Origin of the sequence: Spirillospora sp. NPDC047418, assembly GCF_040643275.1 — a bacterium.
Lineage (GTDB): Bacteria > Actinomycetota > Actinomycetes > Streptosporangiales > Streptosporangiaceae > Spirillospora.
In genome coordinates, this window is sequence record NZ_JBEYTW010000023.1 from 1 (window position 1) to 57,671 (window position 57,671).

The 57,671-nt window shown below is 72.2% G+C and carries 50 protein-coding genes (1 of these 50 running past the window's edge); 15 read left to right on the forward strand and 35 right to left on the reverse strand.

Annotated features, from left to right (window positions below):
* The first annotated feature begins 256 nt into the window (after positions 1-256).
* The 4 genes from ABZ806_RS16790 (at position 257) to ABZ806_RS16805 (ending at position 2,420) form a co-directional block, all read left to right on the forward strand.
* Complete coding sequence (locus ABZ806_RS16790) at positions 257-655, forward strand: ATP-binding protein (protein WP_500218193.1); 399 nt, start codon at positions 257-259, stop codon at positions 653-655.
* Complete coding sequence (locus tag ABZ806_RS16795; RefSeq protein WP_500218194.1) at positions 634-1,011, forward strand: hypothetical protein; 378 nt, start codon at positions 634-636, stop codon at positions 1,009-1,011. Before ABZ806_RS16790 ends, ABZ806_RS16795 begins: the two co-directional genes overlap by 22 nt.
* 748 nt (positions 1,012-1,759) lie before the next feature.
* A complete protein-coding gene (locus ABZ806_RS16800; RefSeq protein ID WP_500218195.1) occupies positions 1,760-1,918 on the forward strand; it encodes a hypothetical protein in 159 nt (52 codons plus the stop codon).
* A complete protein-coding gene (locus tag ABZ806_RS16805) occupies positions 1,911-2,420 on the forward strand; it encodes a GNAT family N-acetyltransferase (RefSeq protein ID WP_500218196.1) in 510 nt (169 codons plus the stop codon). Before ABZ806_RS16800 ends, ABZ806_RS16805 begins: the two co-directional genes overlap by 8 nt.
* Before the next feature lie 4 nt (positions 2,421-2,424).
* Here the strand turns inward: ABZ806_RS16805 and ABZ806_RS16810 are convergent, their stop codons facing one another.
* From ABZ806_RS16810 to ABZ806_RS16820, 3 genes are all read right to left on the reverse strand, one after another.
* Positions 2,425-4,479 (reverse strand): MMPL family transporter, encoded by a 2,055-nt coding sequence (locus ABZ806_RS16810; protein WP_500218197.1) that lies wholly within the window; start codon positions 4,477-4,479, stop codon positions 2,425-2,427.
* 171 nt (positions 4,480-4,650) lie between these two features.
* Positions 4,651-5,076 (reverse strand): hypothetical protein, encoded by a 426-nt coding sequence (locus ABZ806_RS16815; protein WP_500218198.1) that lies wholly within the window; start codon positions 5,074-5,076, stop codon positions 4,651-4,653.
* 232 nt (positions 5,077-5,308) lie between these two features.
* Positions 5,309-6,529, reverse strand: a complete 1,221-nt coding sequence (locus tag ABZ806_RS16820) for a hypothetical protein (protein ID WP_500218199.1) — start codon at positions 6,527-6,529, stop codon at positions 5,309-5,311.
* Between the two features lie 208 nt (positions 6,530-6,737).
* On the opposite strand from ABZ806_RS16820, the gene ABZ806_RS16825 reads away from it, so the two are divergent.
* A complete protein-coding gene (locus ABZ806_RS16825; RefSeq protein ID WP_500218200.1) occupies positions 6,738-7,310 on the forward strand; it encodes a hemerythrin domain-containing protein in 573 nt (190 codons plus the stop codon).
* Positions 7,311-7,331: 21 nt separating this feature from the next.
* On the opposite strand, the gene dacB is transcribed toward ABZ806_RS16825, so the two are convergent.
* From dacB to ABZ806_RS16845, 4 genes are all read right to left on the reverse strand, one after another.
* A complete protein-coding gene (dacB, locus tag ABZ806_RS16830) occupies positions 7,332-8,921 on the reverse strand; it encodes a D-alanyl-D-alanine carboxypeptidase/D-alanyl-D-alanine endopeptidase (protein ID WP_500218201.1) in 1,590 nt (529 codons plus the stop codon).
* A 71-nt stretch (positions 8,922-8,992) separates the two neighbouring features.
* Positions 8,993-10,270: a cytochrome P450 gene (locus tag ABZ806_RS16835; protein WP_500218202.1), complete on the reverse strand. Its 1,278-nt coding sequence runs from the start codon at positions 10,268-10,270 to the stop codon at positions 8,993-8,995.
* Position 10,271: 1 nt separating this feature from the next.
* Entirely contained in the window at positions 10,272-10,487 is a 216-nt protein-coding gene (locus tag ABZ806_RS16840; RefSeq protein WP_500218203.1) for a ferredoxin, read from the reverse strand.
* Positions 10,488-10,509: 22 nt separating this feature from the next.
* Positions 10,510-10,950, reverse strand: a complete 441-nt coding sequence (locus ABZ806_RS16845) for a hypothetical protein (RefSeq protein WP_500218204.1) — start codon at positions 10,948-10,950, stop codon at positions 10,510-10,512.
* Positions 10,951-11,071: 121 nt separating this feature from the next.
* Between ABZ806_RS16845 and ABZ806_RS16850 the strand changes: the two genes are divergently transcribed.
* From ABZ806_RS16850 to wecB, 6 genes are all read left to right on the forward strand, one after another.
* Positions 11,072-12,190, forward strand: a complete 1,119-nt coding sequence (locus tag ABZ806_RS16850) for an acyltransferase family protein (protein ID WP_500218205.1) — start codon at positions 11,072-11,074, stop codon at positions 12,188-12,190.
* 241 nt (positions 12,191-12,431) lie between these two features.
* A complete protein-coding gene (locus ABZ806_RS16855) occupies positions 12,432-13,850 on the forward strand; it encodes an SDR family NAD(P)-dependent oxidoreductase (protein ID WP_500218206.1) in 1,419 nt (472 codons plus the stop codon).
* Positions 13,851-13,956: 106 nt separating this feature from the next.
* A complete protein-coding gene (locus ABZ806_RS16860) occupies positions 13,957-15,765 on the forward strand; it encodes a CDP-glycerol glycerophosphotransferase family protein (protein WP_500218207.1) in 1,809 nt (602 codons plus the stop codon).
* A gap of 37 nt (positions 15,766-15,802) precedes the next feature.
* Positions 15,803-17,794 carry a glycosyltransferase family 2 protein gene (locus ABZ806_RS16865; protein ID WP_500218208.1) on the forward strand — a complete coding sequence of 664 codons (1,992 nt, stop codon included), beginning with the start codon at positions 15,803-15,805 and terminating at the stop codon, positions 17,792-17,794.
* Positions 17,791-18,408, forward strand: coding sequence for an acyltransferase (locus ABZ806_RS16870; RefSeq protein WP_500218209.1), 618 nt, complete (start codon positions 17,791-17,793; stop codon positions 18,406-18,408). Before ABZ806_RS16865 ends, ABZ806_RS16870 begins: the two co-directional genes overlap by 4 nt.
* Positions 18,405-19,502, forward strand: coding sequence for a non-hydrolyzing UDP-N-acetylglucosamine 2-epimerase (gene wecB / locus ABZ806_RS16875; protein ID WP_500218210.1), 1,098 nt, complete (start codon positions 18,405-18,407; stop codon positions 19,500-19,502). Before ABZ806_RS16870 ends, wecB begins: the two co-directional genes overlap by 4 nt.
* A 6-nt stretch (positions 19,503-19,508) precedes the next feature.
* Here wecB and ABZ806_RS16880 read toward each other — a convergent pair whose 3' ends face one another.
* The 24 genes from ABZ806_RS16880 to ABZ806_RS16995 all read right to left on the reverse strand — a co-directional run bounded on the left by ABZ806_RS16880 (position 19,509) and on the right by ABZ806_RS16995 (position 46,929).
* The gene (locus tag ABZ806_RS16880) at positions 19,509-20,087 is read right to left on the reverse strand and encodes a hypothetical protein (RefSeq protein ID WP_500218211.1); all 579 of its coding nucleotides are present in this window, start codon (positions 20,085-20,087) and stop codon (positions 19,509-19,511) included.
* The gene (locus ABZ806_RS16885; protein WP_500218212.1) at positions 20,087-21,451 is read right to left on the reverse strand and encodes a glycosyltransferase; all 1,365 of its coding nucleotides are present in this window, start codon (positions 21,449-21,451) and stop codon (positions 20,087-20,089) included. Before ABZ806_RS16885 ends, ABZ806_RS16880 begins: the two co-directional genes overlap by 1 nt.
* Positions 21,452-21,609: 158 nt before the next feature.
* Entirely contained in the window at positions 21,610-22,173 is a 564-nt protein-coding gene (locus ABZ806_RS16890; protein ID WP_500218213.1) for a hypothetical protein, read from the reverse strand.
* A gap of 10 nt (positions 22,174-22,183) precedes the next feature.
* Positions 22,184-23,560: a glycosyltransferase gene (locus ABZ806_RS16895; RefSeq protein WP_500218214.1), complete on the reverse strand. Its 1,377-nt coding sequence runs from the start codon at positions 23,558-23,560 to the stop codon at positions 22,184-22,186.
* 36 nt (positions 23,561-23,596) lie between these two features.
* Positions 23,597-24,133: a hypothetical protein gene (locus ABZ806_RS16900; protein WP_500218215.1), complete on the reverse strand. Its 537-nt coding sequence runs from the start codon at positions 24,131-24,133 to the stop codon at positions 23,597-23,599.
* Positions 24,130-25,356 (reverse strand): glycosyltransferase, encoded by a 1,227-nt coding sequence (locus tag ABZ806_RS16905; protein WP_500218216.1) that lies wholly within the window; start codon positions 25,354-25,356, stop codon positions 24,130-24,132. The genes ABZ806_RS16900 and ABZ806_RS16905 overlap by 4 nt, the downstream gene beginning before the upstream one ends.
* Positions 25,357-25,376: 20 nt before the next feature.
* A complete protein-coding gene (locus ABZ806_RS16910; RefSeq protein WP_500218217.1) occupies positions 25,377-26,672 on the reverse strand; it encodes a nucleotide sugar dehydrogenase in 1,296 nt (431 codons plus the stop codon).
* A gap of 3 nt (positions 26,673-26,675) precedes the next feature.
* Entirely contained in the window at positions 26,676-28,283 is a 1,608-nt protein-coding gene (locus ABZ806_RS16915) for a glycosyltransferase family 2 protein (protein ID WP_500218218.1), read from the reverse strand.
* Positions 28,273-29,298, reverse strand: a complete 1,026-nt coding sequence (locus ABZ806_RS16920) for a Gfo/Idh/MocA family protein (RefSeq protein ID WP_500218219.1) — start codon at positions 29,296-29,298, stop codon at positions 28,273-28,275. The genes ABZ806_RS16915 and ABZ806_RS16920 overlap by 11 nt, the downstream gene beginning before the upstream one ends.
* The gene (locus tag ABZ806_RS16925) at positions 29,295-30,431 is read right to left on the reverse strand and encodes a DegT/DnrJ/EryC1/StrS family aminotransferase (protein WP_500218220.1); all 1,137 of its coding nucleotides are present in this window, start codon (positions 30,429-30,431) and stop codon (positions 29,295-29,297) included. Before ABZ806_RS16925 ends, ABZ806_RS16920 begins: the two co-directional genes overlap by 4 nt.
* Before the next feature lie 175 nt (positions 30,432-30,606).
* Positions 30,607-31,005, reverse strand: a complete 399-nt coding sequence (locus ABZ806_RS16930) for a PGPGW domain-containing protein (RefSeq protein WP_500218221.1) — start codon at positions 31,003-31,005, stop codon at positions 30,607-30,609.
* Positions 31,006-31,280: 275 nt separating this feature from the next.
* A complete protein-coding gene (locus tag ABZ806_RS16935; RefSeq protein WP_500218222.1) occupies positions 31,281-32,891 on the reverse strand; it encodes a monocarboxylic acid transporter in 1,611 nt (536 codons plus the stop codon).
* Positions 32,888-33,250: a DUF485 domain-containing protein gene (locus ABZ806_RS16940; protein WP_500218223.1), complete on the reverse strand. Its 363-nt coding sequence runs from the start codon at positions 33,248-33,250 to the stop codon at positions 32,888-32,890. Before ABZ806_RS16940 ends, ABZ806_RS16935 begins: the two co-directional genes overlap by 4 nt.
* A 156-nt stretch (positions 33,251-33,406) precedes the next feature.
* Positions 33,407-35,137, reverse strand: a complete 1,731-nt coding sequence (locus ABZ806_RS16945) for a sodium/solute symporter (protein WP_500218224.1) — start codon at positions 35,135-35,137, stop codon at positions 33,407-33,409.
* On the reverse strand, positions 35,134-35,490 hold the full coding sequence (locus ABZ806_RS16950; protein ID WP_500218225.1) for a DUF485 domain-containing protein: 357 nt from the start codon (positions 35,488-35,490) through the stop codon (positions 35,134-35,136). Before ABZ806_RS16950 ends, ABZ806_RS16945 begins: the two co-directional genes overlap by 4 nt.
* Before the next feature lie 44 nt (positions 35,491-35,534).
* Positions 35,535-36,332, reverse strand: a complete 798-nt coding sequence (locus tag ABZ806_RS16955) for a LytR/AlgR family response regulator transcription factor (protein WP_500218226.1) — start codon at positions 36,330-36,332, stop codon at positions 35,535-35,537.
* 24 nt (positions 36,333-36,356) lie between these two features.
* Positions 36,357-37,541, reverse strand: coding sequence for a sensor histidine kinase (locus ABZ806_RS16960; protein ID WP_500218227.1), 1,185 nt, complete (start codon positions 37,539-37,541; stop codon positions 36,357-36,359).
* A gap of 34 nt (positions 37,542-37,575) precedes the next feature.
* On the reverse strand, positions 37,576-38,952 hold the full coding sequence (locus ABZ806_RS16965; RefSeq protein ID WP_500218228.1) for an HNH endonuclease signature motif containing protein: 1,377 nt from the start codon (positions 38,950-38,952) through the stop codon (positions 37,576-37,578).
* A 419-nt stretch (positions 38,953-39,371) separates the two neighbouring features.
* The gene (locus ABZ806_RS16970) at positions 39,372-40,994 is read right to left on the reverse strand and encodes a serine/threonine protein kinase (protein ID WP_500218229.1); all 1,623 of its coding nucleotides are present in this window, start codon (positions 40,992-40,994) and stop codon (positions 39,372-39,374) included.
* Positions 40,995-41,113: 119 nt separating this feature from the next.
* Entirely contained in the window at positions 41,114-42,208 is a 1,095-nt protein-coding gene (locus ABZ806_RS16975) for an acyl-CoA dehydrogenase family protein (protein ID WP_500218230.1), read from the reverse strand.
* Entirely contained in the window at positions 42,199-43,158 is a 960-nt protein-coding gene (locus tag ABZ806_RS16980; protein ID WP_500218231.1) for a VOC family protein, read from the reverse strand. The genes ABZ806_RS16975 and ABZ806_RS16980 overlap by 10 nt, the downstream gene beginning before the upstream one ends.
* A 55-nt stretch (positions 43,159-43,213) precedes the next feature.
* The gene (locus ABZ806_RS16985) at positions 43,214-44,008 is read right to left on the reverse strand and encodes an enoyl-CoA hydratase/isomerase family protein (protein WP_500218232.1); all 795 of its coding nucleotides are present in this window, start codon (positions 44,006-44,008) and stop codon (positions 43,214-43,216) included.
* A gap of 39 nt (positions 44,009-44,047) precedes the next feature.
* Positions 44,048-45,277, reverse strand: coding sequence for an acyl-CoA dehydrogenase family protein (locus ABZ806_RS16990; RefSeq protein WP_500218233.1), 1,230 nt, complete (start codon positions 45,275-45,277; stop codon positions 44,048-44,050).
* The gene (locus tag ABZ806_RS16995) at positions 45,274-46,929 is read right to left on the reverse strand and encodes an AMP-binding protein (RefSeq protein WP_500218234.1); all 1,656 of its coding nucleotides are present in this window, start codon (positions 46,927-46,929) and stop codon (positions 45,274-45,276) included. The genes ABZ806_RS16990 and ABZ806_RS16995 overlap by 4 nt, the downstream gene beginning before the upstream one ends.
* Positions 46,930-47,408: 479 nt before the next feature.
* Here ABZ806_RS16995 and ABZ806_RS17000 point away from each other — a divergent pair, with 479 nt between their 5' ends.
* Entirely contained in the window at positions 47,409-49,259 is a 1,851-nt protein-coding gene (locus ABZ806_RS17000) for a bifunctional metallophosphatase/5'-nucleotidase (protein WP_500218235.1), read from the forward strand.
* Here the strand turns inward: ABZ806_RS17000 and ABZ806_RS17005 are convergent.
* Positions 49,256-50,026, reverse strand: coding sequence for a methyltransferase domain-containing protein (locus tag ABZ806_RS17005; RefSeq protein ID WP_500218236.1), 771 nt, complete (start codon positions 50,024-50,026; stop codon positions 49,256-49,258). The two genes, ABZ806_RS17000 and ABZ806_RS17005, sit on opposite strands and share 4 nt — an antisense overlap.
* A gap of 28 nt (positions 50,027-50,054) precedes the next feature.
* Here ABZ806_RS17005 and ABZ806_RS17010 point away from each other — a divergent pair, with 28 nt between their 5' ends.
* Positions 50,055-50,471, forward strand: a complete 417-nt coding sequence (locus ABZ806_RS17010) for a MerR family transcriptional regulator (protein WP_500218237.1) — start codon at positions 50,055-50,057, stop codon at positions 50,469-50,471.
* Between the two features lie 33 nt (positions 50,472-50,504).
* Here ABZ806_RS17010 and ABZ806_RS17015 read toward each other — a convergent pair whose 3' ends face one another.
* Positions 50,505-51,986, reverse strand: coding sequence for an MFS transporter (locus tag ABZ806_RS17015; RefSeq protein ID WP_500218238.1), 1,482 nt, complete (start codon positions 51,984-51,986; stop codon positions 50,505-50,507).
* Between the two features lie 195 nt (positions 51,987-52,181).
* Here ABZ806_RS17015 and ABZ806_RS17020 point away from each other — a divergent pair, with 195 nt between their 5' ends.
* Positions 52,182-53,135, forward strand: coding sequence for an RNA polymerase sigma-70 factor (locus ABZ806_RS17020; RefSeq protein ID WP_500218239.1), 954 nt, complete (start codon positions 52,182-52,184; stop codon positions 53,133-53,135).
* On the opposite strand, the gene ABZ806_RS17025 is transcribed toward ABZ806_RS17020, so the two are convergent.
* On the reverse strand, positions 53,125-54,018 hold the full coding sequence (locus tag ABZ806_RS17025) for an alpha/beta fold hydrolase (RefSeq protein WP_500218240.1): 894 nt from the start codon (positions 54,016-54,018) through the stop codon (positions 53,125-53,127). The two genes, ABZ806_RS17020 and ABZ806_RS17025, sit on opposite strands and share 11 nt — an antisense overlap.
* 2 nt (positions 54,019-54,020) lie before the next feature.
* Positions 54,021-56,753, reverse strand: coding sequence for a helix-turn-helix transcriptional regulator (locus tag ABZ806_RS17030; protein WP_500218241.1), 2,733 nt, complete (start codon positions 56,751-56,753; stop codon positions 54,021-54,023).
* A gap of 254 nt (positions 56,754-57,007) precedes the next feature.
* Here ABZ806_RS17030 and ABZ806_RS17035 point away from each other — a divergent pair, with 254 nt between their 5' ends.
* Positions 57,008-57,671 carry the 5' portion of an rRNA adenine N-6-methyltransferase family protein gene (locus ABZ806_RS17035; RefSeq protein ID WP_500218242.1) on the forward strand. The gene runs 146 nt beyond the window's last position, so the window shows 664 of its 810 coding nt (coding positions 1-664); the start codon lies at positions 57,008-57,010; its stop codon lies beyond the right edge, outside the window.

Here is a 57,671-nt window from a genome sequence, read left to right on the forward strand (position 1 = left end):
CGGGATCGATAGTTTACCCTTAACCTAAAACGACGCGTCGGTTGGGTCGCTCCGCGACCCAACCGACCTCACGAAAAATCGAGGTTAGTGATTGATCGTCTTTTGTTAGCACTCCAGTGCTACACAGGCATCGTAGAACAACTCATGGCCTGATAGTGAGCGTTCGATTACTCAAGGTGATAGCGGCAGGTTCTTCCGTTTTGGCGGGTTGGACCCGTTCGCGATCAGCCTCCGTCCAGGCTGGAGGGGTTCATCGATGCCCACAGCACTTCTCACGCCCGAGGCGCCGCCCTTGGTGCTGGAGCCGTCCGACCGTGCGCCCTCGCTGGCGCGCCGCTACCTGGCCGAGCGGTTCCGCGAACTCGGGATCGCCGACGACTTCGTCGGCCAGGTCGTGGTCAGCGAACTGGTCACTAACGCCTGGCAGCACGTCGGTACCGGGTACATCGTCGTCCAGGTCCTCGCCGACAAGCGCGACGACCTCGTCCGGATCGAGGTGTGGGACGAGGGCGCGGGTCAGCCCATCGTCCAGGTCGAGGACGAGGACGCCGAGAGCGGGCGCGGTCTTCTGCTGATGTCCGAACTCGTCCACGACTGGGGCGTCCGGCCGTTCAACGAGAAGGGGAAGATCACGTGGGCTCGCTGCGCCCGCTGAACGTCCAGGCGGGCCGCAATCTGTCGCGGTGGCGAACCCGGCTGGGGCGCACCACGGCCATCCGGAACCTCGACCTGCTCGCCGTCGCCGTCCAGACCAAGAGCTACCGGTGCATCAAGCTCTACCAGGCTGCCGAGGTCCCCAGCCGTCCGCCGCTCTTGTGGGTCTTCGCCTTCGGGCCGAACGACCACGTCCGCCTCGCGGTGACCGTCCACGCCACACCCGGCCGAGGCTGGGCCTACTACGAGGCCGGACGCGGACGGCGCAGCTACATCTCTCCCTGCAGCGACGCCAAGCACGCCGCCGACCAGGTGGACGCCCTCCTCAAACACCGCATGTTCCCTTCCACCTGGTAACAGCAGGCGCCGCCGGAGGAATCACGATGACGCACAGTCCCGGGGGCGCGGCACGGCTGCCACGCCCCCACCCGCCGCACGTCGGCAGGCGTGGTCACTACGCACCTCGTCCCGCGCCACCCACGCAGTCTCGTCCGGCCGACCCGCTGGACATGGACCTCGACATCGACCAGGCACTCGGCGACCTTCGCCGCGCCTTCCCCGACCTATGCATCTGGCACGGTGAATGGAGCGGATCTCTCTGGGCGCTCCTTCCCGATCGGCTGGTCGAGGCTCGAACCGCCGCCGACCTGGCCCGCCGACTTCGCAGCATCCGCCCGGACGCCCGGCCTGAATTCGCCGCGTGCCGTCCTGCCTCGTCCACCCGCCGGCCGGACGGCACATGGACCATCCCGCCTACCCCGGCCCGGCAGCCCATCCGCCGCAACGCACCCGTCTATGGCCAGCGCCGCTACGTCACACGGCTCCTTGTCTCCTGCCTTCGCCTGGCTGGACTGTCCGCGTGGTCCCGCAGTCCTGCGTGGTGACGCCGCCCGCTCAGCCCACTCGTGGCGCTGCGCGCAGGTTGACGTGGCGTGGTCGGACGGGGCCATGCCGGCGGGATCAGGCGGGGGCGTCATCGCGTCGGCGACCGGCCGCGATGCGCCGCCGGACGGACGCGCCACTGCGGGCCGCCGCCCGCAACCGGTGGCGGACGTTGGGCGGACCGTCCCGGGAAGCGTCGGGGTATTCCCTGCCCGCCGCGCTGGTGGCGGTGCTGGTGACGGCGCTGGTGGCGGTGCTGGTGGCGGTGCTGGTGGCGGCGTGGCCCTGGCTGGTCGAGGTTGTCACCGGCCGGGTGCTTGCTACGGCCCGGATTGTGGCGTTGCTGCGCTTTCGTCGTTTAGCGTCGATGGACGATGAGTGACACTGAAACGGGCGTCCGGGCGATGCGTGCCGAGGACGCCGAGCGAGTGCTGGCGATTTATCAGGCGGGTCTGGACACGGGTGACGCCAGCTTTGAGACGGACGCGCCCGTATGGGAGGTGTTCGACGCGGCCAAGCTGCCCCGGCATCGGTTCGTCGCCACTGGCGGCGATGGGGGAGTGCTCGGCTGGATCGCCGCCTCGGCGGTTTCGGAGCGGTGTTGTTATGCCGGGGTCGTCGAGCACAGCGTCTATGTGTCGGCGGAGGCGCGCGGGCGCGGGGTCGGGGCGGGGCTGCTGGAGGCGTTCATTGCGTCCACCGAGGCGGGCGGGATCTGGACGATTCAGACCGGCATCTTCCCCGAGAACACCGGGAGCCTGCGGCTGCACCGCGCGGCCGGGTTCCGCACGGTGGGGACGCGCGTCCGGCTCGGGCGTCATCACGGGCGCTGGCGGGACGTCGTGATGCTGGAGCGGCGGAGCACTATCGCGGGCGTCGACTGACGCCTCAGCGGGACAGGACGCCCGGCCACCAGGCGATCGGGCCGGCGTCGCGGACCAGGGCCGGGACGAGGACGGAGCGTACGAGCAGCGTGTCCATCAGGACGCCGAACGCCACGATGAAGGCGATCTGCACGAGGAACGCCAGCGGGATGACGACGAGCGCGGCGAAGGTTGCGGCGAGCACCACGCCCGCCGAGGTGATGACGCCGCCGGTCGCGGTGAGGCCGCGCAGGACGCCGTCGCGCGGACCGTGCCGCAGTGACTCCTCGCGGGCGCGGGTCATCAGGAAGATGTTGTAGTCGACGCCGAGGGCGACGAGGAACACGAACCCGTACAGCGGCACCGACGGGTCGGTGGCGGTGAAGTCGAGCAGGTGCTGGAAGACCAGCGCGGCGACGCCGAGGGTCGCCAGGTAGTTGAGCCCGACGGTGGCGACGAGGAGCAGCGGCATCGCCAGCGAGCGGAGCAGCATCACCAGGATCACCACGATGATGGCGAGCACGACCGGGATGATGATGTTGCGGTCGTGCCGGGCGGCGGCCAGGGTGTCGGCCTGCTGGGCCGTGTATCCGCCGACCAGCGCGTCGGCGCCGGGAATCGCGTGCAGGTCCGTGCGGAGGCGGTCGACGGTCTGCCGGGCTGCGTCGGTGTCGGCGGCGGCCTTCAGCGTGACGTCCACGAGGGTGCGTCCGTCGACGACGAGGGGTGCCCCGGCCTGCGTGCGGGGGCGCACGTCCGCGACGCCGTGGGTGCGGCTCGCGACCTCCACGATCTGCGGTAGCGCCTGCGCGTTGGCGAGCACGATGGCCGGGTTGCCCGAGCCGCCCGGGAAGTGTGCGTTGAGGACGTTCTGCGCCGTCACCGACGGCGTCTCCCCGACGAACGTCTCGCTCAGCGGCACCCCCTCCGTGCGAAGCGTCGGCATGAACGCGGCGCAGGCGATCAGCACGATGAGGGAGCCCGCCCAGAGGCGGCGCGGGTGCCGGTCCAGCAGGCTCGCGATCCGCTCCCAGATCCGGTGCCTGGACGCCCCGTCGCGGTCCGGGTGCGGCCGGGCCGGCCAGTAGACCGAGCGTCCCAGCAGGACCAGGACGGCGGGCAGGAAGGTGAGCGCGCTGAGCAGCGCGCAGGCGATGCCGATCGCGCCGACCGGCCCGAGCGCCCGGTTGTTGGACAGGTCGCTGAGCAGCAGGGCGAGCAGTCCCATCGCCACGGTGCCGCCGCTCGCGGCAATGGCGCCCGCCGACCGGCGCCACGCGGCCCACAGCGCCGTGCCCCGCGAATCCCTGATGGCGAGTTCCTCGCGGAACCGGGCCGACAGCAGCAGCGCGTAGTCGGTGCAGGCGCCGATGACCAGGATGGACAGGATGCCCTGCACCTGGCCGTCCACCGTGACCGTCCCGCGTTTCGCCAGGTAGTAGACGATCGCGCTGGCCAGCCCGAGGGCGAACACCGACCCGAAGATGATCACGAAGGGGAGCAGCAGGCTCCGGTAGACCAGCAGCAGGATCAGCAGGACGACGGCGACGGCCACGCCGATGAGCAGGGTGTCGATACCGGAGAAGGCGTCGGCGAGGTCGGCCTGGGTCGCGGCCGGCCCGGCCACGAACGCGGCGGCTCCGGGGACCTGGGCGGCCGCCTGGCGGATGCGGTCCACCGTCGCGGTGCTGTGCTCACTGACATCGGACCGGACCTGCACCACGCCGGTCAGCGCCATCCCGTCCTGCGACGGCACGACCGGTGACGGCGGCCCCGTCACATACGGGACGTTCCGCAGCGAGGCGAGTGCGCGCTCGGCCGCCGCACGCTGCTCGGGCGAGATGTCGCCGTCCTGGGTCGTCCACACGACGATCGCGGGGATCGTCTGGTTCTGCTCGAAGGCCGCCTCCTGTTCGAGGACGCGCGTCGATTCGGCGCTCTGCGGCAGGAACGACGACTGCTCGTTGCTGGCGACGTCGCCGAGTTTCCCCGCGTACGGGCCGAGCGTCCCGCCGATGGCCAGCCAGGCCAGCAGCAGCGCGACGGGCAGGGCCCAGCGGACGGCTCGCGATACGGACATGACCTTCCCGGCGACGTGGAGTGAGCATGCCCCGGCACACCTTCCCCGAACGCCGCCCCGAAACATGATCGCCCGCCGCACCGTGGGTGAAGGCCGCGGTCGCGCCCCCCACCCGCCGCCCCGCCCGCCGTCAGGCCCGGTGAGTCAGGCCCTGTGGTTCAGGCCCGGTGGTTAGGCGAGGCCGGCCGGGGCGGGGGTGGTCGGCCAGACGAAGGCGTGGGTGTACCAGGCGGCGGCGCCGTGGCCGTGCCGCCTGCCGTAGGTGATGGCGATCGCCGCGAGGTGCGAGCCGGGGCGTTCCGGTCGACCGGCGGCCGAGTCGTGGAGTTCGCCCAGCAGCAGCCGGGCGGGCTGGTGGAGTTCCAGCCGCAGGACGAGGGGGCCGCGGCAGCGGGTGGCGGTCCGCCCGACGAGGTCCTGGATCAGCGGTGCCACGCGGTCGGTGAGGCTGCCCGTGGCGGGGCCCATCCCCCACGACTGCAGCGCGCCGCGGATGATGCCCCGGACGTTGCCCACCGCGATCCGGCCGCCCGGCAGCTGCCAGCGGCCGGCGAGCAGCGGCTCCGGGGCGGTGGTGGGCGCGGGAACGGTGCTCATGTGCTTCTCCGATCACGAACATGCTCCGGCCCGACGGGCCCTCCCGGCCGGGAACGCCGGGGCCGGCACGCGGTCGTTGCCTCGTGTGCCCGGTCTGCCGACGCTCATGCACCGTACGCCAACTGTTCCCCGCGCCGGACCCGGTCAGACCTTACTCCGGGGATCGTGCTCCGGGACCGCCGCCGCGCTCCGCTGCGCCGCCCCCGCCGCCGACGTCAGGGACGGGCCGACATCAGGGACGGGCCGCGGGCTTGTCGCGGAGCCGCTGGACGGGGTGCGGGCCCTCGGTCTCCAGCCGGTACTCGTCGCCGAACTTGTGCCGGTGCTCGTCGATGACGGTCTCCTGCGCGCCCCGCTCGGCGTTGATCTTGTCCTGGTACGCCTCGAACCGCTGGTGCGCCTCCTGCACGAACCCGGTGCCGAGCGTCGTCCAGTCGATCTGGGTGGCGAGCAGTTCGCGGATCAGCTGCTTGTTCGGCTCGAAGGTGACCGGCTCGGGCAGCTCCGGCGCCAGCACCGACTCGGGGTCGCGGCCGTCGTGGCGGCGCATCAGGTCGCAGGCGATGCGCAGGTGCTCCAGCTCCATGTTCAGGTGCAGCTCCCAGATGCCCTTCACGCGCGGGTCGGTCTCGGTCTGCATGAACGAGTAGTACAGGTAGCACTCGTTGTACTCGTGGTTGACGAGGCGCTCCCACCAGGTCTCGCCCGGGTCGACCAGCGACTCGTAGTGCGTGACGTGCTCCTCCTCCACCAGGCCGATCTCCTGGTAGAGCTGGCGGGCGATCGGCTCCATGTAGAGCGGCCCCATGTTCATGTAGAAGTTCATCGTCTGCTGCTCGGCCGACATGACGGTCAGCGCGTGCAGCTTGGAGATCGGCGCCGCGGCGTCGCGGTCGTAGGGCTGGCGGACGTTGTCGACCGGGTCGCGGTGCTGCTGGTAGCCCGGCCGGCCCGGCATGACCTCGGTGAGCTGGTCGACGATCTTCTCGGCCTTGCGGTGCTCGATGATCTCGTACAGGTTGGCGTACCGGTACAGGTGGTCGAAGTCCTCCAGCAACCCGAAGTTGTAGGACTGCCTGAGGTAGGGGTCGGGCTCCTGCCGCGCCACCCAGCCGGTCAGGTCGACGGCGACCTGCTCGTAGGCGAGGGTCGTCTCCAGCACCGACGCCTGGCCGGGCAGCAGCCAGTTGACGACCTTCTGCTGCTGCGCCTCGATGTAGCGGACCGAAGCGAGTTGCTGCTTGACCTCGGGGTCGGGGCAGACCCGGGCGAAGTGGTGGCTGAACATGATCGCCTCCACCTCGATCCCGTTCATCGTGATGATCCGGCACCGGGTGTAGGGATCGGCATGGTCGGGGTCGATCGGGGCGACGTCCAGCTGCGCCCAGTTGCGCAGTTGGTCCTCCAGCGGGATGCCGCGGTGTTCGAGCGGGTTGAAGGCCACCAGGCTCACCCTTTCCTCTCGGCTCGTGGACGTTCCGGAGTGCCGCCCTACCCGGGCGGCCCGGTTCCGCACGGGATCCACGCGGTGATTCCGCATCGCAGACGCGCTTTTTGCCCGTGCCTCGCCGCGCGTCGGCTTACCGGGAGCGGCGCCGGGTACCCACACGTCCAGCCGTCGCCCGGACGGCACATCACCAATGGACCGAGGACGAGCACTGATGCAGACCACACCCGCAGGCGCCGAGACGACCGAGGACGTCGTGGACCTGCTGCGCGCCCAGCACGGCCGGATCAGGGACCTGTTCGACGAGGTGGTGCACTCGGACGGGAAGGAGCGCGAGCGGTCCTTCCGGGAGCTGGTGAAGCTGCTGGCGATCCACGAGACGGCCGAGGAGGAGATCGTCCACCCGATGGCCCGGCGGCTCCCCGGCGGCGACGGCATCGTGGACGACCGGCTGGCCGAGGAGCGCGAGGCCAAGGAGCTGCTGTCCGAGCTGGACGGCATGGACATCGAGGACCCGCGCTTCATGAAGTCGCTCGACAGGCTGCGCGTGGACGTGCTGACGCACGCCCGCGCCGAGGAGCGCTACGAGTTCGACCGGCTGAAGGCCGAGTTCAGCCCGGCGCAGCTCAGGGGTTTCGCCGCCGCGGTCCGCGCCGCCGAGGCGACCGCCCCGACGCATCCGCATGCCGGGGCGGAGTCGGCGAAGAAGAACATGCTGGCCGGGCCGATGCTCGCGGTGGTCGACCGCGTCCGCGACATGATCCGGGACGCGCGCGACAAGAGCTGACGCGCGACAAGGGGTGGGCGGTCAGCAGTGCTTGATCCAGGAGCACTCCAGTTGCAGGCCCGTCTGGGTGGTGCGCTGCGTGGTGCGCAGCACGGTGGACGGCGTCCCGCCGGCTAGGCGGATCGCGATTCGGTCCTCGATGTCCTTGGGCGCGCCGCCCTGGTAGCCGTTGAGGATCACCGAGAAGACGAGCCGGTGCCCGGACGCGTCCGCGACATACCCCGACAGGGCCGTGGCGCCGGTCAGCGTGCCCGTCTTCGCGTGGACGTTCCCGGCGGCGGGGGTGCCGCCCATCCGCGAGGTCAGCGTCCCGCCGACCATGCGGTCGGGGTCGCCGGCGACGGGCAGCGCGCGGTACCAGCCCGGGAACCAGCGCGCCTTCCGCACGTGCCGCAGCGCGGTGCTCACGTCGCCGGCGGTGGTGCGGTCGAGCCGCGACAGCCCCGACCCGTCGGCCATCTCCAGCCGCCCGGACGGGACGCCGAGGGACCGGGCGGCGTACCGCTCGATCACCGGCAGCCCGGCGTCCCAGCTGCCCTGGCCCTTCGCCTTCCGCCCGATCGCCTTGACCAGGATCTCGGCGATCATGTTGTTGCTCAGCTTCAGGAACGGGACCATCAGCCGCGACAGCGGCATCGACGCGTGGGAGGCGATCCGGGCGGCGCGCGCGGGCGTCCTGCCCCGCTCGGTCGTGCCGTCGACCTGGACGCCGTGTGCCCGCAGCGCCTTCCGGAAGACGTCCGCCGCGTACAGCGTCGGCTTCCCGACCGTGCGCAGCGTGCTGAACGTCGAGCCGCTCACCGGATACGAGCCGCTCACCACGATGGTGTCGCTCCCGTCGGCCCGGTTGATCGACAGCGTGGACGGCGACCCGGCCGGTCCCGTCACCGCCCGGTTGTCGATCTTGACGGCGCCGGTCGCGGGGACGAGCCCGGCGCGCACCGGCCCGCCCTCCTCGCCGGGCCCGACCGACACGTTGACGGAGCCGGTGTCGAAGTCGTCGTTCGGCGCGACGTTGAGCGCGGAGATCGGCGCGGCGTAGTAGTACTGCAGGTCGGTCGGGTCCCAGTGGGACGGCGTCCGGACGTCGTCGAACCACGTGTCGTCCGCGACCAGGTCGCCCGCCACGCGGCGGATGCCCTTCGCGGCGACCTGCGCGGCCAGCCGGTCGTACTCGGCGGCCCGCATCGTCGGGTCGCCGGTCCCCTTCAGATAGAGGTCCCCCGTGACGGACGGGCCGGCCGAGGTCCCGGGGGTCGGCGCGGCGTACACGCTCGTGCGGAACCGGTACCCGGTGCCGAGCAGCGACAGCGCCGCGCTGGAGGTGTAGATCTTCAGGTTCGAGGCGGGCAGCACCGGTGTGGCCGCCCCGCGCGAGTAGCGGACGGCGCCCGTCCGCGCGTCCCGCACGACCACGCCGACGGACGCGCCGTCGAGCCGCGCGTCGGCGAGGATGGCGTCGAGGTCTCGGCGCAGGTCCCCGCGCAGGTCCCCGTGCGGGCCCCCGTGCAGGTCGCCCGGTGCGGCCGCGCGGGCGGGCACGGCCGGCGCGGTGAGCGCCACGGCACCGGCGATCAGGACGGACGCGACCCGCACAAGATGACCATGCATGAACCGAGCGTAAGGCTTCGCCACGCACCGTCAAGGACGGATCGCGAACCGGCCGGGGAAAGCGCAGGTGACTACCGGTGAATTCGCAGCGGAAGGGTCCGCGGCCCGCGGACCTGACCGGCGGCCCACGTCACCGCCGAGGCGTCGTCGAGGGCGAAGGAGGGGATCCGCTCCAGCCAGACTTCGAGGGCGACCCGCAGTTCCATGCGCGCGAGGTGCGAGCCGACGCAGCGGTGGATGCCGAGGCCGAACGCGGCGTGCCGGTTGACCTGCCGGTCGATGGCGACCTCGTCCGCCCGGTCGAACTGTGCGGGATCGCGGTTGGCGGCCGGGAACGACAGCAGCACCCAGTCGTCGGCCCTCATGTCGGCGCCGCGCCAGTGCATGTCCTCCTTCACCAGCCGCGCCATCGTGACCGGCGCGTAGACGCGGAGGAACTCCTCCATCGCGGTCGGCAGCAGCGACGGTTCGGCGACGAGGCGCTCGCGGTCGGCCGGCGTCTTCGCCAGGTGCCACAGCGAGGCGCCGATCGCGCTCCAGGTGGTGTCGATGCCGGCGATCAGCAGGAGCGCCATCGTCCCCGACACGTGCGACGCGTCGAGCTTCCGCCCGTACAGCTCGGCGTCGATGAGGTACGTGGTGAGGTCGTCGCGCGGGTCGTCGACGTGGTCGCGGATCTGCTCCAGCAGGTAGTCGAACAGCTTGCCCATGCGGGCGACGCGCTCGTCCGGCGGCAGGTTGACGCCTTCGAGGGTGGTCTCGACGAACTCGCGGAACCGTGGGGCGTCCTCGGGCGGGAAGCCGAGCATGTCGCCGATGACCCGCATCGGGATGTGCTGGGCGTAGTCGTGCGCGGCGTCCACGACGTCCCGGCCCTCGAAGGAGTCGACGAGCCCGTGGCAGAACGCCCGCGTCCCCTCCTCCAGCTTCCGGACGGCGGACTTCGTGAACGCGGGCAGCAGCAGCTTGCGCGCGTCGTGGTGGAACGGCGGGTCGGACGAGATCGGCGGCGAGACGCCCACCGGCGCGACGTCCCGCGGCGGCCGGTAGTTGCTCATCACCACCGACCGGGAGGTGAAGCGCTCGGTGTCGTAGGCGATCGCGGCGACGTCCTCGTACCGGGTCGGCAGCCAGCCGCCGCCGAACCGCTCGGTCCGCGCGACGGGGCAGCGCCGCCGCAGGTCGTCCTGGATCGGATACGGGTCGGCGGCCCATTCCGGTTCCAGGTGGGAGAAGTCGGTCGCCCAGTCGGACACCGGTCCGGTGACGACCTCGTTGCGCGTGCCGAGCGGCGCGGTGTCCCGCGTCGTGGAGTCCCGCGTCGCGGAGAAGCGGTCGTCGGCGGGCATGTCACGCCTCCGTGAGGACGACGGCCCGTTCGGGGCAGTTCGCCGCCGCGAGGCGGGCCTCCTGCTCCCGGTCCGCCGGCACGGCGCCGTCACAGTCACCGGCGCCGTCACCGAGGACGGTGCCGTAGCCCTCGTCGTCCTCGCCGAAGAGGGCCGGTGCCAGGTCGTAGCAGCGGCCGTGCCCCTGGCAGCGTTCTGTGTCGATCCGCACCTTCATGGCGTCCCTTCCCTTTGGCTCCCTACGGCTCCCTATGCCCTCCGGCGCCGGACGGTGCGAGCCCGGCGTCCCTCCGGTGGACGGTGAGGAAGCCGATGAGCGCGCCGATCGCGGCGACCGCCTCTCCAGTGAAGCTGATCGTCTTGTCGGAATACCACTGCGGGTCGTACATGCGCGGGATCGGGCCGAGCTGCCCGAAGTCGACGAAGTAGTAGAGCAGCACGGCGCCGGCGGCGCTCGCCGCGACGACGAACGCGATGGCGTAGGTCCATCTGCGCGCCCACACCAGCACGAGGACGGCGGCGACCGCCGCGGCGATGGCCTGCCCGTAGAAGAGGTCGTCACCGGGGATGACGTCGTCGGGGGTGTTCGGCCCGGGGGCCATGCCCGGCGCGAACCGCCAGTGCACGATGGCGTCGGCCGCGAGTCCGGCGGCCACGAGAAGACGAAGAACGATGCCCATACCCCTTGCACGGGCATGCCCCGCCGCCGGATCAACCCGCCAGAACTTTTCTTCGGGGGTCTTGGAGTGATTGGTCCGGTATGCTCCACCGAGCCTCCTCTCAGGATCAAGAGTTCACTCCATGACACAGACACCTGAGGCGTCGGTCGCGGCGGAGGCGACGGTGGAACGCTCCGCCGCCCGCCCGCCGGAGACGCATCGGACGCCGACCGTCGCCGCCCCCGCAAGCACCGCCCACACAAGCACCGCCGCGAAGAAGAAGCGCGACCCGCACCTGGACAACGCCAAGTTCCTGGCGATCCTGCTGGTCGCCGGCGGGCACAGCCTGTCCGGGCTGCGGGACGTCCCGCTGGCCGCGGCGATCTGGAACTTCTTCTACATGTTCCACATGCCGCTGTTCGTGATGGTCAGCGGCTACCTGTCCAAGCGGTTCACGCTCACCGACGACAAGGTCTCCCGGCTGGTCGGCTCGACGCTCGCGCCGTACCTGATCTTCCAGTGCGCCTACAGCCTGTTCGCCTGGGGGGTCGACGGCCGCAAGTTCCAGTTCGACGTGCTGGACCCCTACTACCTGACCTGGTTCCTCATCGCGCTGTTCGTGTGGCGTCTGCTCACCCCGGTGTGGCGGCGGCTCAGGTACCCGGTGGCGACGGCCGTGCTCGTCTGCCTGCTCGTCTACATGACGGACATCGGCAGCACGCTCGACATGTACCGGATCCTCGGGCTGGTGCCGTTCTACGTCATCGGGCTCACGCTGTCGCCGGAGGTCCTGCAGATCGTCCGGCGGCCCGCCGCGCGGCTCACGGGCGCGGCGGTCCTCGTCGCCGGATTCGGTGTCGCGTTCGTCACCCACGACCACATGAACGCGCGCTGGCTGAACTGGGACGCCTCGAACGCCGACCTCGGCGTGGACGAGCTGACCGGCACGATGATGCGGATGGGCCTGCTGCTCACCGCGACGGTGCTGCTCATCGCGTTCCTCGCCGTCGTCCCGTCCCGGCAGACCTGGTACAGCGACCTCGGCGCCGCGACGCTCTACGGCTACCTGCTGCACGGGTTCCTCACCCGGCTCTTCACCTTCGAGGGCTGGCACAAGCTCGCCTGGTTCGACACGGTCCCGGGCATCCTGTCGGCGATGCTCGCCGGCTTCGTCGTCATCACCCTGCTGAGCACCGCGCCGGTGCGCAAGGTGACCCGGTGGGCGGTCGAGCCGAACCTCAAACCGCTGTTCGGCCGATGACGGATGAGTGCCTGCTCCAGCCCGGCGGCGGCGAGGTTACGGCGAGCCGACAGATCGCTGAATTCGCCACAAAATCCGACAGACCAGGTACAGTAAGGCGGCAGTTCTCCCCGGCGGATCATCTGACCCTGCGACAGCGGCGCCGCCCGCTCGCCCTCGACATCCCACGGGTCACCGCAGCATGTACGGTCACGGCGGCCGGTCCGGTCGCCCACAAGATCAAAGGACGGTCGCATTGGTCATGGCCCCGCATGGCGAACATCGCGTCGTCGCCGTCATCCTGGCGGGTGGCAGCGGGCAGCGGATGGGGCTCAGCACGCCCAAGCAGCTTCTGAAGATCGCCGGGAAGACGATCCTCGAGCACACGCTCGGCGTCTTCGAGGCCGCCGCCGAGGTGGACGAGATCATCGTCCTGATGAACCCCGGCTTCCTGCAGGACGCGGCGGAGTGCGTGAAGAAGGCGGGCTGCACGAAGGTCACGGCCGTGCTCCCCGGCGGGACGTCCAGGAACGCGACGACGCAGCTCGCGCTCGACGCCCTCGCCGACCACCCCGCCGAGACGACCAGCGTGCTGTTCCACGACGCGGTGCGGCCGCTGCTCTCGCAGCGCATCATCCGCGACTGCGTGACCGCGCTGCGCGAGCACCGGGCCGTGGACGTCGCCATCCCGTCCGCCGACACGATCATCCAGGTCGACGAGGACGTGATCGTCGACGTGCCGCGCCGCGCGAACCTGCGCCGCGGGCAGACCCCGCAGGGCTTCCGGCTCGCCACCATCCGCGCCGCCTACGAGAACGCGTGGCGGGACGAGAACTTCGAGGCCACCGACGACTGCACGGTCGTGCTGCGCTACTCACCGGACACGCCGATCTACGTCGTCCCCGGTGACGAGCACAACATGAAGGTCACCGAGCCCGTCGACATGTTCGTCGCGGACAAGCTGTTCCAGCTCGCGTCCTCCGACGCCCCCGACCTGACCGAGCAGCAGTACGCCGAGGCGCTCGCCGGCAAGACGGTGGTCGTGTTCGGCGCCAGCCAGGGCATCGGCTCCGCCATCGCCGAGATCGCCCAGGGCTTCGGCGCCCGCGTCTTCGGCTACAGCCGCAGCACTACCCGCACCCACGCGGAGCGGCCCGACGACGTCGCCGCCGCCCTCGCGCAGGCGTACTCGGCCACCGGGCGCGTCGACTTCGTCGTCAACACCGCGGGCGTGCTCCGCATCGGCCGGCTCGACGCGATCGACCCGGACGCGATCGAGGAGGCGCTGCGGGTCAACTACCTCGCGCCGATCCACATCGCCCGCGCGTCGTTCCCCTACCTCGCCAAGACCGGTGGGCAGCTGCTGCTGTACACCTCCAGCTCCTACACCCGCGGCCGCGCGGACTACAGCCTGTACTCGTCCGCGAAGGCGGCCACGGTCAACCTCACGCAGGCCCTCGCGGACGAGTGGTCCGGCGACGGGGTGCGGATCAACTGCATCAACCCGGAGCGGACCAGCACCCCGATGCGCACCGCCGCGTTCGGCCAGGAGCCCCCGCACACCCTGCTCAGCGCCGACGAGGTCGCGCGGACGTCGCTGAACGTCCTGCTGTCCGAGCTGACCGGGCAGGTCATCGACGTGCGCCGCGAGGACCCGCTGAGCCGCCGCTCCTCCGGCTGACCGCGCCTCCCTTCCGGCGCCCGCTCAGGCCCCGCGGGCGCCGGTGACCCCTCCCCCATCCCCTCGTCGCCCCCCAAGGGCCCTGCCGACCAGACGGAGGTGTGCCGTGCGACGTCTCGTCCGCCGGTCCCGGAAACTCGTGCGGTACTCGCCGGTGCTGCTGCTCCCCGGTTCGCTCGCGCTGCTGCTCGTGGCGGCCGTGGCCGGCGCGCCCGGCTGGTTCCTGGCCGCCGCCGCGCTCTGCTTCGCGGCCGAGCCGGCCGTCGAGCGGCTGATGCCGGACGCGGCCAGGCCGCTGCGCTGGGGCCAGTTCGGCGCCGGCGCCCGGGTGCTGGTCCGGCAGGCGGCGTTCGTGCTGCTGCTCGTCCGGGCGGGCGACGCCGGCTCCCCGGTGATCTGGACGGCGGTCCTCGGGTTCTTCGCGCTCGACTGGCTCCGCGTCGCGGTGCTGGCGGGCTCGGTCGCCGCCCGGCGCCTCAACCGGGTGCCCTTCCTCAGCCGCAACCTCGGCAAGGGCGAGCCGGCGCCCCCGGCCGAGCTCCCCGCCTGGCAGTCCCGCCTGGTCTCCCTCCTGGAGAGTCACGCCGACCTGCTCCCGCTCCTGTTCGGCACCGTCGGCCTCCTCGTCGACTTCCCGCCGCTGCTGGCCGCCGGGCTCCTCGCCACCGCCCTGGCCGCGGTGGTCGCCCAGGCCGGGCAGTCGGCCCGGCTGCGCCGGATGCGCGCGCTCCTCAACGGCGACCGCACCGGACGCGACGTGCAGCGCCGCGTGAACGGCCACAAGCCCGAGGTCGTCCTGTACTTCACCGGCCCCGCCACCACCGTGTACCAGGCCAACATGTGGCTGGACACCCTGGAGAAGCTCGACCGCAAGGCCATGGTCCTCGTCCGGTCCCCCGAGGTCGTCGCGGCGATCGCGCCCACCACGCTCCCGGTCCTGTGCATCGCCAAGGCCGAGGACATCATGAACTTCGACCTGCCGACGGTGAAGGTCGCGCTCTACCCCGGCAACACCGGCAAGAACCTGCACCTGCTCCGCGAGGAGCACATCAAGCACGTGTTCGTCGGGCACGGCGACAGCGACAAGGGGCCGAGCTCCAACCCGGTCAGCAAGGTCTTCGACGAGGTCTGGGTCGCCGGTCCGGCCGGCCGCGACCGCTACCACAACTCCGACGCCGGGGTCCGCGACGAGGCCATCGTCGAGGTCGGCCGCCCGCAGCTCGGCGAGATCACCACGGAGCCGTCCGGCGGACCGGTGCCGACCGTCCTGTACGCCCCCACCTGGGAGGGCTGGGACAACGAGCACGGCTACAGCTCGCTGCTCGGCATGGGCGAGCGGATCGTCCGCACCCTGCTGGAGCAGGGCCCGCGGCTCCGCGTGATCTACCGCCCGCATCCCTACACCGGCCGGCGGCTGCCGGCGGCCGCCGCCGCGCACGCCCGGCTGCTGAAGATGATCGAGGACGCGAACCACGGCGGCAGCGGCGGCCACCAGGTCGTGACCGGCGCCGACGCCTCCCTCTACGAGTGCTTCAACCGGTCCGACATGCTGATCACCGACATCTCCAGTGTGATCTCCGACTACATCCCGAGCCTGAAGCCGTACGTGGTGGCCAACCCCGAGGGGATGGACGAGGCCGTGTTCCGGGCGGAGTTCCCGTCCGCGTCGGCGGCCTACCTGCTCGGCCCGGACTGCGCCGAGCTGCCCGACATCCTCGCCGTCGCCGCGACGCCCGGCCAGGACCCCCTCGCCGCCGAGCGGCGCACGCTCCGCGACTACCTGCTCGGCCCCGAGCACCCGGACGCGATGACCCGCTTCACCGCCGCCGTCGACGCGCTGGCCGAATCCGGGCCGCGCGCGACGATGTACAGCAACTCCGGCAGGTCGATCCGCACGGCCCGCGAACCCGCATAGAGTTGGTCCTCATCCGCAGCACGACGGTAGAGGGGCCATGCCGCAACTCCTGGTCAGCGTGATCATCCCGGTCTTCAACTGCCGGGACACGGTGAGCGAGGCGCTCGACTCGGTCTTCGCCCAGACCCTGCCCGCCGAGCGGATCGAGACCATCGTCGTGGACGACGGCTCGACCGACGGAAGCGCCGCACTGCTGGACGAACTGGCCCGCGCCCACGACCGCCTGACGGTGCTCCACCAGCCCAACTCGGGCGGCGCGGGCGCACCCCGCAACCGGGGGCTGGAGCGGGCGTCCGGGGAGTACGTGTTCTTCCTGGACGCCGACGACCGGCTGGGCCCCGAGGCCCTCGAACGCATGGTCGCGATGGCCGAGCGCAACGGCACCGACATCGTCCTCGGCAAGCAGGTCGGCGTCGGCGGCCGCAAGGTGCCCAAGGTCTTCGAGCGCACCATCGAGCGCACCCACGTGCTCGACTCCGACTGCGACCTGTTCCCCCGCATGTCGATGGCCGCGCTCCAGCTGTTCCGCCGGTCCCTGGTCGACCGCGCCGGACTGCGCTTCACCGAGGGCATGCTGTCCCACGAGGACCAGCTGTTCACCGCGGGCGCGTACCTGGCGGCGAGCGGCGTGTCCGTCCTCGCCGACTACGACTGCTACTACTGGGCCGCCAGGACGGACGGGACCAGCGCCACCCAGATCGGCGGCACGCCGACCGCCGACGTACACGCGATCACGGGCCGCGCCATGGCGCTGGTCGCCGAGTACACCGAACCGGGCGAGCTGCGCGAGCGGCTGCACTACCGGTACCTGCTCCTGGAGGTCTTCGGGCTCCTGGAGCAGCGCTACCCGGAGTTGTCCCACGAGGAGCGGATCAGCACCCTCAAGGGGAGCCGCGAGCTGATGGCCGCATGGCTCACCCCCCGGATGCTGGACCGCTATATCCCCCGGCACCGGCTGCTCGCCCACTGCCTGGAGCATCATCTCGACGAGGAGCTCGCCGAGTTCCTGCGATTCCGCCGGCGGGGGCTGCGTCCCCGCATCCACCTGGAGGACGGGCGGGCCTACTTCAAGTACCCCTTCTTCCGCGACGCCTCCGTGAACATCCCCGACGCGTGCTTCGAGACCGGCGAACCGCTGCGGCTCCGGCACGACCTGACGGCGGTGGCCTGGGAGGACGGCGCCCTGTCGGTCAGCGGCGAACTCCTGCTCCGCGACGTGGAGGAGGGGACGCCGGACGTCCGGCTGGTACTGGAGGACGGCGCCGGCGGCCGCCATGAGGCCGAGTGCGCCGTCCGCCCCGCGACCCGCACCGACAAGGGCATCACCACGGCCTACACCACGAGTTTCCGCCCGGTGCCCGGCTCGTGGCCGGACGGCCGCTGGACGACGCGCGTGGAAATGGCGGTCGACGGGCACACGCTCACCGTTCCGGTGGTCAAGCCGCGGGACGTCGCCGTCCCGGCCGCCGCCCTCGCCGACAGTGGCGGACGCTGGTGGCTCGTCCGCCCGCTGCCGGTCCGGGGGCGCGGCGACCTCGCCGTCGAGGTGGGCGGCGCCATCGGTCCGGCCGAGCTGCGGAACGTCGAGGTCGGCGCGGGGCCCGGCCGCCGGCTGCGCGTGGTGTGCGAGCCGCCGCTGATGCTGTCGTCCCGGCCGCCGGCCATGGCCGTGCTGCTCCAGCGGGCCGGGGACGGCGGTGTGCGCAGCACGCCGCTGGTCACCGATCCGGAGCGGTCCGACCGCCTGTACGCCGACGTCTCGCTGGCCGGCGCCCCGCCCGGACGCTGGCGGGCGTCGGTGGAGATCGACGGCGCGGGCGAACCCGTCCGGATCCGCCTTCCGGACGGCGACGGGCTGCTCGGGCCGCTGACCGCGTCGGTCTTCCCGCCGCGCCGCGTACACGTCCGGCTCGACCAGAACCCGCTGACCGTGCACGTCACGGCGCCGCTGACGGGCCGGCTGCGGCGGCTGCGGCGGAAGCTGAGGCCCGGGCCGCCGGGCGAGGACACCGAGAAAGGCAGCGAATGAGCCACCGGATCATGCCGAGCGCCCAGGTCGACCCGAGGGCGGAACTCGGCGACGGCACCACGGTGTGGGACCTCGCGCAGATCCGCGAGGACGCCCGGCTGGGCGCGGGGTGCATCGTGGGGCGCGGCGCCTACGTCGGTTCCGGGGTCCGGATCGGGGACAACGTCAAGCTGCAGAACCACGCGCTCGTCTACGAGCCGGCCGTGCTGGAGGACGGCGTGTTCGTCGGCCCGGCCGTCGTCCTCACCAACGACCGGGAGCCCCGCTCGGTGGACCCGGACGGCAAGCTGAAACGCGCCTCCGACTGGGAGGCCGTCGGCGTCCACGTCGCCGAGGGCGCGTCCCTCGGCGCCCGCAGCGTGTGCGTCGCACCGGTGCGGATCGGCCGCTGGGCGATGGTCGCCGCCGGCGCGGTCGTGACCCGCGACGTGCCCGACTTCGCGCTGGTCGCCGGTGTCCCCGCCCGCCGGATCGGCTGGGTCGGCCGCGCCGGGGCCCGGCTGGTCGAGCGGCCGGGCGAGGCGGGGGCGTGGGAGTGCCCGCGCACCGGCGCGCGGTACGCCGAGACGCCGGCCGGCGACGGGTCGGCGGTCCTCACCGAGAAGGAAGCGTGAACGTGAAGGTCCTCAGCATCGTCGGCGCCCGCCCGCAACTGGTGAAGCTCGCTCCCATCGCGGCCGCCCTCGCCGCGGAAGGGCACCGGCACGTCATCGTGCACACGGGCCAGCACTACGACGCCGACCTGTCGGACGTGTTCTTCTCCGGGCTCGGCATCCCCGACCCGGACGTGCACCTCGGCGTCGGGTCCGGCAGCCACGGCGTCCAGACCGGCGCCGTCATGGCCGCCCTGGACCCGATCCTGGAGAACGAGCGCCCCGACTGGGTGCTGGTCTACGGGGACACGAACTCGACGCTGGCCGGCGCGGTGTCCGCCGTGAAGCTGCACCTCCCCGTGGCGCATCTGGAGGCCGGGCTCCGGTCCTTCAACCGCCGCATGCCCGAGGAGCACAACCGCGTCCTCACCGACCATGCCGCCGACCTGCTGCTCGCGCCGACGGACGAGGCGATGCGCCACCTCGCCGCCGAGGGGCTCGCGGAACGGAGCGTCCGCACGGGCGACGTGATGGTGGACGTGTGCCTGCGGGTGCGGGACACGGTCCGCGCCGCCCCCGGCGACGCCCCCGGGCTTCCGGACGGGATCGACCCCGGCCGCCCCTACCTGGTCGCCACGCTGCACCGGGCGGAGAACACCGACGACGCGGCCCGGCTCGGCTCGCTCGCCGACGCGCTCGCCGACCTCCCGGTCCAGGTGGCGCTGCTCGCCCACCCCCGGCTCGTCGCCCGCGCCGAGACGCACGGGATCAAGCTGGCGCGCGGCGCCGTCCGGGTCGGCCGCCCGCTGCCCTACGCGGCCATGGTCGCGGCCGTGCTCGGCTCCCAGGGCGTGGTCACCGACTCCGGGGGCCTGCAGAAGGAGGCGTTCCTGCTCGGCCGGCCGTGCACGACGCTGCGGACCGAGACGGAGTGGCCGGAGACGCTCGCCGGCGGGTGGAACGAACTCGTCGCCGACCCCGGTGAACTCGGCCCGGCTCGCTGGGCGGCGACCGCCACCCGGCCCGCGCCGGACGCCGCGCGCGGCACGCCTTACGGTGACGGCCGCGCGGCCGAGGCCGTCGCGTCCGTCCTGGCGGAGCGCGTCCGGCGCTGAGGCCGGTCAGGTCTCGGGGGCGAGGGTCCGCAGCTGCCGCGTCGTCACGGTGAGGTCCGGGTGGCGGCGCGCCAGCCGCCAGGCGAGCGGCACCGACGCGTCGTCCATCACGACGACCCGGCTGATCTCCGCCATATCGATGCCGTGCAGCACGCGCCGCCGTGCGATCCCGGCCAGCAGCAGCGGCCGGACGTGCCGGTAGAACGGCAGGAACAGCCCCCGGTGGACGGCGCCGGAGACACGGCCCTGCAGGCGGCAGATGGACGCGCCCGGACTGCCGAGCCGCCTCAGCGGCCGCACGGCGCGCCGCGGCATCCGGTTGACGAGCACGTGCTCCAGCCGCCGCAGTGGGTGCCCGGCCTCGGCCTCGTCGAGCCGGTGCAGCCGCGCCCGCTCGTCCAGCTTCCCCCAGCCGCGCGGCTCGGCGGTCAGCACGTCGACCCGCGCCCCCTCCTCGTCCAAGAAATGGGAGGCCAGCCCGCTGACCCTCGGATAGCAGCGCTCGTGGCTCCCGGGGTCCATGACCAGGATCAGTACCCGGGGGGACCGCCCGGCCTTCACGTCATCGCCTCCCGGCATCGTCATCAGGCGGCCCGCTTGCGGCCGGCCAGTTCGGTCAGCCGCCGCACGAGCGGCTCCAGCGACACGCCGCGTTCGAACCGCGCCGCGTGGGCGCCCGCCTCGTCGAGTTGCCGCCGGTCCAGTCCCGCCGCGGCCTTCGCGGCCGCGATCATCGAGGCTCCGATGTCGGCCGGGTCCAGGCCGCCGGGGTTGAACCACAGCGGATAGTCCCGCAGGACCTCCTCGGCCGCCGAGCCCGGCGCATGCACCGACACGATCGGACGCCCCGCCGCCATGTACTCGAAGATCTTCCCCGAGGTCACATAACGCGCCCCGCCCGCCAGGAACACCAGCACGTCCGACGCCCGGTACACCTCGGCGATCTCGGTCTTGGACACCGGCCCGCGGAACCGCACCCCGGACCGGTGTTCCCGCGCGTCCGCTGCCCCGTCGAGCGTGGCCGCGAGCCTCTCCCGCAACCTGCTCTCGGCTCCCTTGAAGAACCCGAGATAGCCGTGCAGGTCCAGCGCGGCACCGGCCAGGTCGGGATGCTCGCGGGCCCGCTCGAACCCTCCGAGCATCGCCTCGATGGGCTGCTCGCCGGTCAGCGTGCCGACGTAGGAGAAGCGCGGGCGGCGCTCGTGCGGTCCGTCCCGGATCACCGCGGGCGGTTCGGCCGCGCCGCCGAGGGTGTCGCGGTCCCAGCCGTTCGGGACGACCATCATCCGGTCCGCCGCGCGGGGGTAGCGCCCGGCGTACCAGGACCGGATCGCCTCGTTCACGAAGACCGCGCCGTCCGCCCGGTCCAGCACCCGCCGCTCCCACGTCCAGGCCGGGTGGCCCGCGTCGAACCTGGGCTCCTCGGCGAACAGGTCGAGGGTCCACGCGTCACGGTTGTCGAGGATGTAGGGGGTCCGGGTCAGCCGGTTGAACGACCACGCCGCCGCGAACGAGGCGAACGGGTTCCCCGTCGCCAGCACCACGTCGAACCTGCGGCGCGCGTGCATCCGCAGCGCCCGGCGGAGGCTGGACCGGGCCCAGGACGCGTAGTGCTCGGGGAAGACGTGCCGCTGCCCCCAGTCGTACATGGAGCGGGCGAGATGCGGGAACGTCCCGCGGAACCTGCCGTAGCCGCGCACGTTCTGCCACGCGAACAGGTTCAGGTCCGGCCGCACCACCGTGATCCGCGGATCGACCGAGTCGAGCAGCTTCTCGTCGAACGAGCCGACGGCGTCGCGCAGGAACGGCAGCGGCGCGGCGAAGACCGTGACGTCCCAGCCCTTCCCGGCCAGCAGATTGGCCAGCGCCCGCGGCCGGTAGACGCCGCTGGCCCGGGACGGCGGGAAGTAGAAGGCGAGGAGCAGCAGGCGCGGACGGCGTTCGGTCATGGATCTCGATCCCCGTGGGCGACGGCGTAGGCGAGCCGGGCTCCCCCACCATGATGCGGCTCACCTCCCAGTATGGGCGGGCCGGTCTTGGCGCCGATGACGGCGCGGTGAACGCCGGGCGAACGGAGAAGGGCGAGTGCGGGGCGTCCCGCGCCGTGTCAGGCGGGGGCTCCCAGGGTCTTGTCCATGCGGGTCGTCACGGTCACACCGGGGTGCTCGCGCGCCAGCCTCCAGGCGAGCGGAACTCCGTCCCTGTCCGTGACGATGACCCCCACCACCTGCGTCATGTCGATGTCGCGCAGTACGCGGCGGGCGATCCTGGCCAGGAGCAGCGGCCGGACGTGCCGGTAGAACGGCAGGAACAGCCGCCGGTGGACGGCGCTGCTCAGCCGGCTCCGCACCCGCTCCAGCACCGCGCCCGGACGCCCGAGCCGGGCCAGCGGGCGCACCACGAGCCGCGGCGCCCGGACCACCACGGCATGCTCCAGCCACGGCAGCGGATGCCGGGCCTCGGCCCCGTCGAGCCGGTGCAGCCGCGCCCGCTCGTCCAGCTTCCCCCAGCCGCGCCGCTCGGCGGTCAGCACGTCGACCTGCGCGCCGTCGTCTAGCAAGTGGGCGGCCAGCCGGATCGCCTTCTTGCGCTTGGTGTCGGGATCCATGGCCACGAGCAGCACCCGCCGGGGCCGTCCATCGTTCACGTCGTCACCCTCCAGAACCGTCATCCGGGGCACCTCATCCGGCCACGGCGCGCTTGCGGCCGGCCAGTTCGGTCAGCCGCCGCACGAGCGGCTCCAGCGACACGTCGCGTTCGAACCGGTCGGCGTAGGCGCGCGCCTCCGCCACCTGCCGCTCGTCCAGCCCGGACGCGGCCTTGGCCGCCGCGATCATCGACGCGGCGATGTCTCCCGGGTCCAGGCCGCCCGGGTTGAACCACAGCGGGTAGTCCCGCAGGACCTCCTCGGCCGCCGAGCCCGGCGCGTGCACCGACACGATCGGACGCCCCGCCGCCATGTACTCGAAGATCTTCCCCGAGGTCACGTAACGCGCCCCGCCCGCCAGGAACACCAGCACGTCCGACGTCCGGTACACCTCGGCGATCTCGGTCTTGGACACCGGTCCGCGGTACCGCACCCACGGCGCGAGGTCCTGCGTGCCGGGCTCCCCGTCTCCGGACGCGGCGGCCAGCCGCTTGCGCAGCCCGCCGTCCGACCGCTTGAAGAACCCGAGATAGCCGTGCAGGTCGAGTTCGGCGCCCGCCATGTCGGGATGCTCGCGGGCACGGCCGAACGCCTCGACCATCGGCTCGACCGGCTGCTTGCCGGTGAGCGTCCCGACGTAGGAGAAGCGCGGCGCGGGCCGGCCGTCGGACACGGCGGCGGTCGGCGGCGGCTCGGCGGCGGCCGGGAAGGTGTCGGCGTCCCACCCGTTCGGGACGACGATCATCCGGTCGGCCTGGCCGGGATAGCGGTCGGCGTGCCACGCCCGCAGCGCCTCGTTGACGAACACGATGTTGGCGGCCGACTTCAGCATCCGGCTCTCCCACTTCCACGCGGGATTCCCGTCCTCGAACGCGGGCTCCTCGCTGAACAGGTCGAGCGTCCAGGAGTCGCGGTAGTCGAGGATGTAGGGAGTGCGGGTCAGCTGGTGGAACCGCCAGGCGGTGCTGAACGACGCGAACGGGTTCCCCGTCGCCAGCACCACGTCGAACCTGCGGCGCGCGTGCATCCGCAGCGCCTTGCGGAGGCAGGCGCGCGCCCAGGACGCGTACCGCTCCGGAAAACGGTGCTCCTGCCCCCACTCGAACATCGACTGCGCCAGGTGCGGGAACCTGCCCCGGAAACCGCTGTAGTCCCGGAGTTCCGTCTGCCAGGGATACCGGTTCAGCTTCGGCCGCAGCACCGTGATGCCCGGGTCCACCGTCTCACCGAGCTTCTCGTCCACCGACCCGATGGTGTCGTACAGGAACGGCAGCGGCGCCGCGAAGACGGTGACGTCGAAGCCCTGCTGGACGAGCCGGTTGGCGGTGGCTCGCGCCCGGTACACCCCGCTGGCCCTGGAGGGCGGGAAGTAGAACGCGAGGTAGAGCAGACGCGGGCGGCGGTTCGGCATGGGCGTCATCCTCCGGCGTGAGCAGCCGTGATGTGGTCAGGTCGTGGACGTGGTCGTGGGCAGGTGGTGGTCGATGGTGTAGGCGAGCCGTGCGCCGGTGGACGTGAGGACGTCCGCCAGCTCGGCCGCCGTCACCAGCGACTGCGCGTCGCCGACGACGACGAGGCCGACGGACCGGCCGCCCAGGACGTCGCGTTCAACGGCCGAGCGGCGGACCCGGACGGGGTCGCGCCGGTAGCGGCGGGCCAGCCGGCGGTCCAGGGGGTTGGCGATGCGGCGCCGGTAGGCGTTGTCGAACCGGTCGCGCCGGCGGCCGAGCGGGCCGGGCAGGCAGATCCGCAGCAGCAGCCGCGGCACCCGGTACAGCCAGAGCCGGACCCAGCCGGGACGGTAGCCGCGTTCGACGGCCTTCAGCTCGATGATCTCGGCGCCGTCCGGGAGCGGGTGCGCGCGCCACCCCGACGGCTTGCCGATCAGCACGGTCGCGGTGCCGCCCGCCGCCATCACCTGCCGGGCCTCAGCGGAGACGGCACCCTTCCTGGTGGCCCCGAGGGCCAGGAACAGGACGTTCACTCGTCGTCCTCTCCGCTGTTCGCGCCGGCATCGCCGAACCAGTGGCGGTAGTGCGCGTCGGCCACCGTCCGGTGTCCGTAGCGCTCGTCCAGGACGCGGCGCGCCTCGGGCAGGTCGAGACCGTCCGGGAAACGCTCGCGCAGCGAGCGGTATCCGGCGACGATCGTCTCCGGGTCGTCGTCCACGTCGATCATCTCTCCTGCGGCGTCCGCCACCCCGGCCAGCGTGACCTGCGGGCCGCCGCAGCGGGTCACCAGCACCGGCAGGCCCGCCGCGACCGCCTCGACGATCGCGACCCCGAAGGTCTCGCCCCGGGACGGGTGGACGAGCAGGTCGTGCTCGCGCATCCGGCGCATCGCCTCGTCCGGCGCGAGCGCCCCGGTCAGCGTCACCGCGTCCGCGATCCCGAGTTCGGCCGCGCGGTCCGCCAGTTGGCCCTCCAGCGCGCCGGAGCCGACCAGCGTCAGGGTCAGCCCGGGTTCCTCGGCATGGCACTTCGCGAACGCCTCCAGCAGCAGCTGGACGCCCTTGTGCTCGATGAGGTTGCCCACGTACAGCCAGCGGCGCAGCTCGGTGACCGGCCGCGGCCGCGGTTCGTCGAAGGAGATCGGGTTCGAGATCAGCTCGATCTTGCCGGCCAGCGCCGGGAACGCCTCGGCGAGCAGGCCGCGGACCACCTCGCTCACCGCGAAGAAGCCGGTGCAGCGCTCCAGTACCTCTTCGTACCGGTCCCGCGAGTCGGGCTGTTCGAGCACCCGGTCGAGGAAGGACGCGTGCTCGGTGACGAACACGCGCGCGTCCGGGCGGGCGTTCTCCAGTGCCGTCCAGCCGCCGCGCAGGCCCACGTGCCCGTGCACGACCGGCGCCGGGATGGGTTCACCTCCCAGCGCCTCGCGCAGCCACGACGCGTGGTGCCCGGCGAGGTCGGCGTAGCTGGTCCCGGACGGGACGAGCACGGGGACCCGCAGCAGCCCGGCGCCCGCGACGGTCGGCGCCCGGTGCAGCGCCCGCGGCAGCAGCTTGCGGTGCGCCGCGGCCGCGGCGTCCACGGCGTCCGGCTTCATCTTCGCCGACCACGCGTCGGTGTGGTAGACGGTGACCTCGCCGGAGCCGGGAGCGGTGGCCTCGACCATCGCCTGGACGAACGCCCCGGCGAACGGCTTCTGGGGGATCGGATACCAGGGGGTGACGATCGCCACGTCCCGGTCGTCGGCAATGCTCACCTTCACCTCTCAGGGGGATGTCATGCCTGGGTCGGGGCGCCGATGACGGTGTGGTGGACGCCGGGCCAGCGGGACGGGTCGGTGATGCGGCGGCCGTCGACGAGGGCCTTGACGCCCGGCAGGTCGGCCGCGCCGAGGTCGCGGTACTCGGTGTGGTCGGCCTGGATGACGGCGGCCGTCACCGGCTCGCCGCGGTGCGGGGGCAGGTCGAGGGCCTGGAGTTCCTCCGCCGTGTACATCGGGTCGGACACGTAGGGGACGGCTCCGCGCTTCCGCAGGGCCTCGACGGTGGGGAAGACGCCGGAGAACGCCGTCTCCTTCACGCCGCCCCGGTAGGCCGCGCCGAGCACCAGGACCGGGGCGCCGTTGAGGTCGCCGTAGGCGTCGGCGAGGAGGCCGACGGCGTACTCGGGCATGGCCGCGTTGGCCTCGCGGGCGGCGCGGACGACCGTCGCGGACGGGTCGTTCCACAGGTACATCCGCGGGTAGATGGGGATGCAGTGGCCGCCGACGGCGATGCCCGGCCGGTGGATGTGGCTGTACGGCTGGGTGTTGCACGCCTCGATGACCTTGGTGATGTCGATCCCGGCCGTGTCGGCGTAGCGGGCGAACTGGTTCGCGAGGCCGATGTTGACGTCGCGGTAGGTCGTCTCGGCGAGCTTGGCGAGTTCGGACGCCTCCGCCGAGCCGAGGTCCCAGACGCCGTTGGGGCGGTCGAGGTCGGGGCGGTCGTCGAAGTCGAGGACCTGCTCGTAGAACTCGACGCCGTGCTGCGCGGACGCGTCGTCGATGCCGCCGACGAGCTTGGGGTAGCGGCGCAGGTCGGCGAAGACCCGTCCGGTGAGCACGCGCTCGGGGCTGAACACCAGGTGGAAGCCGTCGCCTGCGGTGAGGCCGGAGCCCTCCGCCAGCATCGGCGCCCAGCGGGTGCGGGTGGTGCCGACGGGGAGCGTCGTCTCGTAACTGACGAGCGTTCCGGGGCGCAGGCCGTCGGCAATGGCGCGGGTGGCGGCGTCCATCCAGCCGAAGTCGGGGGTGCCGGCCTCGTCCACGAACAGCGGGACGACCACGACGACCGCCTCCGACTCGGCGACCGCCGCCGCGGTGTCGGTCGTGGCCGTCAGCCGCCCGTCCGCGACCGTCTCAGCGAGGTACCGGCCCAGGTCCGTCTCGCCCGGGAAGGGCTCGCGGCCGGCGTTCACGTCGGCGACGACCCGCTCGTTCACGTCGGCGCCGATCACCCGGTGGCCCTTGCGGGCGAACTGCACCGCCAGCGGGAGACCGATCTTGCCGAGCGCGACCACGCAGATCCGCATGTGCTACTTACCTCCAAGGGACGCCGCGCGCTTGATCCGCCGGGCGGCCGCGCGGGCCGGGTGGACCGGGCGCGTTTCGATGACCGTGCCGTACCGGTCGTCGCCGGTGACCGACAGCCGGTGCGGCCTGGCGCGGTGCCAGACCAGGTCGCCGCCCGGCGCCGGCAGGTCCGCGGCCGGGACGGCGACGTCGTGCGTCTCGCCGGACGCGGTGAAGATCAGCCGGAGGTCGTGCCGCGTCCGGGCCGGGCCGGTGAGCAGCGCCACGGGGATCCGCGCGGTCAGGTGCAGGCCGTCCTCGCGGGCCTCGCGGGTGACGACCGCCTCGTCCAGGTGGACGCGCTCCTTGCCGGCGCCCTTGCCGGTGCGGGGGGCGAGCGCGAGCCGGACGACCGCCGGGTCCGCGGCGTCCGGGCCGGTGAACGGCGTCCGGACGGTGACCTCGACGGTGTCGCGGTCGCGGCGGGCGCCGACCGTCCGGACCTCCTGGGACAGCCGCTTGCGCATCCCCTTGGTGATCTCGAACAGCTCGTCCGGCAGGTCGAGGTCGGGGTCTTCGAAGCCCTGGTAGGCCAGGTAGGTGCGGCCGTTCTTCACGGCGATCAGGTAGGGGCGCTCCTCCACCGCCGCCCGGATCGCCTCGCGCAGCAGGTCGACCCGGCCGTGCTGGGCCAGCCGCAGCCGGGCCCGGCGGACGATCGGCAGCGTGTGGAGGACGTCGTCGGTCACGTACTCCCCGACGAGCCTCCCGACGCGGTCGCAGACGTCCTGCTGGGCGTCGCGGTCGAGTTCGAGGAACCCCTCCCGCGTCGGCATCGTCAACTCCCAGCGGGTGTGGCGCGTCAGGATCGCGTCCCGCTTCGGGCCGGGTTCGAGGAGGCCGGTGACGACTCCGAAGAGGCTCTCCGCGCATTCGAGCCGCGTGTAGACGTCCACGGCGCCCTGCGTGATGTTGCCGCCGTCCTCGCGGAGCACCGCGTAGTAGCAGGTGTAGTCGGCGAGGACGGAGATGCGCGAGGCGCGGACGCACGCTTCGAGGGTGAACGGCTGGTCGCTGCCGATCCGCATGTTCTCGGGGAAGCGCAGCTTGTGCCGCTCGACCAGGTCGCGGCGGAACAGCTTGCAGTTCGACAGCACCCACGGGAGGACCGAGTCGTACAGGTCGATCTCGGGACGGTTCTCGGCGAACAGTTCGGGCCGCCGCACGGCGCGCCCGTTGACGCCCTCCATCTTGCCGACGAGGACGTCCGAGCCCCACTCGTCGGCGGCGGCGACCATGCGCTCCAGCGCCTCGGGGCCGAGGTGGTCGTCGGCGCCGACGAAGTAGACGTAGCGGCCGGACGCGACGTCCAGGGCCCGGTTGCTCGGGGCGGCCGGGCCGCCGGAGTTCGGCTGCCGCAGCACGGTGACAACGTCCGGGTGCTCGGCGGCGAACCGGTGGAGTTCGGCCCCGCTGCCGTCGGTGGAGCCGTCGTCGACCGCGACGACCTCCATGCGGTCGGCGCCGATGCTCTGCCCGACCAGCGACTCCAGGCAGGTGGTCAGGTACGGCATCGTGTTGTAGACCGCGACGACGACCGTGACGTCGGGGGCCGCGGCCTTAGACGGCACCTGCCACCTCCGAGGCCCGCAGCGAGACGGTCGCGCCGAGCTTGGCGGACTCCAGCACGGCGGCCGAGACCTCGACCGTCCGCAGGCCCTGCCGCAGCGTCACGATGTCGGCGGCGCCGCCGGGGCCCGCGAGGACCGCGTCGCGGAACCGCTCGTGCTCGGTCAGCAGCGGCTCCCGCTTCGGGATCGCGTACCGGATCATGTCGCCCTCGGACACGCCGCGGAACGCCCGCAGCGCCTCCCACTCGGTGCTCACCTCGCCGTTGGCGTAGAACGTCAGGTCGGCGGTGAGCGTGTCGGCGACGAAGCAGCCGCGGTCGCCGGTGACGACCGTGGTGCGCTCCTTCAGCGGGCTCAGCCAGTTCACCAGGTGGTTGACCATGGAGCCGTCGCTGAGGCGGCCGACCGCCGCGACCATGTCCTCGTGCGGGCGGCCGCTGCGCGCCATGGTGTGCGCGGAGATCGACACGTAGTCCTGGCCGGTCACCCACGCGGTCAGGTCGATGTCGTGGGTGGCGAGGTCCTTGACGACCCCGACGTCGGCGATCCGGTGCGGGAACGGCCCCTGGCGGCGGGTGACGACCTGGAACACCTCGCCCAGCTCGCCCGCCTCCAGCCGGGTCCGCATGCTCTGCAGCGCCGGGTTGTAGCGCTCGATGTGGCCGACGCCGGCGACCAGGTCGCGCGACTCGAACGCCTTCACCAGCCGCTTGGCGGCCTCCACCGACTCGGCGAGCGGCTTCTCGATCAGCGCGCCGACCCCGGCCTCGGCGAGGGCGAGCCCGACCTCCTCGTGCAGCGCCGTCGGGCAGGCGACGACCGCGTAGTCGACGCCGAGCTCCAGCAGGGCGTCGAGCGACTCCAGCAGCGGCACCCCGTGCGGGGCGCCGCCCGGACGTCCCGCCGGGTCGACCACGCCGACGAGGTCGACGCCGTCCAGGCCGGACAGGACGCGCGCGTGGTTGCGTCCCATCACGCCGAGCCCGACCAGGCCCGCGCGCAGCGGCCCGCTCACGACGCGGCCCCGTTCACGGCGGTGTTCATGGCGGTGTTCACGGCCCCGTTCACCGCGTCGGCGACCCGCGCCAGCTCCTCGCCGGTGAGCGACGGGTGCACCGGCAGCGACAGCACCTCGGCCGCGGCCCGCTCCGTCTCGGGCAGGTCCCAGCGCGGATCCGGCCGGTCGTCCTTCAGGTACGGCCGCAGCCGGTGGACGGGCGTCGGGTAGTAGACGGCGTTGCCGACCTCGCGCTCGTCCAGGTGCCTCTGGACGGCGTCGCGCTCCTGAACCCGGACGGTGTACTGGTGGTAGACGTGCCGGGCGCCGTCCGCGACCGACGGCGTCACCGCCTCGGTGATCTTCGCGTTGAGGAAGTCGGCGTTGGCGCGGCGCTGCTCGGTCCAGCCGCCGAGCTGCTTGAGCTGCTCGCGGCCGATGGCGGCGGCGACGTCGGTGAGCCGCATGTTGGCCCCGACGATCTCGTTGGCGTAGCGCTGCTCCATGCCCTGGTTGCGCAGCAGCCGCAGCGTCCGCGCCGTCTCGGCGTCGGCGGTGGTGACCATGCCGCCTTCGAGGGCGTGCATGTTCTTGGTCGGGTAGAAGCTGAAGCAGCCGACGGTGCCCATCGCGCCCGCCGGGGTTCCGCCGAGGGCGGCGCCGTGCGCCTGGCAGGCGTCCTCGACGACGGCCAGGCCGTGCTGCTCGGCGAGCGGCCCGATCCGGTCCATCGCCGCCGGGTGCCCGTACAGGTGCACCGGCATGATCGCCGCGGTGCGGGGGCCGATCGCCGCCGCGACGGCGCCGGGGTCGAGACAGAACGACCCCGGTTCGATGTCGGCGAACACGGGGTCGGCGCCCACCAGCCGCACGGCGTTGGCGCTCGCGGCGAACGTGAACGAGGGCACGATCACCTCGTCCCCGGGGCCGATCCCGAGCGCCATCAGGCTGAGCTGCAGCGCGGACGTCCCCGAGTTGACCGCGACGCAGTGCCGTCCGGCCACGACCTCGGCGAACTCCTCTTCGAACGCCGCGACCTCGGGCCCCTGGACGACCCGCCCGCTGCGCAGCACCCGCACGGCCGCCTCGATCTCGGCGTCACCGATCACGGGCCTCGCCGCGGGGATGGGCCCCTCCGATTCCACGGGCATGCACGGACTCCTTAGGCCAGCACGATGTGAGAGTGGGGCTTCCTCGCGTACGGAGCGCGATCACATGCGCACATCATGGCGGAAGCCTCGCCTAACGGACGGATTCTAGCCAAGTCAGTCGATCGTCAGGACGTTCGTTGATCTATCCGGCGCCCATTCCGTGTGCCGCCGCCCCTCAGCGGTGCCCTTTGACGCGGAGATGGCTCCAGTAGAGGAGCCCGAAGAGGATGAACCCGGAAAGGATCAGCCCCGACCCCGTGCTCCACCCGGAGAACGGCAGTTCGTCCACGATCCCCCAGGCGACCCCGGCCCCGATCAGCGCGAGCCCCGTCAGGATCGACCCGGTCAGCCGCCACCAGGACGTCACGCTCTCCTCCGCCGCCTGGATCGCCCGCTCGCGGACCGGTTCGACGTACCGGTCCACGGCCGGGAACTCCCGCGCGAGGATCAGCAGCCCCGCCAGCACCAGCAGCAGCCCCGGACCGGGCAGGACCAGCAGGACGACCCCGAGCGCCAGTACGGTGCCGCCGCCGATGAGCACCAGGCCGCGCCTGGTGGACCGCCCGTACGACATCCGCGCCTCCGTCCCCCGCACCACACCGTGCCTGCACTGCCACGCTAGATCTTGCGCACAGCACGCCGGCCAAACCCCGGCCCGCCCTTCGAAAAGACTCCCCTAGGCGGGCGACGGAGCGCGGGCACGGAGCGCGGGCACGGAGCGGGCATGGAGCGGCCCCGTCCCGGGGGTCGTGATTCGGGACGGGGCCGCGGGCCGCGCGGGACCGGGCGACGGTCGCCCGCGCGGCGGGTCGGGGCGGGGGGCGGCGGGGACGTTCGCCCCCCGCGGTCCTAGTGCTCGGCCGCCTTCTCGGCGCCCGCGCCGGTGAGGGAGCGGACCTCGATCTCGGCGTACTTCTCCTTGTTGAACTCCTTGCTGAGGACGGTCCCGAGGAAGCCGCACAGGAAGCCGATCGGGATGGAGACGATGCCGGGGTTGCTGAGCGGGAACCACGCCCAGTCGTGGTCGGTGAACAGCGCCTTCTCCGAGCCGGACACGACCGGGGAGAACGCCACCAGGAAGATCGCCGCGCCGAGGCCGCCGTAGATGGCGGAGGTGGCGCCGGCGGTGTTGAACCGCTTCCAGAACAGGCTGTAGAGGATCGCGGGCAGGTTCCCGGACGCGGCGACCGCGAACGCGAGGGCGACGAGGAACGCGACGTTCAGGCGCTGCGCGTAGATGCCGAGCACGATCGACACGGCGCCGATCACGAAGGCGGCGATGCGGGCGACCCGGACCTCGTCCCGCTCGGTGGCCTTGCCCTTGCGGAACACGTGCGCGTACAGGTCGTGGGAGAAGGACGAGGACGAGGCGAGGGTCAGCCCGGACACGACCGCGAGGATCGTCGCGAACGCGACCGCGGCGATGACCGCGAGCAGGATCGTGCCGCCGGCGGAGCCGAAGACGATCTCACCGATGCGTTCGGCGAGCTGCGGCGCCGCGGTGTTGCCCGCCGCGTTGACCGCGGAGATCTCCTTGGAGCCGACGAGCGCGGCGGCACCGAAGCCGAGGACGAGGGTGAACAGGTAGAACACCCCGATGAGGCCGATCCCCCACATGACCGACTTGCGGGCATCGCGGGAGGTCGGGACGGTGTAGAAGCGGATCAGGACGTGCGGCAGCCCGGCGGTGCCGAGGACGAGCGCGAGGCCGAGGCTGATCAGGTCGAGCTTGCCGGTGAGGCCGGAGTCCTCGGTGGCGTAGCGGAGGCCGGGCTCCAGGAAGGCGCCGCCCTTGCCGCTCTCGTCGGCGGCGTCCTTCAGCAGCGAGGACAGGTTGAAGCCGAACTTGCCGAGCACCAGCACGGTGATCAGGGCCGCGCCGGTCATCAGCAGGACGGCCTTGACGATCTGCACCCAGGTGGTGCCCTTCATCCCGCCGAACACCACGTAGATGATCATCAGGACGCCGACCAGCGCGATCGTGGCGCCCTTGGCGAAGTCGCTGGTGAAACCGAACAGCAGCGACACGAGCGCGCCCGCGCCGACCATCTGCGCCAGCAGGTAGAAGATCGACACGACGATGGTGGAGACGCCGGCGGCGGTCCGCACCGGGCGCGGGCTCATCCGGAACGCCAGCACGTCCGCCATCGTGAACCGGCCGGAGTTGCGCAGCAGCTCCGCGACCAGCAGCAGCGCGACGAGCCAGGCGACGAGGAACCCGATCGAGTACAGGAAGCCGTCGTAGCCGTACAGGGCGATGAGCCCGGCGATGCCGAGGAACGACGCGGCGGACATGTAGTCGCCGCCGATCGCCAGGCCGTTCTGCGCGCCGGTGAAGGAGCGTCCGCCGGCGTAGAAGTCGGTGGCGCTCTTGGTGTTGCGGCTCGCCCACACGGTGATCCCGAGCGTCGCGCCCACGAACACGACGAACAGGATGATGGAGAGGGTCTCGTTGCTCATCGGGCCTCCTCCGCGGTCTCGGCGACCTGCGTCTCCTCGGCCTCGATCTCGCCGCGCACCTTGTCGGCGAGCGGGTCGAGACGGCGCTCGGCGAACCGCGAGTACCAGTACGCGATGCCGAACGTGGACACGAACTGCAGCAGCCCGAAGACCAGGGCGATGTTGATGGAGCCGAACAGCTCGGTGCCCATGAAGTCGCGCGCCCACCCGGACATGACGACGTAGAGCAGGTACCAGCTGAGGAACGCGGCGGTCATGGGGAATGCGAATCGGCGGAATCTGCGTCGGAGTTCCTGGAACTCCTCGGTGCCCTGGAACCGTTCATAGACGGTGCCGGTGGCGTTCTTGTCGACGGACACGACCGCCCTCCTCTTCTGTGACGCCAATCACGCGCCACCGTAAAGAGCCAGCTCGGAGGGGACGAGGGGTCGGCGGCCGGGCTGCGGTCAGGTGCCGTCCATCGTCGCCGGGGTGCCGGGCCCGTCGCCGAACGGTCAGTTTGACGCGATGAACGGTCAGACCCTGCGGGGCCGCCAGGTACCGCGATCGACGTTGAGCGACTCCGGAGTGTGCAGGCGCACCATCATGCGGGCGACGCCCGGCGGCACCCGGCGCTGCGTGCACAGCGACACGATGATCATGACGGCGAACGCGATCGGGACCGTCCAGGCGGCGGGCTGGGCGAGCAGGGCGCCGGCGAGCCCGGACGGCGGCCCGGCCGCGATCGTCACGACGACGGCGGAACCGGCCAGGGCGCCGCCCGCGCACAGCCCCGCGAGCGCGCCCGGGACGGTGAGCCGCCGCCACCAGACGCCGAGGACGAGCAGCGGGCAGAACGTGGACGCGGCGACGGCGAACGCGAGCCCCACCACGTCCGCGACGGCGAGGGAGCGGGCCGCGATCGCCAGGGCCAGCGGCACGATGAGCGCGAGCAGCGTCGCGACCCGGAACGAGCGGACCCCGCCGCGCAGGATGTCCTGGGCGAGCACCCCGGCGACGGACACGGTGATGCCGGACGACGTCGACAGGAAGGCCGCGACCGCGCCGCCCGTCACCAGCGCGCCGAGGAGGTCGCCGCCGAGCCCGCCGATCAGCCGCCCCGGCAGGGTGAGGACTACGGCGTCCGCCCGCCCGGTCATCAGCAGTTCGGGGGTGTAGAGGCGTCCGAGCACCCCGTACAGGGCGGGCAGCAGGTAGAACGCGCCGAGCAGCGACAGCACCATCACGGTCGTGCGGCGCGCGGCCCGCCCGTCGGGGTTGGTGTAGAAGCGGACGAGGACGTGCGGCAGCCCCATCGTCCCGAGGAACGTCGCGAGGATCAGCGAGTACGTGGCGTACAGCGAATGCTCGCGCCCGCCGAGGGGCAGCGCCCATTCCCGGTCGGTGGTGACGGGACGCCCGCTGACGTGCGGCACGTCCGCGCCGGCGGGGAAGGTGAGAGACGTGTCCTGGGCGATGCGGTGCGGCCCGGGATTCAGCGTCACCGCAGCGCCCGGATAGTCGCGCCCGTCGACCTTCCCGTCCACCGTGACCTGCACGGGCGTGGTGACGTTCACCGTGACGGCGACGCCGACCGAGACCGTCGTCCGGTCGCCGAACCGCGGCGGGACGTCCGACGACAGGCCGGGCGCGCCGTCGCCCCGCCACGCCAGCAGCAGGAAGACCAGCGGGACGGCCAGCGCGGTCAGCTTCATCCAGTACTGGAACGCCTGCACCAGCGTGACGCTGCGCATGCCGCCGCCCAGCACGTTCACGGCGACGACGACCGCGATCAGGACGCCGCCCGTCCACACCGGGGCGCCCGTGACGGTCCGCAGCACGAGCCCGGCGCTCTGGAACTGGGGCAGCAGGTAGAGCCAGCTGATCAGAACCACGAGAACGCTCGCGACGCGCCGCACCGCCATCGACTCGAGCCGCGCCTCGGCGAAGTCGGGCAGCGTGTAGGCCCCGGACCGCCGCAACGGAGCCGAGACCAGCACAAGCAGGACGAGGTACCCGCCTGTCCAGCCGACCGGAAGCCACAGCATGTCGGCGCCGTAGGCCAGGATCAGCCCGGCGATACCCAGGAAAGAAGCCGCCGACAGGTACTCGCCACCGATCGCGGACGCGTTCCGGAGCGGCGTGACCGTCCGGGACGCCACATAGAAGTCGGACGTCGTCCGCGAGATCCGCACCCCGAGCACACCGATGAGGACGGTCGCGACGACGACCAGCAGAACCCCCGCCAGCCCGTAGGCGGCGCTCACTTCCGGTCCTCGGCCCGCTCGACGAGGTCGGCGAAGTCGTCCTCGTTGCGTTCGGCCATCCGGACGTACCACCACCCGCACACCACGAACCACGGGTAGATCAGCGCGCCGAGCACCACCCAGGGGAGCGGCAGCCCGAGGACCTCCTGCTCGCGCACCTCGGGGACCATCGCGAACAGCAGCGGCAGCCCGAGCACCACGACGGCCAGCACCAGGCACAGCCGGACGGCGAGCCGCAGCTGGGTGCGCAGCAGCGACCGCATGTACGCCTCGCCGAGCCCGGTCTGCTCGTCGATCTCGCGGGTCACCGGGTAGCGGGGCCGCCGGACCGTCCGGGTCCGCGGCCCGGTCACCAGCGTCCGGCCGGGCGCGATGTCCCGCGGCCGCTCCCCGGTGCTCAGGGCGCTCGCCTCGCCCGCCGCACCAGCAGGTCGCGCAGCTCCCGGACGTGCCGCCGCGCCACCGGCAGCTCGGCGCCGCCGACGACGATCGTGCAGCGCCCCGAGTCGAGCCGCAGCTCCTTGATCGCCGACAGCGCGACCAGGTGGCTCCGGTGGACCCGGACGAACCCGGCGCCGCTCCACCGCTCGCTCAGCGCGTTCAGCGGGATGCGCACGAGATGGCTGCCGCCGGAGGTGTGCAGCCGCGCGTAGTCGCCCTGCGCCTCCACGTAGAGCACCTCGGCCGGCGTGACGAACCGGGTCACTCCGCCCAGCTCGACGGGCATGGGCTCCGGCTCCGCGGGAGCGGCGCTCGCGCCGGCGTCCGCCCACCCGGCCTCTTCCGCCGCCTCCGTCACCCGCGTGATCGCGAGGCTGAGCCGCTCCGGCCGCACCGGTTTCAGGATGTAGTCGGTCGCCTTGATCTCGAACGCGTCGACGGCATGCCCCTCGTAGGCGGTGACGAAGACGATCTGCGGCGCGCGGGCGAACTGGGCGAGCACCCGGCCGAGCACGGTGCCGTCCAGGCCGGGCATCCGGATGTCGAGGAAGACGGCGGCGACGGGACGTCCGTCCGCGAGGGCCCGGTCGAGCTTGCGCAGCGCCGCCGCACCGTCCCGGGCCGTGTGGATCTCGCCGATCCGCGGATCGGCGCGCAGCAGGTGGGCGAGGTCGTCCAGTGCGGGCGCCTCGTCGTCCACCGCGAGGACACGCAGGCCCACCGCATCGTCCTTTCCCCGTCCCGTCCGCCACATTTCAGTCAACCGAGCAGGGACAAGTCAAGAGGCCGTCACTCCGGGCCGGTACTTCGGAACGCGCACGATGACCTTCGTCCCGGCTCCCGGACCGGTTTCGACGGCGAGCCCGTACTCGTCCCCGTACACCTGCCGGAGCCGTTCGTCGACGTTCGCGAGCCCGATCCCGGCCTCGTCGGACGGCGTCCGCCGCTCCCCCGCCAGCAGCCGCCGGACCTCGTCCGGGTCCATGCCGATCCCGTCGTCCTCGACGCTGATGACGCAATCCGACCCGGCGTCCTCGGCCACGATCGTGATGAGCCCCGGCTCCGACCGGTCCTGGAGCCCGTGCCGCACGGCGTTCTCCACCAGCGGCTGCAGGCACAGGAACGGAACCGCCACCGGCAGCACCTCGGGCGCGATCCGCAACGTCACCCGCAACTCCTCCCCGAACCGGGCCCGCTGCAGCAGCAGGTACCGATCGATGGACCGCAGCTCCTCGGCGAGCGTCGTGAAGTCACCGTGCCGCCGGAACGAGTACCGCGTGAACCCGGCGAACTCCAGCAGCAGCTCCCGCGCCCGCTCGGGATCCGACCGCACGAACGAGGCGATGGTGGTCAGCGAGTTGTAGATGAAGTGCGGCGAGATCTGCGCCCGCAGCGCACGCATCTCCGCCTCCATCAGCAGCGCCCGCGAATGGTCCAGCTCGGCGAGCTCCAACTGGGCGTCGACCCACTGCGCGATCTCCTCGGCGGCCCGGATGAGCCCGGCGGGGACGTCCTCCCCGTACGCCGCCAGCGCCCCGACCACCCGGTCGTCAGTGGCGAGCGGAACGACCACGACCCGCCGGATGGGGCAGTCGATCCGGTCGCAGGCCACATCGTGAACCTGTGTGCGCCCGTTCCCCAGCGTGACCTCGGCGTGCGAGAGCCCCTCATCCGCGTGGTGGTCGTGCTCCCCGTCCCAGGCCAGCAGCCGCTCCCCATCGGTGATGGCGAGCGCTCGACAGTCGAGCAGCGCCCGCAGATGCCGCGCCGCCTTCTGCGCCCCCTGCTCGGTCAGCCCGGCCCGGAACGCGGGCGCGGCCCGCGACGCGGTGTGCAACATCTCGAACGTCGCCCGCCGCGCGGGCCCTCCGAGATCACCGCCCCGCCCCTGCCTGCGCCACCACAGCAACGCGGGAACCCACGTCACCACAAGCGTCGCGACAACAGCGACGACCACGTCCATCGGGCAAACCTATGCCGCCCCCACACCCTCGCGTCTACTGGCGGTCGGGGCGGACGATGTACCAGGCGCCGGACGGGGTGACCCAGATCAGCAGCCCGGCCCAGATCTGGAGGAGTCTCCAGTCGGCGCGCTGCTTCAGCCGGTGATGCCGTCGGCAGAGCGGGGCGAGGTTGCAGCGGCAGGTGGTGCCGGGGCGCCACGGGACGGTGTGGTCGAGGTCGCAGTTGCGCGCGTCCCGGTTGCAGCTGGGGAACACGCAGGTGGCGTGCCGGGCGATGACTGCGCGGCGCAGAGTGTCGGGCGGCCGGTAGCCGGGGCGGCCGTGGGTCTCGTCGTCACCTTGGCAGTCCGCGACCCGCGCGCCGGCGAGTTGGTCGTGGATGCGCTGCGCCGCCCGTGCGATCGCGGCGGGGAGTACGCGCGGGGAGACACGATCCCGGACGTGGGCGAGCCGCTGCTCCACCATGTCCATAAGGACCGGAACAACGGCGTCCTCAGCCGCGGGCGCAAGGTCGCCAGACTCCACGGCACCCGGACACCGGACGACACCGACAGCGCCCGAACCGGGGGAGGCCGGTTGGTCGAGCAGAGTACGGACGGCGGCCGGGAGTTCTGTGCCCTGGAGGAGAAGGGTGGCCAGGTCGGCGCGGATCTGAGCCAGGGGGCGGGAATCACCGTCCGCCTTCAGGCCGTGCGCGGCAGCGGTGATCTTGTTGAAGATGGCGTGGGCGTCCTCGGTGACCAGGTCGCACAGCGACAGGTCGGCGGTCCCGGCTGGGGTGTCCCAGAGTTCCAGGCGCCGCCGCCGGAGGGCTTCCTGCCTGCGTTCTTCGAGGGCTTCGGGGGCGAGGCGCTGCGCGATCCGCTTGATGCGGCGGCGCAACTGCCCGGTTGTCTGCTCCGGGGCCTTCTCCAGTGCTGCGTCCTCCACCCGTCCGGCCGCCTCCTCGGGCAGCCGGTCGGTGACGTCGCAGATGACCCGAGCCTTGGCCATGTCGATGCGGCCGACTCCCAGTGCTTCGCCGGTCCGGGCGAGCGGGCCGGTCAGCTGTTCGGCCAGGTGCACCAGGGTGGCGGCGGTGTTGCCGGTGACGGTCAGCGCGGCGGCGACCTCTTCGGTCACCGACTCGCGCGCCGAGAGGATGCGGTAGTCGGGGTCACCGCCGTCCTCGGCATCGGTGCGACGCCGCGACAGTTCGGCAATGGCGGCCAACTCCCGGGCCTGCGCCCAGGAAGTCTGCCTGCGCGCGGCGGACGCGACCTGGAGAAGCTCCCCGTCGGTCAGATCGGCCAGACGCTCTTTCCCGCCCGAAAGACAGACGGCCAATTGCGGGCCGGGCGGGAACCACTCCCGGTCTTCCCATTCACGCTGGCCGCGAACAATTTCAGCGACCTGGACGGACACAGACACGAGGGTTCACCTCCCAACCAGAATTCCTGTCCCAATTATAGCGCGACACCCCGCCACCCCCACCAGACAATCCGGACACGCCACATTACTGTCACCGATTATTTTCCGCCCACCACCAGAAAGGACGTCCCTTACGGCCACCGGCCATCCAACGGCCGTAGCCGACCGCTTTTCCGCGCGAAGCGCGGCACCGACAGCACTCCGCACCAAACCCGCAGATAAACACCTAACCCAAACCGACACCGCAACCAACGTGCCAGCAACCGGAAACCCGCCTAAAGGAGTGAGCCCACCTTCGGAAGGCCACCTCAGCCGTCCACCTACAGCAACCACACTAAAACCGATAAAAAAAGAGACCCCAGCCCCGCACACGCCCTGAGCAAGTACGCCAGAGGCACCAAACGGAGGACGAGGCCAGATCAGTAAGACTTGCAGGTGGTCCCGTCGGCCTTGACGTTGGAACTGTTCGGGTACTTCCAGCGACAGATCTGGGTCGTGGTGACCGTTTCCCTGCCAGGTGCGCCGTAGCACGAATAGCTGCCGTTGTACTGATTCACCGAGCCGGCGTATCCGTGCGACCTGCAGTAGCCGCTGGCGTCTCTCGCCGCGATGGTTCCCAGTGTCTTCGGAGCGGCGGGCGTTTCCTCCTGCCCGCCGCCACCACCGCCACCACCGCCGGACGGCCGGGACGGTCGAGGTGCCCGAGAACCCGAGTCGCCCGGCGCCTCGCCGGTCGCCGGCGCACCGGGCCGTCCAGGATCGCCGGACGTCGGCTTCGAAGGCGCCGAGGTGCGCTCACCACTCCCAGAGTCACTCGGGCTCGCCGAGGGCCCGTTACCAGCGGGACCACCAGGAGCGATGGAGGACAACGCGGCCTCCGGTGTTTCGGCCACCTCGGACGTCCCGCCCCCTTCGTCGGACGGGAGCACAATGTAGGCGCCGCCCGCCAAGGCCACGACTAACGCAGCAACACCAATGCCGATGCCGATCAGGAGCGAGCGTCGACGCCCGCCACGCCCTCCACGCCCGGCGACCGTATCCGGAGAGGAACCCGGAACAGCGTCCGATTCCGGCCCCGGGTCTGCCGGTTCGTCGGACCTGGTCGGGGCGGAGCCTTTGGTCTCCCAGGCCGGGGCCGGAAGGGCGCGCAGGCGGTCGCCGACTTCGGCGGCGGTGGGGCGCCGGGACGGGTCCTTGGCCAAGCATTCGCGGACGATCGCGCGCAGCGGGCCCTGCAGCCCGTCCAACTTCGGTTCCCCTCGCAGGATCGACTGCATCACCGCCGGGATCGAGTTGCCGCGGAACGCGCGCTCGCCGGTGGCGGCGAACACCATGGTCGCGCCCCAGGCGAACATGTCGGCCGCGGGGCCGGTCTCGTCCTCCGCGATCTGCTCGGGCGCCATGTAGCCGGGAGTGCCGACGGCCTGGCTGGTGATGATCGACTGGTTGAGGTCCAGGGCGCGGGCGATGCCGAAGTCGATGACGACCGGCCCGTCCGGACCGAGCAGGACGTTGCCCGGCTTGAAGTCGCGATGGACCACCTCGGCACGATGAATCGCGGCGAGCGCCGTCACGGTGTTGACCGCGAGCCGTTCCAGCGCCGCCCCACCGCGCGGTCCCGTCTCGCGCACGGACTCCTGGAGCGACGGACCGTCCACGAACTCACTGACGATGTAGACGTGGCCGTCCGCGACACCGCTGTCGAGCACCTGCGCGGTGCAGAACGGCGCGACCCGCTCGGCGATCTGCATCTCGCGGACGAACCGCGTCCGCGCCACCTCATTGCCGACAAGGTGCGGATGCAGCACCTTGACCGCCACGGGGACACCGGTGCCGTCGACACCAACGCCGTCGCCCCCGCTGTCGTCGCCGGGACCGCCGACACCGCCGACACCACTGTCATCGCCAGTGCCGTCAACCTTGCCGCCGTCGGAGACGCCGATGTAGACCGTGCCCTGTCCGCCGGTGCCCAGCCGATGCCGGAGGCGGTACGGGCCGACCGAGTCCGGATCCGTGGGCAGCAAGTCCGTCCGCTCGGGCACGGCCCCCTCCTCCTGCGTCCCTGGGCAGGCGATCATATCGACTCGAACGGCTTGACGATCTTCGTGAGACAGGCGGACGCCCGGCCGGATTTCGTCCCGGCCGGGCGCCGCTCGCCGGTCTAGTGCAGGTTCAGGTCGTTGGCCAGGTTGTCGTAGTGCAGATCGGCGTCGCCGAACGAGAGAGACGCCGAAGTCGCGTGTTCGGAGAACAGGCGCAGGTCGTGTTCGTGAGTGAAGCCGATGGCGCCGTGTACCTGATGGCCCAGCGCGCACACCCGTTCGTACGCCTCACTCACCCACGCCTTGGCCATCGCCACTTCCTGCACCGCCTCCCGGTCCGCCGACAGGAGCCAGATGGCCTCGTAGGCGATGAAGCGGGAGCCGAGCACGTCGATGGCCATGTTCGCGCAATGGTGCTGGACGGCCTGGAACGACCCGATCGCACGGCCGAACTGCTCGCGCTCGGTCGCGTACTGGACGGTCATGTCCAGGACATGCTGCGCGGCACCCACCATCTCGGCGCAGGTCGCGGCAGCCCCGAACAGGGAGATCGCGGCGGCGGCATCAGGCCCGAGGGTGTCCAGTGCCCGGACGCCGTCCAACTCCACATGGCACGGACGATCGGCGCCGATCGTGCCGAGCGGATGCAGCGTGACGTCCGAGGCGTCCACCCAGAACGCGCGCGGCTCAGGCGCAGGCTCAGGCGCACCGTCGAGCCGGGTCACCACCAGGATGTTCTCGGCGGAGGCCGCGTACGGCACGAACGTCGCCGTCCCGTTGAGAACGAAGGCCTCTCCCTCGCGCGTAGCCGTCGGCCCCTCATCGGGACGATCCCAGGGAAGCGGCGCGGCCGTCACGACCTGCCCGTTCGCGATCGCGTCGAGCCAGCGCGCCTTCTGGTCCGGCGTCCCGAACCGCGCGACCGGCATGCCGCAGCTCGCCACCGACGCCAGCAGGGGGCTCGGGACCTGGGCGTATCCGAGCTGCTCGAACAGCAGGCACACGTCCAGGAAGTCGCCGCCGACGCCGCCGTACTCCTCGGGGAAGGCGAGCCCGGTCCAGCCGAGTTCGACCATCTCCTTCCACAGCGCGGCGGAGTAGCCGGCCGGGTCGCCGTCCAGTGCCCGCGCCCCTGCCGACGCCGTCCGGGACGCCAGGACCTCCCGGGCCGTGGAGGCGATCAGTTCCTGGTCCTCGGTCAGGCTCAGGTCCATCGCGGCGGCACCTTGTCGGAGCGGACCCACACGCCGGGACGTTCCTCCCAGAACAGCTGGACCAGGACGCCGCCGGTCTTCTTCGGATGGATGAACGTGTGCTTCCAGGCTGCGCCGTCCGTGACGCCCTCCTCGTCATCGAAGGTCGGCGTGTCGTGGTGCTCGCAGGCGGCCATCGCCGCGTCCCAGTCGGCGACCTCGAACGTGACGTGGTGCGCGCCGGGCCCGCCCTTGCCGAGGAAGCGCTCGATGAACGAGTCCTCGCCGCGCGGCATGATCACTTCCCAGCAGATCGCCGACCCGGGGATGTTCAGCACGAGGTCGGCCATGTCGGGATGCTCGTCGTCGGCCGTCCGCCACACCTGCACGAAGCCCGCCAGGTCGTGGTACCAGCGGGCGAGCTCGTCCCGGTCGGGGAACGCCTGGCAGATGTGGTCCAGCGCCACGATCCCGAGCGACGGCCCCTCGGCCAGGCCCGTTCCGGCGGGTCCCGGCTCCACCGTGGCGGCGGGCGAATCGCCGCACATGTCCAGGCCGCCCGGCCCGCGAAGCCGCCACAGGACGCCCGGCCCGTGCGAGGGCGGGCTCAGCGACGCCTCCAGCCAGCGTCCGCGCGCCCCGTCGGTCGCCTTGATGCCGCGCACCTCGAGCTCCGCCTGGACGGCCTCCAAGTCGGGCACCTCGGCGCCCACATGGTGCAGCCCGGGACGCCCGCCATGCTCGTCCAGCCACGTCTGCAGTGACGAGCCGTCCCCGGAAGCGGACGGCGAGACGACCTCCCACGCCTGCCCCCGGCTGCCGGGGATCTCCAGCCGGGCGCCGCGCGCGCCCTCCCCCGGGTTGTCCCAGCTCCGGACGCGCCGGAACCCGAACAGCCCCTCCAGCAACGCGACCTGCGCGTCGAGGTCGGGGGTCACCTGCGCGACATGATCGATCCGATAGATCTGCACAAGTCCTCCTAGCTCCAGCCCTAGTCCAGCCCCAGCCCAGCCAGCCCAGCCGGCTCTAGCTCGGGTGCGGCTCGATCCAGTCGTAGCCGTAGGTGACGAGTTCCTTGACGAGACGCAGGTTGTAGCGGTTCATCGCGGCGATGCGCTCGGCCAGCTCGCCGATCCGCTTGTCGAACTCGTCCGCCGGATACACGTCGTTGACGAGCCCCAGCTGCAGCGCGCGGTCGGCGCCGATCCGCGCGCCCGTGAACAGCAGCTCCTTGGCGCGGGCCTTGCCGATCCGCTCCGGCAGCCGCTTCACGCCGCCCCAGCCGGGCGCGGACCCGCCGAACTCGGGCTGGTCCGGGTCGCCGTCCTCGGTCATCTTCGGACGGTACGGCGGACGCGCCGACAGGGTGATCTCGACGAGGCCCATCTTCGCGTTGTCGGAGGCGATGATGAAGTCGGCGGCGAGCGCCAGCTCCAGGCCGCCGCCGACCGCGTACCCGTGCACGGCCGCGATCACCGGGACCGACAGCCGCTCCATCATCGCGAACGTCTTCTCGCCGAGCCGGCCCTGCTCGATCCGTTCGCGCTTCGTCAGCTTCTCCGACCAGGCCAGGTCCATCCCGGCGCAGAACGCGCGCTCGCCGGCGCCGCGCAGCACCACCACGCAGACGTCCTCGTCGTCGTCGACGCGCCGGAAGATGTCGCGCAGTTCCGTCATCGTCGTCGGCGTCAGCGCGTTGAGCTTGTCCGGCCGGTTCAGCGTCAGCCAGGCGACGCGCTCCTCGACCCGCAGGTCAACGGTCTCGTAGGCGTTCTCGTAGGCGGTCCCGTCGGCGTTCTGGTAGGCGTTCTCGTCGGGCATACGGGTTCGCTCCTCCTCGTGTCCGTCCAGATGCATGCTCTAGCGGGGCAGCTTCAGCCCCCGGGTGGCGATGACGTTGCGCTGGATCTCGGTCGTCCCGCCCAGGAAGGTGGACGCCACCGAGTCGCGGCGCATGTGGGTGAACGCGGCGCCGAGCGGGGCGTCCTCGCGCGCCCAGAGCGCGGCGGACCGCCCGAACGCGCGTGCGCCCGTGCGGGCCAGCCGCTGGTGCAGCTCGGCGCCGAACAGCTGGTTGATCGACGCCTCGAAGTCGGGTTCGTCCCCCGCCGCCTGCCGCGACACCGTGTAGCGGGCCAGGTTGTACAGGACGCGGATCTCGGTCTTCCTGCGGGCGATCTCCTGCCGGATCGACGGCGTGTTCCGCGCGAACCGGCGCCCCTCCGGCGAGCGCAGGTAGGCGACCAGTTCGGCGAGGGCCTGCTCGTACTTGATCGTGGCGCCGATCCCCGCCCGCTCGAACCCGAGCGCGGACATCGCCACGTACCAGCCGCGGTTCTCCTCCCCCACCCGGTTCGCCACCGGCACCCGGACGCCCTCGAAGAAGATCTCGCAGAACGGCGCGGCGCCCCGGATGTCGGTGATGGGACGAACCGTGACGCCCGGCGCGTCCGCCTCGATGAGCAGGAACGTGATGCCCCGGTGCGGTTTCTCCGCGTCAGGGTCGGTACGGACCAGGACGAACAGCCAGTCGGCGTACTGGCCGAGGGACGTCCACACCTTCTGGCCGTCCACGACGTAGACGTCGCCGTCCCGGACGGCCCGCGTCCGCAGCGAGGCCAGGTCGGAGCCCGAGCCCGGTTCGGAGAACCCCTGCGCCCAGGTGGCCTGCCCGGAAGCGATCGCCGGGAGGTGCGCGGCCTTCTGCTCCTCGGTGCCGTGCACCAGCAGCGTCGGGCCGAGGAGGAACGCGCCGATGCCGTTCACGACCGGCACCCGCGCCCGCATCATCTCCTCGTGCAGGACGAACTCCGCCAGCGGCGACAGCCCGGCGCCGCCGTACTCCTGCGGCCAGTGCGGCGCGATCCAGCCGCGTTCGGCCAGCGCCGCCGCCCACGCACGCGCGCCCTCGCGCCGTCCCGGATCGTCCGCGACCCGGTCGACGGGCCAGTTGTAGCCCGCGACGTCCTCGGGTTCGAGGCTCTGCTCCTCGTCCCCGGCCGGACGGTAGGACGCGGGGAACCGCTCCGCGATGAACGCCCGGACCTCCTCCCGGAAGGCCGCCTGCTCCGGCGTGTCGTCCCAGTTCACCGGCTCCCCGCCTCCCCGGCCTCGGCCCCAGTCGCACTCCCGGCCCCGGCTCCGGCGTTCCGACCGCCGCCCGCCGCCTCCCCGTCCCAGGTCGTCTCCGTGATCCCGGACTCGCCCTGGGCGCGCAGCTTGTACTTGGCGACCTTGTCGGTCGGGGTGCGCGGCAGCGCGTCCACGAACTCGACGTAGCGCGGCACCATCGACCGCGGGAGCCGCTCCGCGCAGTAGGCGACGAGCTCCGCCGGGTCGAGCCCGGTGTCCGGTTGCACGACGATCGACACCTTGATGTCCTCGTCCTCCAGCTCCGAGGGCACGCCGATCGCGGCGCACTCCAGCACCGCCGGATGCTGGTTGATCTCGGTCTCCAGGTCGAAGGCCGAGATGTTCTCCCCGCGCCGGCGGATGGCGTCCTTCATCCGGTCAAGAAAGTAGAAATACCCGTCGTCGTCCTGCCATACCCGGTCTCCGGTGTGGAACCACATGTTCCGGAAGCAATGAGTGGTCGCCTCCCAGTTTCCGTAGTAGCCGGTCGTCAGGACGAAGGGCTGTTTCGGCCGCAGCACCAGTTCGCCGGGCTCCCCCGGCCCGACCTCGCGGTCCTGGTCGTCCACGACGGCGACGTTGAAACGCTCCTCGTGCGCCCGCCCGCACGAGCCGACCCGCCACTCCCCGTACGGGCTGCCGGTCGCGATGCCCGCCTCAGTGCTGGTGTAGGTCTCCACCGACCGGACGCCGAACCGCTCCCGCATCGGCTCGTCGAGGTTGGACTTGCCCATGTAGAACGTCTCCAGCCGGTGGTCGCGGTCCCGCGACGTCGGCGGCCGGTTCAGCAGGATCGGGATCATCGAGAACACGCTCATGCAGACCTGCGCGTCGAAGCGGCGCACGTCGTCCCAGAACCGGGACGCGCTGAACCGCTCGACGATCGCGATGGAGCCGCCGCCCAGCAGCGCCGACAGCATGCCGTCCCACAGGGCCGCCGCGTGGAAGAGCGGCAGCGGGCAGTAGATCGTCTTGCCCCACCGGTCTAGGAAGTCGAGCGAGTCGTAGGCGCAGGTCAGCGCCAGCGCGTGCGGGACCATGGCGCCCTTGGACGGCCCGGTCGTCCCGGACGTGTACATGATCGCCTGGAGGTCGCCGAAGCCGACCTCCGCCTCGACTCTGCCGCCCTCGTCCGGCAGGGAGGCCAGGTCGCGCGCGGGCTTGCCCAGCCGGTCGAGCAGGACCCCGGCCCCGGCGGCGTCCCGCACCAGGACGCCCCGGAGCTTCGGCAGCCGCTCCGCCACACCGGCGACCCGCTCCGCGTACGGACCGTCGACGACCAGCCAGCCGGAGTCGGAACTGTCCAGGACGTGCCGCAGCAGCTCGCCCTTGTAGGCGATGTTGACCGGCACGGCGACCGCGCCGAGCCGCGCCAGCGCGAACACGAGGTGGACGAAGTCGGCGCAGTTGGGCAGCATCACGGCCACGTGGTCGCCGCGTGCGATACCCGCCCCGGCCAGGGAACGGGCCAGCCGGTCGGCGGCGGCGTCGACCTCGCCGTAGGTGACCTCGCCGTCCCGGAACTTGAGGAACGTCTGCCTTCGATGTACCTGGGCCTGTGACCGGAGGACGTCCCCGAGGACGAAGCTCTCCAGCGTCTCCTTGCGCATCCGGACCCTCCGCTGTCGCTGCGTGCGTGCCTGCGCTCGTGCGTGCCTGCGTTGGCGTGCGTCGTCGGTGGCTGGGTTAGGCGGGACTGGGTTAGGCGGGACTGGGCTGGGCGGGACTGGGCTGGGCGGGACTGGGCTGGGCGGCTGGTTGGCGGCGGCCGCGGAATCGGCTGGGAGCGATCCACAACCGGACAATGTCGTAAATAGAGGAACACGAAACGCCAGACACGGCAACAGTGGCGAAACAGCAACAAATACGTTTTAAGAGTCATCTATTGGGACGCCATGTACCCAATGTGACTCAGACCACACCACCCCGGCCCCCGGGTTTCGGACACGCGACGCGCCGCGTTCGAGGCATCCGGCATTGGCGTGGAGTGCCAACGATCGCCGCCCAGGATCGGCGGATCTCACCGGTATCGACCGCGACCGGCGGGCCTATCGTTCTCCCGTCCCCCTGCGGAAGGAACGGGTGCGCCATGCAGAGTCCACAGCCGCGCTGGTGTTCGTGCCGGGTCCCGGACGGGGTCAGCCGCAGGCAGGTCCTCGGCGGCCTGACCGCCGCGGGCGCCCTCGCCGCCGCCGGCTGGCCCGGCACCGCCTCCGCCGCCCCGTCGTCGTCCCCGCATCCGTCCCCGCCCCCGTCCCCGCACGGCCGGTCGGTGACGATCACCGTGATGGGCACGTCCGACATCCACAGCCACGCGGTGAACTGGGACTACTACAAGGACGCCGAGTACGCCGACAGCGCCGGGAACACCGTCGGCCTGGCGCGCGTCTCCAGCCTGGTCAACGAGGTCCGCGCCGCCCGCGGACGCGACCGCACCCTGCTGTTCGACGCCGGCGACACCATCCAGGGCACGCCGCTGGGCTTCTACTACGCCACCATCGAGCCGATCACCGAGACCGGCGGGACGCACCCGATGGCCCGCCAGATGAACGCGATCGGCTACGACGCCGTGGCGCTCGGCAACCACGAGTTCAACTACGGCATCCCGTTCCTGGACGCGTGGATCAGCCAGATGGACGCCCCGGCGCTGGCCGCCAACGCCGTCCACGCGGGCACGCGGCGGCCCGCCTACCGTCCGTACATCATCAAGAAGATGCACGTCCGCGGCCACCCGCCGATCCGCGTCGGCCTCCTCGGGCTGACGAACCCGGGCATCGCGATCTGGGACAAGGCCAACGTCTCCGGCAAGCTCGACTTCCTGGACCTGGTGGAGACCGCGCGCCGCTGGGTCCCGGTCATCCGGTCCCGGGGCGCCGACGTCGTGATCATCAGCGCCCACTCCGGCGACAGCGGGACGTCCTCCTACGGCGACGCGCTCCCCGTCGAGAACGCGGCGGCGCTGGTCGCCGAGCAGGTCCCCGGCATCGACGCCATCCTGTTCGGGCACGCGCACCTGGAGATCCCGGAACGCTTCGTCACGAACAAGGCCACCGGCCGGACGGTCGTGATGAGCGAGCCGAAGTGCTGGGGCGAGCGCCTCTCCATCTTCGACCTGACCCTCACCCACTCGCGCGGCCGCTGGAAGGTGACCGGCAAGTCGGCGACCACGGTGAACTCGAACACCGTCCAGGAAGACCCGGCCATGGTCACCCTGGTCAAGAAGCAGCACGACGCTGTGGTCGCCTACGTGAACAAGGAAGTCGCCACCTCGACCGAGGAGATGTCCGCCGCGGAGTCGTGCTGGAAGGACACCGCGATCCTCGACTACATCCACCTCGTCCAGACCGAGAAGGTGAAGGCCGCGCTGGCCGGCTCGGAACACGCGTCCCTCCCCGTGGTGTCGATCGCGGCGCCCTTCAGCCGGGCCGCCACCTTCCCCGCAGGCAAGGTCACCATCAAGGACATCGCGGGCCTCTACATCTACGACAACACCCTCCTGGCCAGCGTCCTCACGGGCTCCCAGATCAAGGACTACCTGGAGTACTCCGCCCAGTACTTCAAGCAGGTAGCACCGGACGCCCCCGTCGACCCTGCCTCCTGGACGAACGCCAACAACCGTCCCGACTACAACTACGACCAGTTCTCCGGCATCGCCTACAACGTCGACATAGCCGAACCAGAGGGCTCCCGAATCACCGGCATGACCTACAACGGAGCCCCCGTAGCGGGCGACCAGCAGTTCGTCGTAGCGGTCAACAACTACCGCCAGTCGGGCGGAGGCGGCTTCCCCCACATCACCACGGCCGAGGTCGTCTACAACGCCCAGGTGGCGATCCGCGAGGCGATCGTCGAATACGCCTCCGCCGCCGGCACCGTCGACCCCACCACCTTCCACACGGAGAACTGGCACCTGACCCGCACCAACACCCCCGTCTTCTAGCGGGGTGCGGCCGCGGCCGCAACGAACAAGGGGAGGGCCAGGAAGAGGCGGTCGGCCTCGGCTCGGGTGCGTTGATCGGCGAGCCAGCCGCTCGCCTGCTCGGCCGTGATGGCGCCGCTGGTGCGGGCTCTTTCGGCCATTCCTTCGAGCATGGGCAGCATCGTCGGGCCGGTGAACACGCCGGTGCGCACCACGACCGCCACGTCGCGGAAGCCGGCGTCCAGGAGCAGGTTGCGCTGGCGGCGGACCGAACGCGGATCGGTGACAAGGTCGGCGCGGGCGTGGACGATGGTGCGGGTGAGGGCCGGGTCGTCGGAGTCGATGACGATGGTGTCCCAGTCCTGGCCGACGAGGACGATGCGTCCGCCGGGCACCAGTACGCGGCGGGCCTCGGCCAGCGCGCGTTCCGGTTCGGCGAGGATGTGGAACACCTTGTCGGCCCGGTAGCCGTCCGTGGACGCGTCGGAGAGCGGCAGGTCGTACGCGCCTCCGGGACGGAGATCGGCGTCGGGCCACCGGCTGCGGGCGACCGCGATCATCTTCTCGTCCGGGTCGACGCCGACGGCGTTCACGCCTCGTCCGGCCAGTTCCGCGACGGCCCGTCCGGCGCCGCAGCCCACGTCCACCACGGACGTTCCGGGTCCGGCGGCGAGCAGGTCGTAGGAGTGGTGCCGCAGGTCCGCGGCGGCCGGGAGGCCCTCCGCCGCGTCGAGCATCCGGATGAGGGTGTCGGTCGAGTCGCGTGCCTTCTCTGTGTCGCTGGTCATGGACGCCAGCATGCGAGTTAATGTCGACATGAAGTCAAGCGAGCAGATGAGCATCGGTGCCCTCGCCGGGCGCTTCGGCCTCGCCACCCACGTCCTGCGCCACTGGGAGTCGGTGGGGCTGCTCGCCCCCGCCCGCGACACCGCCGGACGCCGCCGCTACACCGCCGCCGACGTCACGCGCGTCGCGGTCATCCTGCGCGCCAAGGACGCCGGGCTCTCCCTCGAAGCCATCGGCACGCTGACGGCCGGTTTCGACCTCGGGAAGCGGCGGGACACGCTGCGGCGGGAGGCCGAGGCGCTCCGCCACCGCATCGCCACGGCGCAGGCGTCGCTTGAGCTCCTCGAAGGCGCCCTGGGCTGCCGGCACGAGGACATCACCGACTGCCCCCGCTTCAAGCGGGTCGTGGCGGAACGGATCACCCGGACGGCACCGGCCGCCGGGTGATCCGTCCCCGGGCGGGATCAGGAGTGGGCGGGGTCAGGAGTGGGCGGGCTGCGGCACGCCCGGTTCGGCGTCGGCGGCGGGCTCGTCCCCCGGGCGGGGGGTGTTCATCAGGACGGCGACGATCAGCGCGCCCGCCACGAGGATCCCGGCGGCCCAGGCGCTGCCCGTCCCGAAGCCCTCCACCAGCGCCTGCTTCGCGACGGCGGGGCTCCCGCCGTGGGAGGCGAGGTAGTCCACGGTCGCGCTGGTGGCGATGGTGTTGAGGAGCGCGATGCCGATCGAGCTTCCGACCTGCTGCGCCGCGTTGACGGTCGCCGACGCGACGCCCGCGTCGCCCGGGTCGACGCCGCGGGTGGCGTAGTTCATGGCCACCGGCAGGATCATGCCCGCCCCGAACCCGAACAGGACGCCCGTGACCAGCACGCCCGGGGCGTACCCGGTGCCGGGTTCGAGGGTGAGCATCCAGAGCATGCCGCACGCGCTGATCAGCATGCCGGGGACGATCAGCGCCCGCGGCGGGACCTTGGGCAGCAGCCGGGCGCTGATCCCGCCGGCCGACACCAGCACCGTCATGACCATCGGGAAGAAGGCCACACCCGTCCTGATCGGCGAGTAGCCCTTGGCGACCTGCAGGTAGTACGTCATGAACAGGAACGCCCCGAACATGCCGGCCCCCGCCAGCCCCACCGCCAGGTAGGCGGCGCCGCGGGTGCGGTCGGCGATGACGCGCGGCGGCAGCAGCGGCTCCGGCACCCGGCGCTCGACGAGGACGAACGCGATGAGCAGGATCGTCCCGGCGGCCAGCAGGCCCGTGACGGTCGCCGAACGCCAGCCGTCCGACTCGGCCCGGCCGGTGCCGTACACGACCGCGACCAGCCCGGCGGTGACGAGCAGCACGCCGGGGACGTCGAACCGGGCCCTGCCCTCGCGCCGCGACTCGGCCAGCATCATGGAGCCGCCGACCACCGCGACCAGGGCGATCGGGATGTTGATGTACAGGCACCAGCGCCAGTCCAGGTACTCGGTCAGCGCCCCGCCGGCCAGCAGCCCGATCGCGCCGCCCGCGGCGGAGACGCCACCCCAGAGCCCGAACGCCTTGGCGCGCTCCTGCGGCCGGGTGAACATCACCGTCAGCAGCGACAGCGCGGACGGCCCGAGCAGCGCCCCGAAAGCGCCCTGCAGCGCGCGGGCGACCAGCAGCATCTCGAAGCCGGACGCGGCGCCGCCCACCGCGGACGCCCCGGCGAAGCCGAGCAGCGCGACCAGGAAGGTCCGCTTGCGGCCGGCGTAGTCGGCGATGCGGCCGCCGAGGAGCAGCAGCCCGCCGAACGCCAGCGTGTACGCGGTGATGATCCACTGCCGGTCGCCGTCGGAGATCGCGAGGTCGCGCTGGACGGACGGCAGCGCGATGTTCACCACCGTCCCGTCCAGGACGATCATGAGCTGCGCCAGCGCGATGAAGAACAGCGCGGTCCAGCGGCGCGGAACGGCCGCCGGCGCGTCTCTGGTTGACATGATGCGGTCCTCACTCATGGTGCGTGCCGCGCGGAACGTCCGCGCGGCGTCCTGACGACCACGAGATGCCGGGCGCCCGATCCCTGTGACAGTGCCTCGCTGTGAGGAGGGTTACCTGCCGGCGGATGTCACAAAACGGCGCTGACCGGCGTCTTGTGCGCGTAGGGCTGTTGAGACCGAGCGGGGGAGCCGACCATGAGCGAGCGCAGCCAGGGCAGCGAACGCACCCAGGCAAGCCAGCGCAGCGACCGGGCGCCGGACACCGCCGACGCCGCCACCGAGACCTTCGTCGCGCACCGCAGGCTGCTGTTCACGGTCGCCTACGAGATGCTGGGGTCGGCCGCCGACGCCGAGGACGTCCTGCAGGAGACCTGGTTGCGGTGGGTGGGCGTCGACCTCGCCACCGTCCGGGACCAGCGCGCCTACCTGGTCCGGATCACGACCCGGCAGGCGCTGACCCGGCTGCGCACGCTCGGCCGCCGCAAGGAGACCTACGTCGGCCAGTGGCTACCGGAACCTCTGCTGACCACCCCCGACGTGGCCGAGGACGTCGAACTGGCCGACAACGTCTCCATGGCGATGCTGCTGGTGCTGGAGACGCTCACGCCGACCGAGCGGGTCGTGTTCGTGCTGCGCGACGTGTTCGACTTCCCCTACGGCGAGATCGCCGAGGCCGTCGGGAAGAACCCGGCCGCCGTCCGCCAGATCGCCCACCGGGCCCGCTCGCACGTCGCCGCGCGCCGTCCCCGCGACGTCGTCTCGTCGGCCGAGACCCGCGCCGCGCTCCAGGCGTTCCAGCGGGCGGTCGAGACCGGCGACGTGCAGAGCCTCGTGGACGTCCTCGCGCCGGACGTCGTCCTGCTGTCCGACGCCGGCGGGCTCAAGCGGGCCCTGCCGCGCCCGGTCGTGGGCGCCCGCAAGGTGGCCGGCCTGCTGTCGAAGGGCCTCAAGTGGGTCAGGACCGAAACCGAGCTGTCGTTCGAGCCGGTTCAGGTGAACGGCTGGCCGGGGCTGCTCGTGCGGTTCGACGGGGAGACCGACACCGTCATTGCGGTGCGGGTCGAGAACGGCCTGATCACCGGTCTGTACTTCGTCCGCAACCCCGAGAAGCTGTCCCGCGTGGACCGGCACACCACGCTCAGCCGCTGACCCGGTCGGCCGTGTGCGCGAGGACGGCGGCGGCCAGTTCCTCGTGCACCTCGGGCGGCAGCGTGTGCCCCATGCCCGCGACGGTCATGAGCCGCGCGCCGGGGATCCGCTCGGCGATGATCGCGCCGTGCCCTGGCTTGACCGGCTCGTGGTCGCCCTCGATGACCAGCGTGGGCGCCTTCACCCGGTCCAGCACACCCACCGGCTCGAAGTCCGGGGAGGCCATCGCGGCCAGCCGGTGGTTGGCCGCTGCGGACAGGTCGCGGGCCCGGTCGTAGATCCGCTCCTGCAGCCGGCGGGCCGCGTCCTCGTCGAACGGCAGGCCGGTGCCGTGCAGGACGCGCTGCTCGGCGATCATGCCGTCGATCCGGGCGCGCCGGTCCGCGGGCGGCGGGGCGGCCATCAGCGCCCGGTAGAAGGCCGTGAACTCGGGTGCCGGCTCGGGCAGGCTCCCCTCCGGCTGCGGCTGCCCGGTCAGGGCCCGCCCGAGCACCTCGCCCTCTCCGGCGCCGAGCGGCGAGGAGGCGATGACGGTCAGCGAGCGCACCCGCTCGGGGCGCTCCACCGCGATGAGCTGGCCGAGCAGCCCGCCCGCCGAATGGCCGACGAGGTGCGCGCTGTCCAAGCCGTGCGCGTCCATCACGCGGTAGACGTCGTTCTCGATGTCGTGCCAGGTGTACGGTTCCGCGTCGAAGTCGACGGTGCCGGACATGCCGGTGTCGCGGTGGTCGTAGCGGACCACCCGGCGGCCGCCGGCGGCCAGCCGGCCGACGAACTCGTCCGGCCACAGGACGCCCTGCGACATCGACCCCATGATCAGCAGGATCGGCGCGTCCGTCCCGGCGCCGAACTCCTCGCTCCAGATGCTCACTTCGTTCCGCATGCCTACAGCCTGTCGTCTCCGGCAGCGGGCGCCTTCTGTAGAACTACCAGCCGCGCCAGTTCCGTACGGGAGCCGATCCCCAGCTTCGGATAGATCTTGTACAGGTGGTACTCGACGGTGCGCGGGCTGAGGAAGAGCCGGCCGGCGATCTGCCGGCTCGACAGCCCGTCGGCGACCAGGCCCGCGATGCGCAGCTCCTGCGGGGTCAGCGCGCCGAGCGCGGCGGGCGGCGGGGCCTGCCCGCTCTCGCCGGCCGCCCGCAACTCGTCCTGCGCACGCCGCGCCCACGGCCGCGCGCCCGCACGCTCGAACACCTCCCACGCCGTCCGCAGGTGCGGCCGCGCCTCGCCCGGACGCTGCGCGCGGCGCAGGCGCTCGCCCAGCAGCAGCGCCGTCCTGGCCGCCTCGAACGGGTTGGTGTGCAGCCGCAGCGCCTCGGCGAAGGCGTCGTCGGACGAGGTGGCGAGGCCCCGGCAGCGGGCCAGCAGGGCACGCGACTCGGGCGTCGCGGCGTGCGCCGACCACCGCTCGTAGGCGGCGAGCACCGCCCGCGCGCCCGCCTCGTCGCCCGCTCCGGCGGCGGCCTCGACGCGGTCGGGCGCCGTCCGCCACACGACGGTCGGGTGCCCGGCGCCCGGTCCGGCCGCGGCGATGGCGGTGAAGCGGTCGTGCGCCGCCGGGTAGCGGCCGAGGCACAGGTCGAGCAGCGCCCGCGCGTACGCGGCCACTCCCGCGCGCAGCCCGACCCGGTGCGGGACGGCGATGGCCAGCGCCTCGCGGGCCTGCCGCTCGCAGGTCTCCTCCTCGCCCCGCAGCGCCGCCACGACCGCCAGGTTGGCCAGGTGGGCGGCCACCGTGTTCTCGTACCCGGCCTCCCGTGCCAGGTCCAGGCCCTCCTCGGAAACGGCCTGGCTGGCCGCCAGCCGCCCGGCGATGCGCTCGGCCGTCGCCGTGAACTCCAGCACGACGGGCAGCTGCCCGGCCATCCCCGACACCTTCGCCACCCGGCCCGCCCGGGTGGACATCTCGGTGGCGAGGTCCCATTCGCCGAGGGCACTGGCCGCGGCCGCCGCCCACAGGTATCCGGCCGCGTCCTCCAGCTCACCGGCCCGTGCCAGCGCACGCCGCAGCAGGCCGGGGCCCGCGGCGTCGCCGTCGGCGGTCAGGCCGATCCCGGCCACCGCGTCCCGCAGGAAGCCCTCCGGATGCGCCGCCGCCCGCCGGCCGAGCTCCACGACGGCCGCCGTGTCGCCGACGTAGGAGGCCGCCTCCATCGCGTCGGCCAGCATGTCCAGTCCGTCGCCCGCCGCCAGGATCCGGACGGCCTCGGCGGCGCTGCCCGAGTTCAGCTCGAACCTGCCCCGGAGCCGGGCGATCTCCATGCCGAGGCCCGCGTCCCCGACGGCCCGTTCGCGCGCCTCGGCCAGCAGGGTCTCCGCCTGCCCGGAGCGTCCGCCGAGCCAGGCCGCGACGGCGGCGTCCTTCAGCCGGACGGCGCGGGCGCGCGGTTCGGGGGTCAGTTCGGCGGCCCGCGCGAGGGCCGTGGCGGCGGTCCCGTACCCGCCGCGGTCCTGCGCCCGCTCCGCGGCGGCCGCCAGCGCGGCGGCGGCACCCTCGTCCTGGCCGAGGGCCGCCCCGGCGAGGTGCCAGGCACGGCGGTCGCCCTCGGTCACCTCCGCGAGGACGGCGTGGACCCGGCGCACCTCGGCTGGAGCGGCCATCTCATGGACCGCGGACCGGACGAGCGGATGCCGGAACCGCACGCCCGTGCCCGACACGCCGGCCAGCCCGGCCTCCTCAAGCTCGGCCAGCGCCGTCCGCCCCCGGGCGCGGTCGCCGGCCCCTTCCGCCTGCCCGGCGAGCGGCAGCCGGTCGGCGGCACGCAGCACATGGTCGAGGTCGGCCTCCACGGCGGCGACCAGCGCGACGACCCGGGTCGGGGAGGACAACGCGGCCACCCGGTCACCGAAGAGCCGGGCACCGCCGGGCAGCGGGTCGGGCAGCGGTTCGCGCCCGGCGAGCTGCGCGGACGTCAGCCGGGCGGCGATCTCGGCCAGCGCGAGCGGGTTCGCACGGGTGAGCGCGGCGAGTTCCCGCGCCACCCGGGCGGGCACCGGTCCGTGCCGGGACTCCAGCAACTCGGCCGCCGCGGACTCGGGCAGGCCCCGCACGTCCACCGTCACCGGCACGCCCTTGACCGGCATGTCGCCGCGCACGGCGAACAGCATCGCGATCCGCTCCGTCCCGAGCCGCCTGGCGGCGAACAGCAGCGCGTCGGCGGACGCCCGGTCGACCCACTGGAAGTCGTCGACCACGCAGATCAGCCCGTCCGGCGCGGCGGCCTCGGCCAGCAGCGACAGCACGCCGGCGCCCAGCAGGAACCGGTCCCCGGCGCTGCCGGCGGCAAGCCCCAGAGCCGCACGCACGGCGTCGCGCTGCGGGTCGGGCAGCGCGCCGAGCAGACCCGCGGCCGGCCACAGCAACTGGTGCAGCGCCGCGAACGCGAGATCGGACTCGGCCTCGACCCCGGTGGCCCCCAACACCCGCACGCCACCACCCCGCCCAGCAGCCGCGTCGAGCAGGGCGGTCTTACCCGCCCCCGCCTCACCCCGCAACACCACCGCGCCACCAAAGCCCTCACGAGCCCGCGCGATCACCTCATCGAGCGCACCAGTCTCCGCAGACCTCCCATAGAGCACGAACACCCACTGTACGAGCCCCGCCCCCGCGTTCACTCCCGCCCCATCTGCCCGGTTTTCGTCCGCTGTCCGTATGCACGGCCAGCGGCCAGCACCTGCCGCATCGTCCCTTACCGCGGTCGGATGTAGCCAGAGAAGGGTTGCTGGACGCAAAGGGGCGACGCGGTGGGTAAGCACAGTCAGCCGCAGAAATGCAGTGGATGCAACGGGTCGGGCAAAGAGGTCAAGAGCGACGACGGCAATCGCCGAGAGATACCATGCACGTTGTGCAATGGCACGGGGAAGGTGTGATGTCGGCGTCTGACGTCCTCGGGCGCGTGCGGCGTGACCTGTTCATACCCGAGACGATCTGGGTTCCGGTCGAAGGGACGGGCTGGTTTCGTCCCCTTCACCGCGAGGACGATCCCGACGGCTGGCGGCAAGAGGTCGAATCGGAACGCTCGGTGATCATCCAGGTGGACGACGGGGCCGCCGAGCGCGGAAAGTGGCCCACGAGTTCGAGCAGCGCCCCGCACATCATGGCGAAGATGCTGGACGCGCTCGAACTGCGTCCCGGCCTGCGGGTACTGGAGATCGGGGGCGGGTCGGGCTACAACGCCGCACTGCTGGCGGAGCTGGTCGGTGCCGAGAACGTCACAACGGTGGAGATCGACGCGTCGCTGGCCGAGCACGCCCGGCGGGCACTGAGCAGGGCCGGGTATCCGGTGACGGTGATCACGGCCGACGGGACGCTGGGCCACCCGCTTGGCGCGCCCTACGACAGGGTCGTGGCCACTGCCGCCGTCCGCGAGGTCCCCTATGCCTGGGTCGAGCAGACCCGTCCGGGCGGAATGATCCTGGCACCCTGGGTGGCATCGTTCCACCCGGACGAGCCACTGGCCGCGCTGGAGGTCAAGCCGGACGGCACGGCCGAGGGACGGTTCGGGTCCCCGGCCTGGTTCATGCCGATCCGCA

What these genes read in the sequence shown, in the direction of transcription:
- ABZ806_RS16790 (WP_500218193.1), top strand. Translation starts at nt 257, where the DNA reads ATGCCCACAGCACTTCTCACGCCCGAGGCGCCGCCCTTGGTGCTGGAG.
- ABZ806_RS16805 (WP_500218196.1), top strand. Translation starts at nt 1,911, where the DNA reads ATGAGTGACACTGAAACGGGCGTCCGGGCGATGCGTGCCGAGGACGCC.
- ABZ806_RS16810 (WP_500218197.1), bottom strand. Translation starts at nt 4,479, where the DNA reads ATGTCCGTATCGCGAGCCGTCCGCTGGGCCCTGCCCGTCGCGCTGCTG.
- ABZ806_RS16815 (WP_500218198.1), bottom strand. Translation starts at nt 5,076, where the DNA reads ATGAGCACCGTTCCCGCGCCCACCACCGCCCCGGAGCCGCTGCTCGCC.
- ABZ806_RS16825 (WP_500218200.1), top strand. Translation starts at nt 6,738, where the DNA reads ATGCAGACCACACCCGCAGGCGCCGAGACGACCGAGGACGTCGTGGAC.
- dacB (WP_500218201.1), bottom strand. Translation starts at nt 8,921, where the DNA reads ATGCATGGTCATCTTGTGCGGGTCGCGTCCGTCCTGATCGCCGGTGCC.
- ABZ806_RS16835 (WP_500218202.1), bottom strand. Translation starts at nt 10,270, where the DNA reads ATGCCCGCCGACGACCGCTTCTCCGCGACGCGGGACTCCACGACGCGG.
- ABZ806_RS16840 (WP_500218203.1), bottom strand. Translation starts at nt 10,487, where the DNA reads ATGAAGGTGCGGATCGACACAGAACGCTGCCAGGGGCACGGCCGCTGC.
- ABZ806_RS16845 (WP_500218204.1), bottom strand. Translation starts at nt 10,950, where the DNA reads ATGGGCATCGTTCTTCGTCTTCTCGTGGCCGCCGGACTCGCGGCCGAC.
- ABZ806_RS16850 (WP_500218205.1), top strand. Translation starts at nt 11,072, where the DNA reads ATGACACAGACACCTGAGGCGTCGGTCGCGGCGGAGGCGACGGTGGAA.
- ABZ806_RS16855 (WP_500218206.1), top strand. Translation starts at nt 12,432, where the DNA reads ATGGCCCCGCATGGCGAACATCGCGTCGTCGCCGTCATCCTGGCGGGT.
- ABZ806_RS16865 (WP_500218208.1), top strand. Translation starts at nt 15,803, where the DNA reads ATGCCGCAACTCCTGGTCAGCGTGATCATCCCGGTCTTCAACTGCCGG.
- ABZ806_RS16870 (WP_500218209.1), top strand. Translation starts at nt 17,791, where the DNA reads ATGAGCCACCGGATCATGCCGAGCGCCCAGGTCGACCCGAGGGCGGAA.
- ABZ806_RS16880 (WP_500218211.1), bottom strand. Translation starts at nt 20,087, where the DNA reads ATGACGATGCCGGGAGGCGATGACGTGAAGGCCGGGCGGTCCCCCCGG.
- ABZ806_RS16885 (WP_500218212.1), bottom strand. Translation starts at nt 21,451, where the DNA reads ATGACCGAACGCCGTCCGCGCCTGCTGCTCCTCGCCTTCTACTTCCCG.
- ABZ806_RS16890 (WP_500218213.1), bottom strand. Translation starts at nt 22,173, where the DNA reads ATGACGGTTCTGGAGGGTGACGACGTGAACGATGGACGGCCCCGGCGG.
- ABZ806_RS16895 (WP_500218214.1), bottom strand. Translation starts at nt 23,560, where the DNA reads ATGCCGAACCGCCGCCCGCGTCTGCTCTACCTCGCGTTCTACTTCCCG.
- ABZ806_RS16910 (WP_500218217.1), bottom strand. Translation starts at nt 26,672, where the DNA reads ATGCGGATCTGCGTGGTCGCGCTCGGCAAGATCGGTCTCCCGCTGGCG.
- ABZ806_RS16925 (WP_500218220.1), bottom strand. Translation starts at nt 30,431, where the DNA reads ATGCCCGTGGAATCGGAGGGGCCCATCCCCGCGGCGAGGCCCGTGATC.
- ABZ806_RS16930 (WP_500218221.1), bottom strand. Translation starts at nt 31,005, where the DNA reads ATGTCGTACGGGCGGTCCACCAGGCGCGGCCTGGTGCTCATCGGCGGC.
- ABZ806_RS16935 (WP_500218222.1), bottom strand. Translation starts at nt 32,891, where the DNA reads ATGAGCAACGAGACCCTCTCCATCATCCTGTTCGTCGTGTTCGTGGGC.
- ABZ806_RS16955 (WP_500218226.1), bottom strand. Translation starts at nt 36,332, where the DNA reads ATGTGGCGGACGGGACGGGGAAAGGACGATGCGGTGGGCCTGCGTGTC.
- ABZ806_RS16960 (WP_500218227.1), bottom strand. Translation starts at nt 37,541, where the DNA reads ATGGACGTGGTCGTCGCTGTTGTCGCGACGCTTGTGGTGACGTGGGTT.
- ABZ806_RS16975 (WP_500218230.1), bottom strand. Translation starts at nt 42,208, where the DNA reads ATGGACCTGAGCCTGACCGAGGACCAGGAACTGATCGCCTCCACGGCC.
- ABZ806_RS16985 (WP_500218232.1), bottom strand. Translation starts at nt 44,008, where the DNA reads ATGCCCGACGAGAACGCCTACCAGAACGCCGACGGGACCGCCTACGAG.
- ABZ806_RS16995 (WP_500218234.1), bottom strand. Translation starts at nt 46,929, where the DNA reads ATGCGCAAGGAGACGCTGGAGAGCTTCGTCCTCGGGGACGTCCTCCGG.
- ABZ806_RS17000 (WP_500218235.1), top strand. Translation starts at nt 47,409, where the DNA reads ATGCAGAGTCCACAGCCGCGCTGGTGTTCGTGCCGGGTCCCGGACGGG.
- ABZ806_RS17005 (WP_500218236.1), bottom strand. Translation starts at nt 50,026, where the DNA reads ATGACCAGCGACACAGAGAAGGCACGCGACTCGACCGACACCCTCATC.
- ABZ806_RS17010 (WP_500218237.1), top strand. Translation starts at nt 50,055, where the DNA reads ATGAAGTCAAGCGAGCAGATGAGCATCGGTGCCCTCGCCGGGCGCTTC.
- ABZ806_RS17015 (WP_500218238.1), bottom strand. Translation starts at nt 51,986, where the DNA reads ATGTCAACCAGAGACGCGCCGGCGGCCGTTCCGCGCCGCTGGACCGCG.
- ABZ806_RS17020 (WP_500218239.1), top strand. Translation starts at nt 52,182, where the DNA reads ATGAGCGAGCGCAGCCAGGGCAGCGAACGCACCCAGGCAAGCCAGCGC.
- ABZ806_RS17025 (WP_500218240.1), bottom strand. Translation starts at nt 54,018, where the DNA reads ATGCGGAACGAAGTGAGCATCTGGAGCGAGGAGTTCGGCGCCGGGACG.